Origin of the sequence: Micromonospora sp. L31 (genome assembly GCF_052068075.1) — a bacterium.
Lineage (GTDB): Bacteria > Actinomycetota > Actinomycetes > Mycobacteriales > Micromonosporaceae > Micromonospora > Micromonospora purpureochromogenes.
The window spans coordinates 1-55,712 of sequence record NZ_JBQHDC010000018.1 but is presented as its reverse complement, the minus strand read 5'-3'; the positions used below and the strand labels follow the sequence as shown (position 1 = coordinate 55,712).

General features: G+C 70.4%; 53 protein-coding genes, 1 tRNA gene and 3 pseudogenes (1 of these 57 running past the window's edge). 34 read left to right on the top strand and 23 right to left on the bottom strand.

What is annotated here, in order from left to right:
- Window positions 1-332: the 3' portion of a hypothetical protein gene (locus ACTMS9_RS29520; RefSeq protein ID WP_441149303.1), read on the top strand. The gene continues 91 nt to the left of window position 1, outside the view; only the last 332 of its 423 coding nucleotides appear in the window; its start codon lies off the left edge, out of view; its stop codon occupies window positions 330-332.
- A 107-nt stretch (window positions 333-439) separates the two neighbouring features.
- Here ACTMS9_RS29520 and ACTMS9_RS29515 read toward each other — a convergent pair whose 3' ends face one another.
- From ACTMS9_RS29515 to ACTMS9_RS29505, 3 genes are all read right to left on the bottom strand, one after another.
- Window positions 440-2,734: a HelD family protein gene (locus tag ACTMS9_RS29515; protein ID WP_441166538.1), complete on the bottom strand. Its 2,295-nt coding sequence runs from the start codon at window positions 2,732-2,734 to the stop codon at window positions 440-442.
- A gap of 434 nt (window positions 2,735-3,168) precedes the next feature.
- Complete coding sequence (locus tag ACTMS9_RS29510; protein WP_441166537.1) at window positions 3,169-4,710, bottom strand: tetratricopeptide repeat protein; 1,542 nt, start codon at window positions 4,708-4,710, stop codon at window positions 3,169-3,171.
- Between the two features lie 57 nt (window positions 4,711-4,767).
- A complete protein-coding gene (locus tag ACTMS9_RS29505; protein ID WP_441166546.1) occupies window positions 4,768-5,226 on the bottom strand; it encodes a MarR family winged helix-turn-helix transcriptional regulator in 459 nt (152 codons plus the stop codon).
- Window positions 5,227-5,276: 50 nt separating this feature from the next.
- On the opposite strand from ACTMS9_RS29505, the gene ACTMS9_RS29500 reads away from it, so the two are divergent.
- Complete coding sequence (locus ACTMS9_RS29500) at window positions 5,277-5,798, top strand: VOC family protein (protein WP_441149300.1); 522 nt, start codon at window positions 5,277-5,279, stop codon at window positions 5,796-5,798.
- A 20-nt stretch (window positions 5,799-5,818) separates the two neighbouring features.
- Window positions 5,819-6,721, top strand: a complete 903-nt coding sequence (locus ACTMS9_RS29495; protein ID WP_441166536.1) for a hypothetical protein — start codon at window positions 5,819-5,821, stop codon at window positions 6,719-6,721.
- Here the strand turns inward: ACTMS9_RS29495 and ACTMS9_RS29490 are convergent.
- Window positions 6,681-6,812 (bottom strand): hypothetical protein, encoded by a 132-nt coding sequence (locus tag ACTMS9_RS29490; protein ID WP_441166535.1) that lies wholly within the window; start codon window positions 6,810-6,812, stop codon window positions 6,681-6,683. The two genes, ACTMS9_RS29495 and ACTMS9_RS29490, sit on opposite strands and share 41 nt — an antisense overlap.
- A gap of 174 nt (window positions 6,813-6,986) precedes the next feature.
- Window positions 6,987-7,166: a DUF4236 domain-containing protein gene (locus ACTMS9_RS29485; protein WP_334574726.1), complete on the bottom strand. Its 180-nt coding sequence runs from the start codon at window positions 7,164-7,166 to the stop codon at window positions 6,987-6,989.
- Window positions 7,167-7,410: 244 nt separating this feature from the next.
- On the opposite strand from ACTMS9_RS29485, the gene ACTMS9_RS29480 reads away from it, so the two are divergent.
- The 7 genes from ACTMS9_RS29480 (at window position 7,411) to ACTMS9_RS29450 (ending at window position 12,998) form a co-directional block, all read left to right on the top strand.
- On the top strand, window positions 7,411-7,488 hold the full coding sequence (locus ACTMS9_RS29480; protein ID WP_349881247.1) for a putative leader peptide: 78 nt from the start codon (window positions 7,411-7,413) through the stop codon (window positions 7,486-7,488).
- Window positions 7,489-7,626: 138 nt separating this feature from the next.
- The gene (locus ACTMS9_RS29475; protein ID WP_441166534.1) at window positions 7,627-8,646 is read left to right on the top strand and encodes an ABC transporter substrate-binding protein; all 1,020 of its coding nucleotides are present in this window, start codon (window positions 7,627-7,629) and stop codon (window positions 8,644-8,646) included.
- A complete protein-coding gene (locus ACTMS9_RS29470; protein ID WP_441149297.1) occupies window positions 8,643-9,587 on the top strand; it encodes an ABC transporter ATP-binding protein in 945 nt (314 codons plus the stop codon). Before ACTMS9_RS29475 ends, ACTMS9_RS29470 begins: the two co-directional genes overlap by 4 nt.
- The gene (locus ACTMS9_RS29465) at window positions 9,580-10,443 is read left to right on the top strand and encodes an ABC transporter permease (protein ID WP_441149296.1); all 864 of its coding nucleotides are present in this window, start codon (window positions 9,580-9,582) and stop codon (window positions 10,441-10,443) included. The genes ACTMS9_RS29470 and ACTMS9_RS29465 overlap by 8 nt, the downstream gene beginning before the upstream one ends.
- An 11-nt stretch (window positions 10,444-10,454) precedes the next feature.
- Window positions 10,455-11,789 (top strand): LLM class flavin-dependent oxidoreductase, encoded by a 1,335-nt coding sequence (locus tag ACTMS9_RS29460; protein WP_441149295.1) that lies wholly within the window; start codon window positions 10,455-10,457, stop codon window positions 11,787-11,789.
- Window positions 11,790-11,844: 55 nt separating this feature from the next.
- The gene (locus ACTMS9_RS29455) at window positions 11,845-12,387 is read left to right on the top strand and encodes a flavin reductase family protein (RefSeq protein WP_441166533.1); all 543 of its coding nucleotides are present in this window, start codon (window positions 11,845-11,847) and stop codon (window positions 12,385-12,387) included.
- Complete coding sequence (locus tag ACTMS9_RS29450; protein WP_441166532.1) at window positions 12,384-12,998, top strand: malonic semialdehyde reductase; 615 nt, start codon at window positions 12,384-12,386, stop codon at window positions 12,996-12,998. Before ACTMS9_RS29455 ends, ACTMS9_RS29450 begins: the two co-directional genes overlap by 4 nt.
- A gap of 25 nt (window positions 12,999-13,023) precedes the next feature.
- On the opposite strand, the gene ACTMS9_RS29445 is transcribed toward ACTMS9_RS29450, so the two are convergent.
- Genes ACTMS9_RS29445 through ACTMS9_RS29435 form a run of 3 tightly spaced genes read right to left on the bottom strand, consistent with a single transcriptional unit; the run spans window position 13,024 to window position 14,910 of the window.
- Window positions 13,024-13,542 carry a GNAT family N-acetyltransferase gene (locus ACTMS9_RS29445; RefSeq protein ID WP_441166531.1) on the bottom strand — a complete coding sequence of 173 codons (519 nt, stop codon included), beginning with the start codon at window positions 13,540-13,542 and terminating at the stop codon, window positions 13,024-13,026.
- Window positions 13,542-13,997 carry an RrF2 family transcriptional regulator gene (locus tag ACTMS9_RS29440; protein ID WP_154943001.1) on the bottom strand — a complete coding sequence of 152 codons (456 nt, stop codon included), beginning with the start codon at window positions 13,995-13,997 and terminating at the stop codon, window positions 13,542-13,544. The genes ACTMS9_RS29445 and ACTMS9_RS29440 overlap by 1 nt, the downstream gene beginning before the upstream one ends.
- 22 nt (window positions 13,998-14,019) lie before the next feature.
- Window positions 14,020-14,910 carry a helix-turn-helix transcriptional regulator gene (locus ACTMS9_RS29435; RefSeq protein WP_441166530.1) on the bottom strand — a complete coding sequence of 297 codons (891 nt, stop codon included), beginning with the start codon at window positions 14,908-14,910 and terminating at the stop codon, window positions 14,020-14,022.
- A gap of 138 nt (window positions 14,911-15,048) precedes the next feature.
- Here ACTMS9_RS29435 and ACTMS9_RS29430 point away from each other — a divergent pair, with 138 nt between their 5' ends.
- Window positions 15,049-15,828, top strand: a complete 780-nt coding sequence (locus ACTMS9_RS29430) for an SDR family oxidoreductase (protein WP_441166529.1) — start codon at window positions 15,049-15,051, stop codon at window positions 15,826-15,828.
- Between the two features lie 70 nt (window positions 15,829-15,898).
- On the opposite strand, the gene ACTMS9_RS29425 is transcribed toward ACTMS9_RS29430, so the two are convergent.
- A complete protein-coding gene (locus ACTMS9_RS29425) occupies window positions 15,899-16,330 on the bottom strand; it encodes an SsgA family sporulation/cell division regulator (protein WP_007457244.1) in 432 nt (143 codons plus the stop codon).
- Between the two features lie 293 nt (window positions 16,331-16,623).
- Between ACTMS9_RS29425 and ACTMS9_RS29420 the strand changes: the two genes are divergently transcribed.
- Window positions 16,624-17,259 (top strand): TIGR02611 family protein, encoded by a 636-nt coding sequence (locus tag ACTMS9_RS29420; protein ID WP_441149289.1) that lies wholly within the window; start codon window positions 16,624-16,626, stop codon window positions 17,257-17,259.
- Window positions 17,260-17,364: 105 nt separating this feature from the next.
- Window positions 17,365-17,436 (top strand) — tRNA-Val (locus ACTMS9_RS29415).
- A 77-nt stretch (window positions 17,437-17,513) separates the two neighbouring features.
- Here the strand turns inward: ACTMS9_RS29415 and ACTMS9_RS29410 are convergent.
- The 3 genes from ACTMS9_RS29410 to ACTMS9_RS29400 are packed head-to-tail and all read right to left on the bottom strand — an operon-like array spanning window position 17,514 to window position 20,496.
- Window positions 17,514-18,734 (bottom strand): tyrosine-type recombinase/integrase, encoded by a 1,221-nt coding sequence (locus tag ACTMS9_RS29410; protein WP_441166528.1) that lies wholly within the window; start codon window positions 18,732-18,734, stop codon window positions 17,514-17,516.
- A complete protein-coding gene (locus ACTMS9_RS29405; protein ID WP_113973362.1) occupies window positions 18,734-18,931 on the bottom strand; it encodes an excisionase family DNA-binding protein in 198 nt (65 codons plus the stop codon). Before ACTMS9_RS29405 ends, ACTMS9_RS29410 begins: the two co-directional genes overlap by 1 nt.
- The gene (locus tag ACTMS9_RS29400) at window positions 18,928-20,496 is read right to left on the bottom strand and encodes a replication initiator (RefSeq protein ID WP_441166545.1); all 1,569 of its coding nucleotides are present in this window, start codon (window positions 20,494-20,496) and stop codon (window positions 18,928-18,930) included. Before ACTMS9_RS29400 ends, ACTMS9_RS29405 begins: the two co-directional genes overlap by 4 nt.
- Before the next feature lie 551 nt (window positions 20,497-21,047).
- Here ACTMS9_RS29400 and ACTMS9_RS29395 point away from each other — a divergent pair.
- Entirely contained in the window at window positions 21,048-21,461 is a 414-nt protein-coding gene (locus ACTMS9_RS29395; RefSeq protein WP_441166527.1) for a cyclic-phosphate processing receiver domain-containing protein, read from the top strand.
- Window positions 21,462-22,005: 544 nt separating this feature from the next.
- On the opposite strand, the gene ACTMS9_RS29390 is transcribed toward ACTMS9_RS29395, so the two are convergent.
- Complete coding sequence (locus ACTMS9_RS29390) at window positions 22,006-24,555, bottom strand: tetratricopeptide repeat protein (protein ID WP_441166526.1); 2,550 nt, start codon at window positions 24,553-24,555, stop codon at window positions 22,006-22,008.
- A gap of 1,095 nt (window positions 24,556-25,650) precedes the next feature.
- The gene (locus ACTMS9_RS29385; RefSeq protein ID WP_377605979.1) at window positions 25,651-26,412 is read right to left on the bottom strand and encodes a helix-turn-helix domain-containing protein; all 762 of its coding nucleotides are present in this window, start codon (window positions 26,410-26,412) and stop codon (window positions 25,651-25,653) included.
- 131 nt (window positions 26,413-26,543) lie between these two features.
- Between ACTMS9_RS29385 and ACTMS9_RS29380 the strand changes: the two genes are divergently transcribed.
- Together ACTMS9_RS29380 and ACTMS9_RS29375 are read left to right on the top strand one after the other, a co-directional pair.
- Window positions 26,544-26,720 (top strand): hypothetical protein, encoded by a 177-nt coding sequence (locus ACTMS9_RS29380; protein WP_441166548.1) that lies wholly within the window; start codon window positions 26,544-26,546, stop codon window positions 26,718-26,720.
- Window positions 26,707-27,909, top strand: coding sequence for a helix-turn-helix domain-containing protein (locus ACTMS9_RS29375; RefSeq protein WP_441166525.1), 1,203 nt, complete (start codon window positions 26,707-26,709; stop codon window positions 27,907-27,909). Before ACTMS9_RS29380 ends, ACTMS9_RS29375 begins: the two co-directional genes overlap by 14 nt.
- 350 nt (window positions 27,910-28,259) lie before the next feature.
- On the opposite strand, the gene ACTMS9_RS29370 is transcribed toward ACTMS9_RS29375, so the two are convergent.
- Together ACTMS9_RS29370 and ACTMS9_RS29365 are read right to left on the bottom strand one after the other, a co-directional pair.
- Window positions 28,260-29,171: an NADP-dependent oxidoreductase gene (locus ACTMS9_RS29370; RefSeq protein ID WP_441149328.1), complete on the bottom strand. Its 912-nt coding sequence runs from the start codon at window positions 29,169-29,171 to the stop codon at window positions 28,260-28,262.
- Between the two features lie 108 nt (window positions 29,172-29,279).
- Window positions 29,280-30,254, bottom strand: a pseudogene (locus ACTMS9_RS29365) (alkene reductase); the annotation flags it as partial.
- Between the two features lie 125 nt (window positions 30,255-30,379).
- On the opposite strand from ACTMS9_RS29365, the gene ACTMS9_RS29360 reads away from it, so the two are divergent.
- Window positions 30,380-30,886 carry a MarR family winged helix-turn-helix transcriptional regulator gene (locus ACTMS9_RS29360; RefSeq protein ID WP_441166524.1) on the top strand — a complete coding sequence of 169 codons (507 nt, stop codon included), beginning with the start codon at window positions 30,380-30,382 and terminating at the stop codon, window positions 30,884-30,886.
- Between the two features lie 191 nt (window positions 30,887-31,077).
- Here the strand turns inward: ACTMS9_RS29360 and ACTMS9_RS29355 are convergent.
- Window positions 31,078-31,363: pseudogene (locus ACTMS9_RS29355) on the bottom strand (transposase); the annotation flags it as partial.
- A 30-nt stretch (window positions 31,364-31,393) separates the two neighbouring features.
- Between ACTMS9_RS29355 and ACTMS9_RS29350 the strand changes: the two are divergent.
- The 3 genes from ACTMS9_RS29350 to ACTMS9_RS29340 all read left to right on the top strand — a co-directional run bounded on the left by ACTMS9_RS29350 (window position 31,394) and on the right by ACTMS9_RS29340 (window position 34,448).
- Window positions 31,394-32,158 carry a phosphotransferase family protein gene (locus ACTMS9_RS29350; RefSeq protein ID WP_441166523.1) on the top strand — a complete coding sequence of 255 codons (765 nt, stop codon included), beginning with the start codon at window positions 31,394-31,396 and terminating at the stop codon, window positions 32,156-32,158.
- A gap of 122 nt (window positions 32,159-32,280) precedes the next feature.
- On the top strand, window positions 32,281-33,792 hold the full coding sequence (locus tag ACTMS9_RS29345) for an SMI1/KNR4 family protein (protein ID WP_441166522.1): 1,512 nt from the start codon (window positions 32,281-32,283) through the stop codon (window positions 33,790-33,792).
- Window positions 33,793-34,034: 242 nt separating this feature from the next.
- Complete coding sequence (locus tag ACTMS9_RS29340; RefSeq protein WP_441166521.1) at window positions 34,035-34,448, top strand: SUKH-4 family immunity protein; 414 nt, start codon at window positions 34,035-34,037, stop codon at window positions 34,446-34,448.
- 223 nt (window positions 34,449-34,671) lie between these two features.
- Here ACTMS9_RS29340 and ACTMS9_RS29335 read toward each other — a convergent pair whose 3' ends face one another.
- Window positions 34,672-35,019, bottom strand: a complete 348-nt coding sequence (locus ACTMS9_RS29335) for a hypothetical protein (RefSeq protein WP_441166520.1) — start codon at window positions 35,017-35,019, stop codon at window positions 34,672-34,674.
- 123 nt (window positions 35,020-35,142) lie between these two features.
- A complete protein-coding gene (locus ACTMS9_RS29330; RefSeq protein ID WP_441166519.1) occupies window positions 35,143-35,769 on the bottom strand; it encodes a TetR/AcrR family transcriptional regulator in 627 nt (208 codons plus the stop codon).
- A 67-nt stretch (window positions 35,770-35,836) separates the two neighbouring features.
- On the opposite strand from ACTMS9_RS29330, the gene ACTMS9_RS29325 reads away from it, so the two are divergent.
- The 3 genes from ACTMS9_RS29325 (at window position 35,837) to ACTMS9_RS29315 (ending at window position 37,800) form a co-directional block, all read left to right on the top strand.
- Complete coding sequence (locus ACTMS9_RS29325; RefSeq protein ID WP_441166518.1) at window positions 35,837-36,244, top strand: RidA family protein; 408 nt, start codon at window positions 35,837-35,839, stop codon at window positions 36,242-36,244.
- A gap of 337 nt (window positions 36,245-36,581) precedes the next feature.
- Entirely contained in the window at window positions 36,582-37,259 is a 678-nt protein-coding gene (locus tag ACTMS9_RS29320; RefSeq protein ID WP_441166517.1) for a tyrosine-type recombinase/integrase, read from the top strand.
- Between the two features lie 109 nt (window positions 37,260-37,368).
- On the top strand, window positions 37,369-37,800 hold the full coding sequence (locus ACTMS9_RS29315) for a RidA family protein (RefSeq protein WP_357615585.1): 432 nt from the start codon (window positions 37,369-37,371) through the stop codon (window positions 37,798-37,800).
- 221 nt (window positions 37,801-38,021) lie between these two features.
- On the opposite strand, the gene ACTMS9_RS29310 is transcribed toward ACTMS9_RS29315, so the two are convergent.
- The 3 genes from ACTMS9_RS29310 to ACTMS9_RS29300 all read right to left on the bottom strand — a co-directional run bounded on the left by ACTMS9_RS29310 (window position 38,022) and on the right by ACTMS9_RS29300 (window position 40,168).
- Window positions 38,022-38,456: an NUDIX domain-containing protein gene (locus ACTMS9_RS29310; protein WP_441166516.1), complete on the bottom strand. Its 435-nt coding sequence runs from the start codon at window positions 38,454-38,456 to the stop codon at window positions 38,022-38,024.
- A 267-nt stretch (window positions 38,457-38,723) separates the two neighbouring features.
- Window positions 38,724-39,695, bottom strand: a complete 972-nt coding sequence (locus tag ACTMS9_RS29305; protein ID WP_441166515.1) for an SDR family oxidoreductase — start codon at window positions 39,693-39,695, stop codon at window positions 38,724-38,726.
- A gap of 161 nt (window positions 39,696-39,856) precedes the next feature.
- On the bottom strand, window positions 39,857-40,168 hold the full coding sequence (locus tag ACTMS9_RS29300; RefSeq protein ID WP_441166514.1) for a hypothetical protein: 312 nt from the start codon (window positions 40,166-40,168) through the stop codon (window positions 39,857-39,859).
- Window positions 40,169-40,611: 443 nt separating this feature from the next.
- Here ACTMS9_RS29300 and ACTMS9_RS29295 point away from each other — a divergent pair, with 443 nt between their 5' ends.
- From ACTMS9_RS29295 to ACTMS9_RS29285, 3 genes are read left to right on the top strand one after another with little or no spacing between them, the layout of a single operon-like run.
- On the top strand, window positions 40,612-41,454 hold the full coding sequence (locus ACTMS9_RS29295) for a HalD/BesD family halogenase (protein ID WP_441166513.1): 843 nt from the start codon (window positions 40,612-40,614) through the stop codon (window positions 41,452-41,454).
- A gap of 20 nt (window positions 41,455-41,474) precedes the next feature.
- Window positions 41,475-42,326 (top strand): hypothetical protein, encoded by an 852-nt coding sequence (locus tag ACTMS9_RS29290; protein ID WP_441149252.1) that lies wholly within the window; start codon window positions 41,475-41,477, stop codon window positions 42,324-42,326.
- 22 nt (window positions 42,327-42,348) lie between these two features.
- Window positions 42,349-44,154 (top strand): choline/carnitine O-acyltransferase, encoded by a 1,806-nt coding sequence (locus ACTMS9_RS29285; protein WP_441166512.1) that lies wholly within the window; start codon window positions 42,349-42,351, stop codon window positions 44,152-44,154.
- A 6-nt stretch (window positions 44,155-44,160) separates the two neighbouring features.
- Here ACTMS9_RS29285 and ACTMS9_RS29280 read toward each other — a convergent pair whose 3' ends face one another.
- On the bottom strand, window positions 44,161-44,571 hold the full coding sequence (locus ACTMS9_RS29280) for an aminoglycoside adenylyltransferase domain-containing protein (RefSeq protein WP_441166511.1): 411 nt from the start codon (window positions 44,569-44,571) through the stop codon (window positions 44,161-44,163).
- Here ACTMS9_RS29280 and ACTMS9_RS29275 point away from each other — a divergent pair.
- The 8 genes and pseudogenes from ACTMS9_RS29275 to ACTMS9_RS29240 form a co-directional block, all read left to right on the top strand.
- A pseudogene (locus tag ACTMS9_RS29275) lies at window positions 44,492-44,806 on the top strand (transposase); the annotation flags it as partial. The gene ACTMS9_RS29280 and the pseudogene ACTMS9_RS29275 overlap by 80 nt on opposite strands.
- 414 nt (window positions 44,807-45,220) lie before the next feature.
- Window positions 45,221-46,315: a ThiF family adenylyltransferase gene (locus ACTMS9_RS29270; protein ID WP_441149249.1), complete on the top strand. Its 1,095-nt coding sequence runs from the start codon at window positions 45,221-45,223 to the stop codon at window positions 46,313-46,315.
- A 29-nt stretch (window positions 46,316-46,344) separates the two neighbouring features.
- Window positions 46,345-47,646 carry a hypothetical protein gene (locus tag ACTMS9_RS29265; protein WP_441166510.1) on the top strand — a complete coding sequence of 434 codons (1,302 nt, stop codon included), beginning with the start codon at window positions 46,345-46,347 and terminating at the stop codon, window positions 47,644-47,646.
- Window positions 47,647-47,803: 157 nt separating this feature from the next.
- On the top strand, window positions 47,804-50,968 hold the full coding sequence (locus ACTMS9_RS29260; RefSeq protein WP_441166509.1) for an AfsR/SARP family transcriptional regulator: 3,165 nt from the start codon (window positions 47,804-47,806) through the stop codon (window positions 50,966-50,968).
- Between the two features lie 688 nt (window positions 50,969-51,656).
- Window positions 51,657-52,862 carry a cytochrome P450 gene (locus ACTMS9_RS29255; protein WP_441149246.1) on the top strand — a complete coding sequence of 402 codons (1,206 nt, stop codon included), beginning with the start codon at window positions 51,657-51,659 and terminating at the stop codon, window positions 52,860-52,862.
- Between the two features lie 2 nt (window positions 52,863-52,864).
- Window positions 52,865-53,815, top strand: coding sequence for an alpha/beta fold hydrolase (locus ACTMS9_RS29250; protein WP_441166508.1), 951 nt, complete (start codon window positions 52,865-52,867; stop codon window positions 53,813-53,815).
- Window positions 53,816-53,989: 174 nt separating this feature from the next.
- Complete coding sequence (locus ACTMS9_RS29245; RefSeq protein WP_441166507.1) at window positions 53,990-54,121, top strand: hypothetical protein; 132 nt, start codon at window positions 53,990-53,992, stop codon at window positions 54,119-54,121.
- Window positions 54,122-54,256: 135 nt separating this feature from the next.
- Window positions 54,257-55,309, top strand: coding sequence for an FAD-dependent oxidoreductase (locus tag ACTMS9_RS29240; protein ID WP_441166506.1), 1,053 nt, complete (start codon window positions 54,257-54,259; stop codon window positions 55,307-55,309).
- Window positions 55,310-55,712: the final 403 nt, after the last annotated feature.

Below are 55,712 nucleotides of genomic sequence, written 5' to 3'. Positions count from 1 at the left end.
TGACCGTGCCGCAGACGGATGTGCTGCGGGTGATCCAGGAGCAGGATCCGGACGATCCGGCCGACGCTCCGGTCGACCCGAACGTGCTGCGCGACGGCGGCCCGACCCGGGGGCAGGGCGCGATCACCACCACCGGCGGCACCGCCGGCCCGGCCAGTGTGCGCCGGTTGGCCCGCCAGCCGGAGCGACACCGCGGCAAGGTCGCCCCGACCACCACCGGCGACGCCACCACGGGCGGCCTGAGCACGCCCGCCGGTGGCTCGACGAGCGACAAGTCCTCGACCGGCTCCCAGGTGGGCAACTTCACCAACGATCGCGCGAACCCCGGCTGACCCGGTCCCGCGACGATCGCGTTGAACAGCGAAGCAGTGGCCTCACCCGCACGGGTGAGGCCACTGCTGTCCACATCGCTCCTCGCCGGCGCAGCCGGGAGCAGGCGTCAGGACGTGGGGCGGAGCACGCCGAGCCGCTGGGTGGCCCGGGTCAGCGCCACGTAGAGGTCGCTGCGCCCGCGCGGGGACTCGGCGACGATGGCGTCCGGGTCGACCACCAGGACGGAGTCGAACTCCAGGCCCTTGGCCTGACCCACGGTCAGCACCACCACCCGGCTCTCCAGCTCCGGCTGCTCGCCGACCGCCGCCTCCGGCAGCGCCTCCACCACCGCGGCCGCCAGCTCGTCGGCCCGGCCCGCCGGCACGATCACCCCGAGCCGCCCGTCGTCCAGCCCGGCGGCCTCCCGGGTGGTCGCCGCCACCAGCTCGCCGGCCAGGCCGGCCGCGTCCACCGCGCGGTCCCACGGCGGTACGCCGCCGGCGCGTACCGAGCGGGGTGGACGCAGCGCGGGGTCGATCTCGGCGAGCACCTCGGCGGCCACCGCCATGATCTCGGCGGGGGTGCGGTAGCTGACGGTCAGCTCCTCCAGCCGCCAGCGCCGGGCCACGTACGGCTCCAGCGCGTCGGCCCAGGACGGGGTGCCGGCCAGCGCGCCGGTCTGCGCCACGTCACCGACGATGGTCATCGACCGGCTCGGGCAGCGGCGCATCAGCAGCCGCCAGGCCATCGGCGACAGCTCCTGCGCCTCGTCGACGATCACGTGCCCGAAGGCCCAGCTCCGGTCGGCGGCGGCCCGCTGCGCGGTGGTCAGCCGGTCGGCCTCCTCCTGCCGCTCCAGCAGCCGGTCGGCGTCGATCAGGTCGGTGACGCCGAGGATCTCGCCACCGTCGGCCTCGTCCTCGACGTCGATCGAGCGGGAGCCCTTCCAGATCTCCAGCACGCCCTCGGCGTACTCGCGCTGGAACGAGCGGATCCGCTCGCGGCGGGCCGCGGCGGCCCGCTCGTCCTCCCCGAGCAGCTCGGCGGCCTCGTCCAGCAGCGGCACGTCGGCCGGCGTCCAGCCGCCCGGCTCCCGGTGCAGCAGCGCGCGCTCGGCGTCGGTGAGCATCGGCGCGGCCGCGGCGATCCGGTCGGTCGAGGCGTACAGGTCGGCGAGCAGGCGCTGCGGGGTGAGCACCGGCCACAGCTCGTCGAGCGCGGCCCGGATGCCGGGCTCCTCGCGCAGCTCCCGGCGGATCTCGGCGCGGTCGGCCTCCTCCAGCAGGTTCTCCCCGCCCAGCGGGTCGGCGCCGATCCGCTCGGCGATCTGCGCGGCGAGCGCGTGGACGACCTCGACGTCGAACACGGCGCGGGCCAGGTTGTGCGGGCGGCCGGAGCGGCGGGCCCGGTCGCGGGCCTGGCGGACCATCTCCGGGTCGAGCCGGACCGTGTCCCGCTCGATCTCGATCTCCAGCGGCTCGTCGGGCACCCACTGCCGGTCGTGGACCGCGGCGGCCAGCACCTCGGTCATCACCGTCCGCCCCTTGAGCGCCGCCGTCTCGGCCGGTTCGGCCCGCCGCGCGCTGACGCCGGGGAAGAGGTCCCCGGGGGTACGCAGCAGCACGCCCGTCTCGGCCAGCGTGGGCAGCACCTGCGAGATGTAGCGCAGGAAGGTCGCGTTCGGGCCGACCAGCAGCACGCCCCGGCTGGAAAGCTCCCGCCGGTGGGTGTAGAGCAGGTACGCCGCGCGGTGCAGCGCGACGGCGGTCTTGCCGGTGCCGGGGCCGCCCTGCACCACCAGCACGCCCGGCAGGTCGGCCCGGATCACCCGGTCCTGCTCGGCCTGGATGGTCTCCACGATGTCGCGCATCCGCCCGGTCCGGCCGGCGTTGAGCGCGGCGAGCAGGGACGCCTCGCCGGTCAGCTCCTCGTGGGCGGTGGGGGAGGCGGTGGCGAGGTCGAGCACCTCGTCGTTGAGTCCGGTCACCTTCCGCTGCCGGGTACGCAGGTGCCGGCGCCGCTTGACGCCCTGCGGGTTGGCGGCGGTGGCGAGGTAGAACGGCCGGGCGGCGGGGGCCCGCCAGTCCATCAGCAGCGGGTCGTAGTCGCCGGTGGTGTCGAAGATGCCGATCCGGCCGATGTAGTGCCGGGCCCCGTCGGTGTCGTCGAGCCGGCCGAAGCAGAGCCCGTTCTCCACGGCGGAGAACTGCTCGACCTGGTCGGCGTACATCTGGACCGCGCTGTCGCGCTGGGACCGGGCCTGCAACGTGCCCCCGGTGTTCCGCAGTTCCTCGGTGAGCCGCTGGGCGGCCTGCTCACGCATGTCGTCCAGCCGGCCGTAGAGCAGCGAGACGTACTCCTGCTCGCGGCCGATCTCGTCGTCGTGCCGGTGCGCGACGGAACCGTCGGATTGCGTTGACAAGCCGTCTCCTCGTCAATTAAGATGGGTCCAGGAATGGCCGTTGTTGCCATTCCTTTTTTGTGGCCGAACTGAGAAAGATACCGCGTCGCGACCCGCCGCACCAAGCATCCCGGCCGCAGACGCCCACGTCACACCTCCCGCCACCCTCTCGCCCGCCCGTCCCTCGACGGCGGCATCCGCGTGGCATCGCGCTGATCCCCGGCCAGCCGTCCGCTGGCGCACTTTCGGGCAAAGAGCACCTCAGCGCGCCGATCCCGCCGGGCCGCCCGCTGGCGCGCTTTCCGGAAAAGAGTGCCCTGACCGCGCTGGTCCCCCCGGACCGCCCGCTCGCGCGCTTTCCGAGAAAGAGTGCCCTCACGGTGCCGGATAACCACGCTTTCTCCGAAAGAGGCCCCGACCGGGCGGGCGGGGTGGTGGGGGAGGGATGGGTGGGGTCAGCGGCGGCGGGTGCAGGCCTCGGGGGCGCGGGCGACGGTGTCGGTGGACCAGACCACGGCGACGGTGAAGCAGTAGTCGTTGGTGCGGTCCAGGCCGTAGACGACGAAGCTGTTCGTGCCGGCGGGCAACTCCTGGAAGGCGCGCGGGTCCTGCCCGGCGCGGCCGCCGGAGATGACCACCGGCCCCTCCGCGCCCGCCGGGTACTCCCAGTCCAGCGCGATGTTGTCGCGCCGGTCGCGCAGGGTCACGCGGGCCGGTGGGGTGCCGGGCGGGGCGGCGACCCCGGCGCCGGTCGGCGCGGACGACGCGGTGGGGCTCGGCGGGCCGGTCGGCGCGGCGGCGGGCGGCGGGTCGTCGCCACCGCCGTCGACCTGGGACACCCCGGCGACCACCGCGACGGTGCCCAGCACCACCACGGTCAGCCCGGCGACCACGGCCGGGGTCGCCCGGTTACGGCGCGGCGGCGGCGCGTGGTGCCGGGGCACCACCACCGGCAGCAGCCGGGACTCCTCCGGGTGGCGCTGACCCACCCGGTGCACCCCGTCGGCCTCCTCGGCGTACCCGTTGGCCAGCCCGACCACGGACGGGGGGACCGGCTCGTGCGCGGCCGGCTCCGGCACGGCGACCGGCTCCGGCGGCCACCAGTCGGCGTACGGGTCGTCGGCCTCCGGGGTGTCGGCGTCCTCGGTGGGCAGCCGCTGGCCGGGCACCGTCGGCGGGTACGCCTGGTCGGTCGCCGCCGGCCCCACCGGCCAGGCGGGCGGCTCGGGCGGCCCCTCGTCGGCCGGGGCGGTGCGGGCGGCCGGCACCACCGGGGCGTCCCGCTCCGGGGGCGGCTCGTCGTCGCAGACGTGGTCCGGGTCGGCGGCCGCCCGGGCCAGGACCGCGACCTGCCGGGCCAGCGGGTCGTCGGCGGGCAGGTGCTGCCGGGCCAGTTCGCGGGCGAGCGCCAGGTTGTCGTGCGCCTCGGTGAACCGGCCGCAGTCGCGCTGCATCGCGCCGAGCCGGGCCAGCATCTTGATGCCGCTGGGGTTGCCGTCGCCGTAGACCTCGCGGTGCAGCTCCCAGGCGTCCTGCAGGCGTTCCCGGGCCTGCGCGCACTGACCTCGGGCGTACTCCACGGTGGCCAGGTCGGCGTGCGCGGCGAGCACCCGCAGCGACTCCGGCCCGTCGCGGGCGGTCAGTTCCAGGATCACCTCGGAGTAGAGCCGCGCGGCGCGGGCGTTGCTGCCGACCCGGTGCAGCACGGCGGCCAGCGTCGCTCCCGCCGAGATCGTCCGCTCGTCCGAGCGCCCGTAGAGCCGGGTGGCGGCCGCGTACGCGAAGGCCGCCCAGCCGCGCGCGGAGTGCGGCTCGCCGAGCGCGACCAGCACCCGCGCCTGGAGCCCGGCGGCGTCGGCCAGCTCGGGGGAGGCGTGGTCGGGCCGGGGGTCGACGTCGGTCAGCGCGTCGGCGAGCAGTCGCTGCGCGCCGGCCAGGTCGCCGGCGGACACCAGGTGGTGCGCCTGGAGGGTCAGTTCACCGAAGCCGGAGGGCACGCCCCATCGTGCTCGTCCGGCCACGGGTTGTACAAGCCCCGACGGTGATCGGAGTCGTCAACCGGTCAGGTGGGCGACCAGCGTCTCGCTGATCCGGCGCAACTGGTCGACCTGGGCCGGGCTGAGCGCGTCGAAGAGGTGCCGGCGTACCCCCTCGACGTGGCCGGGCGCGGCGGCGGCGAGCACCGCGAAGCCGTGGTCGGTGAGGACGGCGACCTGGCCGCGCCGGTCGGTCGGGCAGTCCTCGCGCCGGAGCCACCCGGCCGCCTCCAGCCGGGCTGCGGCGTGCGAGAGCCGGCTGCGCGAGGAGCCGGTCAGGTCGGCCAGCTCGCTCATCCGCAGTTGCCGCCGAGGGGCCTCGGAGAGCCGGACCAGGATCTCGTAGTAGGCGTGCGGCATCCCCGCGTCGCGTTGCAGCTCGCGGTCGAGGGTGTCCATCAGCGCCCGGGAGGCGGTCAGGAAGGCCCGCCAGGTGCGCTGCTCGTCGGGGTCCAGCCACCGGGTCATGGCGTCCATCATAGCGGCAATGGTTGAACGCTCAACCAAACCGCGTTAGCGTGGACTGCATGGGAATCCACCGCCTCAACCACGCCGTCCTGTACGTCAGCAACCTCGACCGCAGCGTCGCCTTCTACCGCGACGTGCTGGGCTTCCGGCCGGTGGCGATGACCCCGGACGGGTTCCGTGGCGCCGCGTTTCTCCAGGCGCCCGACTCCGCCAACGACCACGACCTCGGCCTGTTCGAGATCGGCGCGGCGGCCGGCCGCTCGCAGGCCGGGCGGGCCACCGTCGGCCTCTACCACCTGGCCTGGGAGCTGGACACCCTCGACGAGCTGGGCGCCACCGCCGAGCGGCTGGCCGCCGCGGGCGCGCTGGTCGGCACCTCCGACCACGGCACCACCAAGAGCCTCTACGGGCAGGACCCGGACGGCCTGGAGTTCGAGATCGTCTGGATCGTCCCGGCCGACCTGCTCGACGACGAGGCGCTGGCGGCGCGCAAGCGGATCGGCCGGCTGGACCTCGACCGGGAGCGGCGACGCTACGGCGGCCAGACCCGGGGCGGGGTGGGTATCTCCATCCCGGCCTGAGGCCGCCGTACGGTACAACGATGGCCACCGACACCGTCCTGCGTGAACTGCTCGTCCGGCAGCTCGACCACTGGCTGCCGGGGGCGCTGCACCGTTCCCGGCGGGCCACCCTCGCCCTGTCGTACCCCGATCCCGACGCCGCCGAGGCGGCGCTGCGGGTGGTGGCCGAGTTCGCCGACCGGCTGCGCGGGCGGCGGCTGACCGTCCTGGTGCTCGCCGGCGGTGGGCCCGACCTGCCGGCCCGGCTCGGTCCGGTCGAGGCGACGCTGCCGGCCGACGTGGCCGTGCACCTGGTCCCGGGGGACGCGTCCCGACTGCCGGTGGTGCTCAAGGCGGCCGGCGCGGCCGGCGCGCCGCTGCTGACCATGGTGGACGCCGCGGCCGCCGAGCCGGCGCTGCTGGCCGCCGCGGCGACCGGTCGCCCGGCCGAGCTGCTGCTCAGCGCCCCCGCGCCGGTGTCGCTGCGGCCGGCCCTGACCGGCGCCGGCTTTGCGCTGGTCACCGAGGTCGAGCTGGTGCCGGCCGACGGGTCGCCGGCCCGGCGGGTGGCGTTCGGCACCGGGCTGGAGAAGAGCCTGGAGGCGTTCAAGGACGCGCTGTGGGAGGTCGACGAGTTCGCCGGGGTGCGCTACCGCGACCCCGAGGACCCGGCGGGCGGGCTGCTCGACATCGCCCTGCACCCCGAGCCGGGGCCGCTGCGCCGCGAGCTGCTGGCCGAGCTGGCCCGTTCCGGTCCGCGTACGGTCACCGAGCTGCGCCGGCACACCCTCACCGCGACCGTCTACCGGGCCGCGGACACCGTCGGCGCGCTCACCAGCCTGCTGCACTCCGGCGCGGTGCGCCGCGACCCGGAGCACGGCCGGCTCGGCGGCGACGTGCTGATCACCGCCGGCCCGGCCGCAGCCGCCCGGTCAACTGCTTGACCAGCACCGACGCGCCGGTGGCCACCACCGGCGATGCTGAACACCAGCTGCCCGCAGACACCGCCCGGGCGACCTGCCCCTGGGCGCTCACGTCGCCGTAGCCGACGGTGGTCAGGATGGCCAGCGCGAAGTAGAGCGCGCCGCGGACGCCGCCGCCAGCGGCGGAACGGCGAAGCCGCCGCCGGGCCGGGGGCCGCGGGTACGGGCCGTCGAACGTCGAGCGGGGTGCCGGTGAATCACCGGCACCCCGCTCGACGTCGGGACGTCACGCCCGGTTCTTGTCCTGCTTCCAGGAGAGCGGCCCCGGCAGGTCGACGCGGTGCGCCTTGGCCTTGGAGTTCCAGGACCAGCGACCGATCTTGATGCTCCACGAGGAGAAGCCGTTCTCGGTGAAGTTCAGGATGATCGGCCCGTACTTCTTGCGCTTACGGAACATCAGACCCATCGTGGGCTCCCTCCGCCGTTCCCTGTCCTGCCCTGCTCTGACGCCACCGAACATGCCCGAACCGACGATTTGCGAAACCCCGCTGCGAATCCGCTGCGGACGGTCATCGCAATCTCTACTCAGCAGGTAGGTGTTGCGGGGCGGTAAACGCAGCTCGGCAAGGGATGCAACAAAGTCAGCGACGCGCATCTCATGTTCTGGAAGGGCGTTGACCGGGCTCGTGGCGGGCCGGCAGCATGGGCTCATGTCGCAGCGGGACGAGCTTCTTCTCACCGCTCGCGTGCACGTCGACCTGGTCCGGCACGCGAGCGCGCTCTGTTGAGCTGACGCCCACCGCCGTCCGCGCCATCCCTTCACCGCCACACCGCACGGCCCGGCCCACGACGGCCCGGCGCCGCGCGCCGGCGTACCCCCGCGCCACCGGGCGCGGTCCTCCTCGTGCTCAGATCAGGAGACGTCCATGTCCTCATTCCGTCGTACCCTCGCCGCCGTCGCGGCCCTGCTCGCCCTGACCAGCGCCACCGCCTGCGGCGGCCACGCCGAGGCGTCCGGCCAGACAATGGAGCTGCGCTACCAGGGCTCGGTCGGCCAGGTCACCCTCCCCGAACTCGCCGCCGACCTCGGCTACCTCGGTGACGTGAAGCTGAAGTGGATCGGCAACGTCACCGGCGGCCCGCAGGACATCCAGGCCACCGCCACCGGGCAGAGCGACTTCGGCGGCGCGTTCAACGGCGCCATCGTCAAGCTCGCCACCGCCAACGCCCCGATCACCGCCGTGGTCAGCTACTACGGCTCGGACGCGCAGACCTTCCAGGGCTACTACGTCCTCGACGACAGCCCGATCCGCACCGCCCGCGACCTGATCGGCAAGAAGGTCGGCATGAACACCCTCGGCGCGCACGCCGAGGCGGTGCTGAAGATCTGGCTGGCCCGCAACGGGCTCAGCCCCGCCGAGATCGCCCAGGTCGAGCTGGTCGCCATCCCGCCGGTGAACTCCGAGCAGTCGCTACGGCAGCGGCAGATCGACGTCGCGGTGCTCGGCGGCGTGATCCGCGACAAGGCGGTCGCCAACGGCGGCGTCCGCACCATCTTCACCGACTACGAACTGCTCGGGGCGTTCAGCGGCGGCTCCTACGTCTTCCGCGACGACTTCCTCAAGCGCAACCCGGACACGGTGAAGACGTTCGTCAGCGGGGTCGGCCGGGCCATCGAGTGGGCCCGCAGCCAGCCCCGGGAGACCGTGGTGGCCCGACTGGAGGCGATCATCGCCAAGCGCGGCCGCAACGAGGACCCGGCGCTGGTGCGCTACTGGAAGAGCAGCGGCGTCGCCGGCAAGGGCGGCGTCATCACCGACCGGGAGTTCACCACCTGGATCGACTGGCTCGCCGACACCGGCGAACTCAAGGGCGACAAGCCGAAGCCCGGCGACATCTACACCAACAAGTACAACTCGTTCGCCTCCGGCGGGGGTGCGGCGTGAGCGACGACAAGGTCCGCTTCGACCGGGTCACCAAGACCTTCGGCGTCCGCGCCGGGCGGCGCGCGTCCGCCGGCGCGGTCACCGCCCTGGACCAGCTCACCCTCGGGGTACGCCCCGGCGAGTTCCTGGTCGTCGTCGGCCCCAGCGGCTGCGGCAAGTCCACCCTGCTCGACCTGCTCGGCGGGCTGTCCAGACCCACCTCCGGGGAGGTGCTGGTCGACGGCCGCCCGGTCACCGGGCCCGGCCTCGACCGGGGCATCGTCTTCCAGCAGTACGCGCTGCTGCCCTGGCGTACCGCCGCCGGCAACGTCGCGTTCGGACTGGAGGCCAAGGGCGTGCCCCGCGCCGAGCGGGCCCAGCTGGTCGCCCACCACCTGGACCTGGTCGGGCTCGGCGGGTTCGCCGAGCGCTACCCGCACGAACTGTCCGGCGGGATGAAGCAGCGGGTGGCGATCGCCCGCAGCCTCGCGTACGACCCGGACATCCTGCTGATGGACGAGCCGTTCGCCGCGCTGGACGCGCAGACCCGCGACTCGTTGCAGGACGAGCTGGTGCGGATCTGGCAGCGCACCGGCAAGACGATCGTGTTCATCACCCACGGCATCGACGAGGCGGTCTACCTCGGCCAGCGGGTCGCCGTGATGACCTCCCGCCCCGGGCGGATCAAGCAGGTCATCGAGATCGGCCTCGGTGACCGGAGCGCCATCGAGGACGTCCGCTCCTCCGACGCCTTCCGGCACCACCGACACGAGATCTGGACGCTGCTGCGCGACGAGGTGCGAGCCGCGCAGTCCGCCGAACGCCCCGCCGTCCGCGCCCCGGGGGCCGGCCGCCCCGCCGGCACCGGAGCCGACGGTGGTCGTACCCCCGCTGTCGCCGATGCCGACGCGGACCGCGCGGCGCCGGCGGCGACCCGAACCGAGGAGGCCCGCGTTGGTTGACATCGCCGAACGACCCACCCGGCTGGCGGTCCCCGCCGCCACGCCCCCGGCGGCGCCGGCCGTCGCCGGGCCCGCGCTGCCCGGTCGGCTGCTCGGCCTCGGCGGGCGGGCGCTGCACCGCAGCGCCGCGCTGCTCGCCCTCGCCGCCCTGTGGGAGACCGCGCCCCGGGTCGGCCTGGTCGACCGGGTCTTCCTGCCGCCGCTGTCGGAGGTGCTGGTGGCCTGGTGGGCGCTGCTGACCAGCGGGCAGCTCGCCGACCACGTCGGGGCCAGCCTCACCCGCTCGCTGACCGGGCTGGGGCTGGCCGTGCTCACCGCCATCCCGCTCGGGCTGCTGATCGGCTGGTACCGGCCGCTCGCCGACCTGCTCAGCCCGCTGCTGGAGGTGTTCCGCAACACCGCCGCGCTGGCGCTGCTGCCGGTCTTCGTGCTGATCCTCGGCCTGGGGGAGACCTCCAAGATCGCCCTGGTGCTCTACGCCTGCTCCTGGCCGATCCTGCTGAACACCATCGCCGGGGTGAAGGGCGTCGACCCGCTGCTGGTGCGCTCCGCCCGCTCGATGGGGCTCAACCACCTGCGGCTGTTCCAGAAGGTGATCCTGCCGGCGGCGGTGCCGACGGTCTTCACCGGCGTCCGGCTGGCCGGGGCGTACTCGATCCTCGTGCTGGTCGCCGCCGAGATGGTCGGCGCGAAGGCCGGGCTCGGCTACCTCGTCAACTACGCCCAGTACAACTTCGCGATCCCGGACATGTACGCCGGGATCATCACCATCTCCGCCATCGGCCTCGTCGTCAACCAGCTCCTCGTCGCCGTCGAACGCCGCTTCTCCACCTGGCGCGTCGACGTCACCGCCTGAGAGGAAACGCCATGTCCCGCACCCTGCACCTGAACGCATTCCTGATGGGCGTCGGCCACCACGAGGCGGCCTGGCGGCACCCGCGCACCGACCCGAGCCGGGTCGGCGACGTCCGGCACTTCCAGGAGCTGGCCCGGATCGCCGAACGCGGCACCCTCGACTCGGTCTTCCTCGCCGACGGGCTGGCCGTCGGGCCGGCCGTACGACACAACATCCAGGCCGTCTTCGAACCGCTCACCCTGCTCGCCGCGCTGGCCACCGCGACCGACCACATCGGGCTGATCGCCACCGTCTCCACCACCTACAACGAGCCGTTCAACATCGCCCGCAAGTTCGCTTCGCTGGACCACCTCAGCGGCGGCCGGGCCGGCTGGAACATCGTCACCTCCGCGCAGTCCCGCGAGGCGTGGAACTTCAACCTCGACGAGCACCCCGCGCACGCCGACCGGTACCGGCGGGCCGCCGAGTTCGTCGACGTGGCGATCAAGCTCTGGGACAGCTGGGAGGACGACGCCCTCGTCCTGGACGCCGCGGCCGGGGTCTTCGCCGACACCGACCGGGTGCACGAGGTGGGCCACGCCGGCGAGGTGTTCAAGGTCCGCGGCCCGCTGAACACGCCCCGGCCGCCGCAGGGCCGGCCGTTGCTGGTGCAGGCCGGCTCATCTCCCGACGGCATCGCCTTCGCCGCCCGGTACGCCGAGGCGGTCTTCACCGCCCAGCAGACCCTCGCCGACGGCCAGGCCTTCTACGCCGCCCTCAAGCGGGCCACCACCGCCGCCGGCCGGGACCCGGACCTGGTCAAGGTGCTGCCCGGCATCGCCCCGGTGATCGGCGGTACGGAGGCGGAGGCGCAGGCCCTCGCCGCCGAGCTGGAGGCGCTGATCGTCCCCGAGCACGCCCTCGCCCAGCTCTCCGGCATGACCGGGATCGATCTCAGCGGGTACCCGCTGGACGGGCCGCTGCCCGACCTGCCCGACGTGACCAGCGTCCAGGCCCACCAGAGCCGCTACCAGCTCGTCGTCGAGCTGGCCCGGCGGGAGCAGCTCACCCTGCGGCAGCTGATCGGCCGGCTCGGCGGCGGGCGCGGGCACCGGGTGGTGGCCGGCACCCCGGAACAGATCGCCGACCAGATCGAGCTGTGGTTCACCGAGGGCGCCGCCGACGGCTTCAACGTGATGCCGCCGCTGCTGCCCAGCGGGCTGGCCGACTTCGTCGACCACGTGGTGCCGCTGCTGCGGGCCCGGGGGCTGTTCCGGCACGAGTACACCGGTCGGACGCTGCGCGAGCACTACGGGCTGCCCCGCCCGGCCAGCTCGTACGCCACCCGCGAGCTGGTGACGGCGTGAGCGCGAGGAGTGAGCCGGGGTTGCGAGCCCCGCAGTCGCGAGCTGAGGTGGCGGAGTGAGCGCCGACCTGCTGCCGGTGGACCGGGACCTGTTCCGGGGGCTGCTGCGCCGGCAGGCGTCCACCGTCACCGTGGTCACCGCCGTCGCCCGGGGCACCGACCCGGCCTGCCTGGGCGGGATCGGGGCGCCGTTGCGGGCCGGCTTCACCGCCACCTCGTTCACCTCCGTCTCGCTGAACCCGCCGCTGGTCTCGTTCTGCCTCGGCGTCGCCTCGTCGAGCTGGCCGGTGCTGGCCCGCGCCGAACACGTCGCGGTGCACCTGCTCGCCGCCGACCAGCGGGAGGCCGCCCGCATCTTCGCCACCAGCGGGATCGACCGGTTCGCCGCGTACCGGGGGTGGACGCCGGGGCCGTTCGGGCTGCCGCTGCTCGACGGGGTGCTGGGCCGGCTGCTCTGCCGGGTCGTGCACCGGGTGCCGGCCGGCGACCACACCGTCGTCATCGCCGAGCCGCTGACGCTGGCCGCCGGCGCCGACGCCGAGCCGCTGGTCTACCACCGGGGCGGCTACACCAGCACCGCCACGGCGGTGGCCGCGTGACGCGGGCGTCGGTGACGGCGGATCTGCTGGCGCTGGACCGGGACGCCCAGGACCTGCTCTTCCGGGCGGCCCGCACGGCGAACACGTTCACCGACGAGCCGGTCACCGACGCCCAGGTCGCCGCCATCCACGACCTGGTCCGGTACGGCCCGACCGCGCTCAACGGCCAGCCGCTGCGGGTGCTGCTGGTGCGCTCCGCCCCGGCGCGTGCCCGGCTGCTGCCATACGTGTCGGCCGGCAACCGGGCCAAGACGGCCATCGCCCCGCTGGTCGCGGTGCTCGCCGCGGACGTGGACTTCCACCACCGGCTGCCGGAGCTGTTCCCGCACCGGCCGGAAGCGAGGGACTGGCTGGCCGACCGGGCGAAGCGGGTCGCCCAGGCCCGGTTCAACGCCACCCTCCAGGCCGGCTACTTCCTGCTCGGGGTGCGCGCCGCCGGCCTGGCCGCCGGGCCGATGGCCGGCTTCGACGCCGCCGGCGTGCAACGCGAGTTCTTCCCCGACGGCCGGCACGAGGTGCTGCTGCTGGTCAACATCGGCCGCCCGGGGCCGGACGCCTGGCACGACCGGCTGCCCCGGCTGGCCGCCGAGGAGGTGATCCGGACGCTGTGACTCCGGGGCGCGTGCCGGCGCCGGCTCAGGCGGGCACCGGCGCGCGGTCGACGGCGAGGACCCGGGTGACGCTGCCGTCGTCCTCGGTGACGTCCCGCAGGTGGACGAAGCCGAGCTTGGCCAGCAGCGCCAGCGAGGCCGTGTTGGCCTCGGCGACGGTGGCGTGCACCCGGGTCAGGTCGAGGGTGTCGAAGCCGTACCGGACCAGGGCCCGGGCCAGCTCGGTGCCGAGGCCGGCGCCCCAGGCCGGTTTCGCCAGGGCGTACACCAGCTCGTGGCCGTCGACCTCGTCGGTGCGCTTGATCTCGGCGTGCCCGACGTACCGGCCGTCGCGGCGCACCGCCCACACGTCGAACAGGTCCTCGGCGTAGACCGTGGTGAACACCCGGCCGAACAGGGCGGCGGCGTCGGCGGGGGTCATCGGGCCGTCGCCCATGTACCGGGCCACCTCCGGGTCGCTGAGCAGGGCGACGAAGTCGTCGGCGTCGGCCGGGCGGTAGGGCTCCAGCAGCAGCCGGTCGGTGCGCAGGGTGGGGGTGGGCATCAGCGGGGCTCCCAGGCGTCGGGCAGAGCGGTCAGCTTTCGGACGTGTGCGGGCAGTCGGCCGCTGACCACCTCGGCGAGGCTGACCTCGTCGAGCACCTGCCGGACGGCGGCCCGCACGGCCACCCAGAGCCGGGGGAGATTCTCCGCCGAACCCTCGTAGCGGGTCTCCTCGGGGCGCAGGCCGCGCACCCCGGCCAGCGGGCCCTCCACGGCGCGCAGGATCGCCCCGACGGTGACCTCGCGGGGCGGCCGGGCCAGCGTGTAGCCGCCCTCCGCGCCGCGCTGGGCCCGCACGATGCCGGCCCGGCGCAGGTCGGCCAGGACGGCCTCCAGGAACTTGCGCGGCATGTCCTGCTCGGTGGCGATCGCCTGGGTGGACAGCAGCGAGGGGTACGCGGTGGCGAGGCTCAGCGCCGCCCGTACCGCGTAGTCGCCGCGCGCGGAGATCTGCACCCCGCCATCATGCCCGCCCGTCTCACTCCGCCGGGTCGGCGGGCCGACGCTGCCGGACGATCCGGCGCAGCGGCTGCTCCCGCGCGGCGCGGAACGCCCCCGGGCTCACCCCGACCTCCCGGGTGAAGAAGCGGCCGAAGTTGGTCGGCTCGGGGAAGCCCAGCCGGCGACCGATCCGGGCCACCGGCTCGTCGGTGGCGGCCAGCAGCCGGCTGGCCTGGAGCGCGACCCGCTCGTCCACCACCTGCTTGGCGCTGCGCCCGGTCACCGCCAGGCAGGCCCGGGTCAGGGTACGCACCGAGCAGCCCAACTGGGCGGCGTAGTCCTCGACCCGGCGGGTGTGCTGGTAGCCGCGCTCGATCTCCCGGCACAGCCGGTGGAAGGTGACCAGCTCCGACCGGTGCGGCCCGCCGTCGGCCCCGCCGGGGTGGTCGGTGGGGAGCAGCGCCAGGCGCAGCAGCAGTACGGCCAACTCGTGGCGCAGCAGCGACCGGGCGGCCGGGTTGGCGCGGTGCCGGCGACTGTCCACCGCCAACTGGCTGACCTCGTTGATCACCGCGTCCTCGTCCTCGCCGGCGAGCTGGTGGTGGGTCGGCACGGCGTCCGGGTCGACGTCCAGGCCGCGCAGCGTCTCGCCGCGCCAGCGCACCACCGTCGCGTCGAGCTGCGGGCTGCAGCGCAGCACCTGGCCGGGGCTGGCCCGCAGCAGCGTGCCCGGCCGGCACGGCAGCGGGCGGAAGTCCAGCTCGGCCGTGCCGTGGCCGCCGGTGACCAGGATCAGCAGATCCGCGTCGAGCAGCGTCGGGCGGCGCCACCCGGGCTCGGAGGCGAGGTCACCGAGGTCGAGCAGGTCGATCTCGGCGGTGGGCAGGTCGGGGTGCGTTGCCGGGGAGAGCTGACCGGAAGGGACCATCACCTGCGACGGTAACCGGAGGTGGGGGTGGTCGCATCCCGGCGACGGGACCGCGGTGTCGCGTACGCGGGGTTGTCCCCGGTCGGAGGCGCGGTTACGTTACCGAGCGGTAGGTCCACCGACTCGCGAGGGATGGGCATGACGGAGCTGTTCTCGGTCGCCGACAAGACGGTCCTGGTCACCGGCGGCACGCGGGGGATCGGGCTGATGATCGCCCGGGGCTTCGTGCAGGCCGGCGCCCGAGTGATCGTCTCCTCCCGCAAGGCCGACGTCTGCGCGGCGGTGGCCAAGAAGCTCTCCGCCGAAGGGCGGTGCGAGGGCGTGCCGGCCGACCTGGGCCACGACGCGGGGGCCGAGGGGCTGGCCGCGGCCGTGCGGGAGCGCACCGGCGACCGGCTCGACGTGCTGGTCAACAACGCGGGCGCGACCTGGGGCGCGCCGCTGGAGGCGTACCCGGAGAGCGCGTTCGACAAGCTCTGGGCGGTGAACGTCAAGGCGGTCTTCCGGCTCACCACCGCGCTGCTGCCGGCGCTGCGCGCCGCAGCCAGCGCCGACGACCCGGCCCGGGTGATCAACATCGGCTCGGTCGACGGCATCCGGGTGCCGTTCATGGAGGTGTACGCCTACTCGGCCACCAAGGCGGCGGTGCACATGCTGACCCGCAGTCTGGCCCACCAACTGGCCGGTGAGCAGATCACGGTCAACGCGATCGCCCCGGGCCCGTTCGAGAGCAAGATGATGGCGTTCGCCCTGCAGGACCCGGCGTCCCGTTCGGCGATCGAACAGCAGGTGCCGCTGGGCCGGATCGGCCGCCCGGAGGACATGGCGGGCACGGCGATCTACCTGTCGTCGCGCGCCGGGGCGTACCTGACCGGCGCGGTGATCCCCGTCGACGGCGGCCTCACCACGCACGGCTGAGGCGTACCCGGTCGCGGGTGAGCCGGAGCCGCGCGGACTCGGCAGATCCACGCGGCTCCGATCGGATGGGTCAGCGGCCGGCGAGCAGCCGGTTCACCGCCGTGTCGACGTCGAGGTGCTCGGCCTCACGGCCGCGCGGGACGACGACGTAGGTTCGCCGCAGGAAGCGCACCAGCACGCTGCGCGGCACCTCGAAGAGCGCGTTGCCGTCGGGTGACGACAGCGCCAGCGCGACGAAGTCGCCGCGCGGGGTGGCCCAGGGCCAGACCCGGACGTCGCCGATGCCGGCCGGTTCGTCGAGACCGGTCACCAGCAGTTCGCGGGCGAAGGACCAACTGACGGCCTCGCCACCGGCGGATTCGGCGTGGAACAGGACATGGACCGCATACGGGTCAGCAGGGTCGTAACGCAGACTGGCACGCACCGGCAAGGCGGTGGCGTCAGGTGCGACGAGCCTTAGCGACGTCTCGACCTCTACGGTCGTCGGTCGGATGACACTCATGGACGTTCTCCCCCCGGCACCGCTGCGGAACGCGCGTGTCCCGCTTTTCCCATACTCAGGTGCTACTCCTGGCTACGCTCCGCCATACGCTGACTTCACCCAGTGGTGGGAAGTGCCTCGGAAGCGCCGCCAGAATGTGAAACTTCTTGTACGATTTCCGGTCTGCCCAGTGCGTGATCCCGCCCGGCGTCGGGTGGCTCAGTCGTCGACTTACTCCGGTAACGTCCAGTGGTCTGCGCAAGTGACGGGCCGAGGCGACACTGGGGGGTGAAATGGTCACGAACCGATCCTCAATGGATGCGGCGACCGCGACCGACTCACCGAAAGTAGGGGTCCGAGCAGCCGAAAGGCGGGGGAACGCGGTGCCGAAGGATCAGCACGACGGGACCGGCCGGCCTGCCGCCGGCGGCCGCTCCGGTCGAGGTCGCGCGCCTGCCCGCGGCGCCGCCTCGCGCCCCGTCCGGGCCGGTGGCGCCGGCCGTCCCACCCGTGGTTCCGGTGGCGCCGGCACCGCCCTTGCTGATCGCCCGCCGACCGGCTTCCGGCAGCGGGTCCGGACCAGTCTCGACCTGATCCGCGCCAACCCCACCGGCCGGGTCGCACTCAAGATCTTCATCGCGATCGCCGGGGCGCTGGTGGTCACCGTCGGCCTCGCCCTGATCCCGCTGCCCGGCCCCGGCTGGCTGATCGTGATCGGCGGCCTCGCCATCTGGGCCGTCGAGTTCCACTGGGCCCGCCGGCTGCTCGCCTTCACCCGACGGCACGTCCATGCCTGGACCCGCTGGGCCACCTCCCGGTCCCTGCCGGTACGCGTCGCCCTCGGATCCGTCGGCCTGATCTTCGTCGCCACGGTGGTGTGGCTCTCGCTCAAGTACAGCCTCGGCATCGACCTGGTGGCCCGGCTGCTGCACTACCTCGCCACGCACTGACCCGGGTTGCGGCGCCGGGTGCGGCGCGCGGGCGGGTGGGGGTGCGGCGCGCGGGACCCGGATTTCCGGTCCGCTCACACGATCAGGTAGAGTCATCGGCGCTGAGGGCGATTAGCTCAGCGGGAGAGCGCTTCGTTCACACCGAAGAGGTCACTGGTTCGATCCCAGTATCGCCCACGCAGGTCAAAGGCCACTTCCCGGAAACGGGAGGTGGCCTTTCTGCTGTCGTACAGCAGCTAAGTACAGCAGTTCCGTCAGCGGCCGAGTGAATCACCGAGGCGTTTGAGTGCGTCTCTGGTCGCCTTGGTCGATACCTGGGTGTAGATCTCCATGGTCACGGAGAAGCGGGCGTGCCGGAGGACCTGCATGGCGACTCTCGGGTGGACGTCGAGGTCGGCCAGGAGTGTGGCGCAGGTACGCCGGGCGTCGTGGACGGTGATCGGCTTGACTCCCGCCTTGTCGCACCTCGTCTGCCACGAACGCTGGAAGTTGCGCGGCTCGATGGGCGTGCCATAGCGGGTGGTGAATACCAGGTCGGTTTCGTGCCAAGCCTTGCCGGCGGCTGCTCGTGCCTCGTCGCGCTGTTCGCTCCGCAGCTTGAGCGCCGTCAGGCAGATGTCGGGCAGGGGGAGTGTGGCGTCGGACGCCTGGGTTTTGGTGTCCCGGTGCAGGAGTTGCCCGCGCACGCGTTGCAGTTGGCGGCCGATGGTCAGTTCTCCGGCGTCGAGGTCGACGTCTGCCCAGGTGAGCCCGAGGGCTTCGCCTTTGCGGAGGCCGGTGACGAGGACCAGGGCGTAGGCGGCGTAGAGCGGATCCTCGTCGGCGCGGGCCGATTCGAGGAACTTGCGGGCCTCGTCGCTCGACCACGACTTGCCCCTGCGGCGGCGAACGGTGGCGAGGGTGACCGGCACGGCCGGGTTCTTGGTGATGAGGTCTTCGGCCTGGGCGTGGGTGAGGGCGGCCCGCAGCGCGGCCCGGATGTCGCTGACCGTCCGTGGGGACGGGACGGCCTGGCAGCAGCGGCCGACCGCGCAGCAGCGCCGCTTGTCCTTCGGGCGTGCGGCGTCCTTGCCCTGGGCGCAGCACTGGCAGGTGCGGGCGACCTGGTTGATCCAGGTCTGCACGTCGCGGGACTGGAGCCGGTCGAGCCGCTTGGCACCGAGGCCGGGTGCGATGTAGCGGCGGACGAACGTCTCGTATGTGGCGTAGGTCAACGGTGCCCTGTTCGGCTGAATAATCTCGGTCAGCCAGTAGGTGAGGAAGCTGCCGACCGTCGGGACGCTGGTCGCCACCGGCCCTTGTTTCGCCTGCTGGTGCAACTTGATCCACTTGTCGTGGACGGCCTCGCGGGTCTTGCCGTAGACGTACTTGCGGGTGCGTTTGCCATCGGGCTTGGTGACCCAGACGTAGGCGGCGAAGCCGTTGCGGTAAGGGAAGATGGAGCCTTCGCCGTTGGCTCGTGCGCGTCCGGGCATCAGGCGGCCTCCTGGCGCTCGACCTGGTCGCGGATGTAGTCGTCGACCCATTCGGGGAGGATGCGGCGGTACTTGCCGTCCTTGATGGAGCGCAGCTCGCCGGTGGCGATCTTCATCTTGACCTTGGAGATGCCGAAGCCGAGCAGGACGGCGACCTCGGCGGGCGAGTACCAGCGGGGAGTGAGGTCTCGGCTCATGCGGCGGCCCCGATGAGCCAGGCCTCGTGGGCGAGTTCTTCCCGGCCGATGCGTCTGGCCTGCCGGCGCTGGGCGGCGGCGGTGTTGGCTAGGAGCGCATCGCCTTCGGTGAGCCATCCGGAGCCGGCGTAGGTGAGAACGCCAACCGTCACGGTGTCGGTGGGGTCGTCGTCCTCGGCGCGGCGGTAGGTGGCGCGGGTGTCGCGGAGCAGGCCGAAGGTGACGGAGTAGCGGCGGGCTTTGGTGAGGAAGTGACCGCCGAAGCCGAGCATGTGCGCCCAGCGGCGCAGCCCGGCGTAGGCGTTCAATTCGGTGTCAAGGCTGCCTTGACGGGTGTCGGCCGTTGCGGCGCCGCTGGCTGTGTCGGTGCCGGTGGGGCGTCCGAGGTGCCAGCAGGCGTCGATGAGGCGGGCGAGGTGGTCGCCTTCCGGGTTGGCGTAGTCATCGATGGTGGCCGGGGTGAGGCGGGCGAAAGAGCGGCCCGTGGCTTCGGTGGCCTTGGTGGCGTACTTGGCGAGGTAGGCGGCAACCTTGCCGTCGGTCAGTTCGTCCCCAGCGCTGTTGATGCGCCGGACGTCGACCTGCTCGCCCCAGGCCACCACCCAGCCGCGTTCCTGGTCGGGATGCGGGGGTGTGGTGACGGTGATCTGGCGGGCAGCGGCGTGGACGGCTGCCTCCAAGTGGTCGACGGTGATGCCGGCCGGCGGCGGCAAGGGTGCGTCCGGGTCGTCGGGGTCGACGCCGTCGAGGCGCAGCAGGACATGGAAATGAACGGCTGCCCGGCGCTGCATCTCGGCGACCTTGCCGTGGGACACCCGCACGGGCGGCACCGAGCGGGCCTTGCCGGAGGCGGTGACAACCCGGACGAGGGGGATGCCGCGTCGGCGGCAGAGGGCGGCGAGGTGGCGTTCGATGGCCTGCTTGGTGCGCCGCCACAGCTCCCCGGAGAAGTAGTTCCACACGACCTGGTGGTCGTGGTTGTAGCAGTCCAGGCACAACGGCTGCCCGAGCCGCGGGTCGTTGGCGTCGTGGCGGGCGAAGCACGCCGCGGGCTGCCCGTGCTGGCAGGTGCCGGCGATGCTGCGGGCGCGGCAGGGAGCGGGGCGGCAGTCGCAGCGCTGGCGGGCGGCGCAGGTGTGGCGGGGGATGTGCCGGTGGTGGACCGCGCCGAAGGACGGGGCGGTGAAGGTGGCGAAAACGACCGGGTGCCGGCCGACCGATGCGGGGACGCCTTTGCCGCCGGTCAAGCCACAGCGGACCACCTGGTAGGCGTCGCCCTGGTAGACCCAGGCGCAGTCCGGGCACTGCGACTCGCGGCGGTTGCCGCACGCCTTGTAGAGCGCCTGGTCAGGCAGCTCGTCGGTGTGCAACTGGCGGGTGATCCGGCCGGTGGCCTTCTCGACGGCAGCGATGGTGCCAGTGAGACGGATTGGGCGGGCACAGCCGCCGGCGGGAGCGGTGTGCTCCAGCCAGCCGGAGAACGCGGGCATCGCGGCGCGGTGCAGGGCTTGGGTGTCACGGCCGGCGGCGAGCGCGGGCCGGTACAGGTCGAGCGGCGTGGACAGGACTTCCTCCTCAAGGGGGGCGGCAGGGACGGGAGACGAAGCACCACCAGCCGTCGACGCATGTCCGCTGGTGGTGTTCGTCGTGTCTCCTGGCACCGCCGAGGGCGGCTGACGCCGGAGGGCGGGTTCGTGGGTGGTGCCACTTCCCGCCGATAGGTCATGTCCCTTCTCGTCGTGAAACCGGCACGGGTGGGGAGCCTGGAAGTCGGCATCGGGCGAGTTGCCGCAGGCTGCCCCAACCGTGGAGATAAGCGAATCCGGGCCATCGTGGACGGCAGGAAAGGCCGTACTGGGCCGCTCAACGGACTCAGGGAGCCGGCACAGCGGCCGGTGTGATCGAGAGCCGGCGGGACGTGGCCAGCATCAGCGGCAGGAAGGCCGTTCGGCATCTCCGACATCGAGTCCAGCGATCCGGCAGGAAGGCCGCGCTGGGACGCTCGACGAGCGTCAGAGTAGCACCGGGTACCGACACGTCAACCCGCCGTTATCGACGACCGATGCTGGCCTCCATTGCGGTGGCGCTGCCGGGATAGTGGGCGAAGGATGGCGCCGTGGTTACCGAGAAGCCGCCGCGAATCCTGCTGGTTGACGACCTCCGTTCGTTTGTCGACGGCCGGGTCGCGCAGGTGGCGCGCACCAGCGCGGCGGGCATCGAGGCGCTGGAGCGACACCGCGGACAGTGGTTGGACGAGCTATGGCTGGATCACGACCTCGGCGGGGACGACACGATCTGGCCTGTTGTCGAGGTGTTGGAGCAGGCCGCGTTCGAGGAGCACCCGTTCGATATCGGCGTGGTGTACGTCCACTCGGCGAACCCTGCTGGTGCCGCCAAGATTGCGCAGGTCTTGCGCCGGTGGGGATACCACGTCCGCTCGGTGACCGGGGCACCGCAGGTCGGCTACCTGCCCCATCGAAGTAGCGGCGGGCAATCCATGCCCGCTCCCTCGGCGATCCGCAGCAGCTGACAGCCGGCTGCCGCCCGGTGTGGGAGAACTTTCTGTACGTCTATTCAAGGCGGCCCTGAACGGGCCGCACGCGCCGCCGCCAGGGCGCGCGGCCTGCACTCCGCTGCCGCTCCGCTCCGGCCACGCAACACGCTCGGCGGCTGGCGCGGAGAGCGGGAAGCCCCGGAGGGCCGCCGCAAAACGACAGACCGTTGACCGGGTGTGGTGAGCCGGCAGCCGGCCGGGCCGCGCGGCCAAAGCCCGCGCGGCGTAGGGGAGCGCACGCCGGCCGCGTCGGCGAGCTGGCGGCGGTCGCGGGGTTGCGGTTACTGCGCCTCCGGCGGGGGCGCTCCGGCTCCAGGATGGCCGAAGATCGTCGGCAGCCGTCGGGTCCGTGGGTGGTTGCGGGTGGCCATCCCGCCTGCCATCGACCCGGGCAAGCCGAGCAGACCACCGCCCGGTCCGCCAGCGTCCGTACGAGCCGTCAAGGTCCGCTTGACGTGGCGGGCCGGGCGGCGGCCCGCTCCCCAGGAGGCGGGTCGATGGCAGACGGGATGGGTGACCGTCACTTCTTGCGGCCCTTTTTGCGGCCCGAAGACTTGCCACCGCCATGTAAGGGAAAAGAGCCGCTGCGCGCTGACGCCCGACGCTTCTCGGCTTCCAGGCAGTACTTTGTCGCCCGGGTATGGGCGTGAGCAGGGCCTAAGGCTCTGCGTTGCAGGGCATACAGCCGAGAAAAGGCTTGCTGTGCGGCAAATGAGTCACCTGCATTGGAAATGGCGTGAGCTAGCTCGTGGCGTGCACTCAAGGTCTGTACATGCTCATGGCCGAGCGTCTCTTCGAGCATCTTGATAACGGTAATTAGCTCGCGCTCCGCCGCCTCCGGTTGTTCTAGCTTGGTGAGAAGCGACGCCCTGCAGCTTCGCACCTCAAGAGTGTCGGGGTGAGTTTCGCCATAGATCCTACGCCGAACTTCGAAAGCAATCGTTACTTGGTCGATAGCTTCGACTAGGTCACCTCTATTGGCAAGCAAGTGCGCTAGGCAATGTCTGCCGTGAAGAACTGACGGAGACTCAATCCCGTCCTTTGAAATGTAATCGTCAAGCAGTTGTCTGTGTAGCTCCTCGGCCTCGATCAATTGGCCCATGTTTGCCAATGTGTGCGCATAATGGTGGCGCGTGTGCATCGTATCATCGTGATCTGGCCCGAGGAGGGCTGTTCTCGCGTCTAAAACTTCCCGATAGCATTTGAGCGATGCTTGAAGGTCGCCTTTGTCTCGGAGAATCCTTCCCAGACAGTCCTTCGTCAACAAAGTAGACGGGTCGTTCTCGCCGCGAAGATCGCTCTCGGCTGCGAGAACCACGCGCAGAATGCGTTCGGCTTTAGCGTACTCGCCCCGTTCACGAAGGAAATCGGCGTACCTATGTCGCGTATCTAGGAACCTAGCGGAGTTTGACCCGAATGCCTGCTCGTAGTCCGGTAGAAGTGCTGAAAATACGGCGTCCGCTTCCTGGTACTTGGAGCGCTGTGCCAATATGAGAGCCAGATGAAAGCGACGGTGTAGGACCACCCCATGCTGACTACCCAGTTGTTGCTCAGTCGCTCTGATGGATATCCGCGCCAATTCTTCCGCATCGGCCTGCATTCCACGATCGATCAGGTAGTCCGAGAAGGTGCACCAGGCTGGGTCCAGTTCTCGAATAGCCGCTACTGTCGAATCGGCAGACGATGCGGCGCGGCTCAATAACATGACATGTGGCGTTAGGTCCCCCCACACCTTCCAACTCTCAATATCTTGAGCTGTCTCTAGATTGGCGTCTTTAACCGCTCGTCGTACAAGACGAGCCGCCGTCTCGAGATATGTTGCCGTATCTGCAAGGGGTGGATCCCCGATCCGCGTGACATCCCGCACCACTGGATGAATTCGAAGATGTTCGGGCGCTTCCTGCTCCGCGTCGAATCGCACCAGATCAACCATGCCGAGGTCTGCTAAGGCGTTAATTGTTTTCCAGAGGCCGGCGCTGCTGATTCCTTGGAATGGTGTCTGTTCGCCAAGGGTTGGTGGATGAAGCAGTGCGCGGAACGGGAATAGTGATTCGGCAAATAGAGACAAGAGGTAAAGTGTCTGTCGCGCGAATCGAACGCCCCGATCGTCTAGCAATTGCAGCGATAGGTGCCATGCGTGAGCGAAGACATCCCGGCTTTCGGCATCCGGGATGAGACCCTCGTCCATTGCCCTCTGGTACTTCGCGATCGTTGCGATAGAACCAGGTTCTGGCCATGGAATCCCGCTCGTTTCAGCGAGGTAGAGGCCGGCGAGCCGAATCGCTAGAGGGAGACCGCCGAGTCGGACGGAAAGGGACCGGGCGTCGTCGATGCTTCCAGCCGACGACGGCACGTAGTCAAACAACATCTTTGCGCCATCGTCTACGTTCAACATCGTTGTTTGATGGATGGAGCACCAAGATCCCCAAACCGAGGGGGCGGCCATCCTGCTGGTTATCAGGACCCCGCCATTCCGTCCTACAATCGGGCGCACCCATCCCGTTCCGTCGACGAAACTGTTGCCTCCGCCATCGAGGGCTGACGGATTGTCGACGTTATCAACGATAAGCAACCAGGGCTGATTGAGTTGGCTGAGTCGGCGCCATAGAGCATCGGCTGGATCGCTGTGGGTTAACTCAATATCAGTGACGCCGATCCTGCTGGCCAGCGATCGCATTCCCATTGCAAGGCTGCTAGCATTGTTTCCTGAGATCCACCATGTCTGAATGCCGGCCTCGATGCTCTTTGCTGCAATCTCTAATGCAACACTCGTTTTTCCGCTGCCGGCGAGCCCGCATATGACGTGCACTCCTTCGACCCGACCTTCCCCGGACCCGCCTTGAATGCCGGTAAATAAGTCGTGGCGGCCTCGTAGCGGCCGTTCTTTCGAAAGTCGACCGAGCGGAGGGGAGATGGTTATATGCGATGCGGGCAGGGGGGAAGAAGAATGAATACCATAATAGATATTCTGAATGCCATGCCCAAGAGCGGCAGATTGACCGTGGCCAAGGGTCAAAACCGTCTGCTCGATATCCTTCAATGGATCGAGCGCGTTATGACTAGTGTTCATGTTGACCAAAGGTAACGTGCTGTGTGCCGGATCCCACAATTGCCTGTTTCGAGTTTCCGAAGCTCGTGGCGTTCTGGGTGACGTGGAAGTTAGTGGCCGACACTGAAGCCGAGTGGGTAGCATGTAGAAGCGCAGACACATCAGAAAGCAATCTTGGATCCTCGGCTAATGCCTTCCGAATTTGCAACCGCAGCGCTGCGGTTGCATCGTCGTCCTCGGGCTTTGCTTGCAGATCGAGGACGGCCTCCTCGATGGCCGGCCGCGTTTCTCCGTCGCCTATAAGCCGCGCAAGCAACCTGCGCCCCCAGTCGACTGACGCGTCGGACGCCCCATCTATGGCCCTGTCCCGGATCTTTTCTAGTGTTTGCGTGCCATAGGTATGCACAGCGGCCACTACGAACGGAACAACCGCCGACGCGACCTGGGTAGCCTCTAGGTCCATTCCCCATCAGTACACCAGCGGTGCAACAGTCGGAAGCGCCAGCGAGCCGCCGAGCTCAGAGGCTCTCTGGTGTGGGGCAGCATCTTTGCAGGGCGCACCCGCCTTGACCTGCGCGGAGAGGCCTAGAGGTTCGGGGGGCATCGGACCGAAGCTCTACTGTGTCGCATAGCCGACAGGGTGGGTCGTTGCCTGCGGCGTTCCTGGGCTACAGCCCACGGCCGCTGGCTCACTCGCAAAGAGGCAGGCGAAAGGCGGGATTCGCCATCGACGGCAACGGTGGCCGCAACAGTGCCGGATGGCATGAACGAGTGCGAGCTTGATGTCCGGCTACTCCCGGCCACCAACGCCAACGGACCTGGCAGGACGAACGAACAGGCGAGACAGCAAGATCCGGAACATGCGCGGAATGATCAAGCGCAGCGCTGGCAAGAGGTCAGACGTTTGCCCTGGTAGCAGGAGGGTCTGCAGGGCAAGCGTTACAGGCTTCCTAAACCGTGTGCGGCAGCAGCGCTGACAGCAACTAGCCACGACGCGGGCAGCCGCTGGCTGCCGAGCACGTTCAACCGTCCGAGGTTACAGACGTGGACGGACCCTGCCGGACGGAGCGCCCAGACTTACAAGCGAGGGGTCGCAGGTTCCTGGGCAGTAGCGCGCTATGTCGCGGACGTGTTGTAGCGGTCAAGCGTCGCTTTGGATGTCGAGGCGTCCTGGAAGACAAGCTCCCACGGGCCGGTGTTCACGTCCATGTCCTTGCCGAAGCCGATCCACTTCCCGGCCATCCGCCGGCCAGTGGGCTCGGCGATGAGTTGGATTGCACCGTGGTATCTGGCGCCCCGGTAGTAGCCGGTGGGGTCGGTCTGCTCGACCCAGGTGCCGGTGACGACGGCACCGTCCACGGTCAGGTCGAGTGAGAGAGACGACGACGCCGATCCGGGCAGGCTGCGCGCGGTCAGTCGGTCCCCGTGCTGGAGCATCACGACGAAGTGTTGTCCGGCGAAGGAGTCTCCTCGGCCGCTGGAGTAGTACTGGTAGCGGCTGAGCCACACGCCTTCGTACGACTGGTGGGCCGTGGTGAGTTTGGTCGCCGGCGTGGGCGTGGCCAGGCTGGACAGGGGAGATGTCAGGTCGTGGCCCCCGTGTTCGTCGTCGGCGACGTGGCCGCCGGGCACTGCGACGAAGCCGAGCAGTGAGATGGGTAGCCCGGTGACGACTTCCAGCGCGCGTGCGTAGACGGGGCGCGGTGCAGCGATCGCGCCGGACTCCCAACGCTGGACGAGTCTCTTGTTGGCGTCGTTGGGCTCGCCGACGCGGTGGCCGGCGGCCTGGAGCGCGCGAGCGAAGTCGTCTTGGCTCATGCGCATTCCGGTGCGGACGGCGCGTAGGGCGGTGTTGGGGGCGGCCATGACCGTCACCATAGCGTCGTGTCGCCTTAATGTCGTCGGCTGAGTGGCCGAGTTGTCGGTTCTTGTGTCGTCGCGGCAGGTGACATCCCGGCGTCAGTGTGGTCCTGCGACGGTCGGCACGCCGCCGCGTTTCACTGGCGGAGGTGGGCATGCCGGGTAAGGGCGACGAGCCGGCGGTGAGCCGGGGCGAGCAGATCCAGGCGGCCGAGCGGGAGGCGGCCAAGCGGCGGCTTCTCGCCGAGGCGGAGGCCGATCGGATCCCGGTGGAGGAGACCACCCGGGCTACACCGGATGGGCGGTGGCGTCGTGGGCAGCGTTGAGCTGTTGCCGGTCGGGCGGCGGGTGGCGTATTGGCGTGGGCGACGGAAGCTGTCGCAGCAGGTGTTCGCCGACCGACTGGGCAAGTCGAAAAGCTGGGTCGACAAAGTCGAACGGGGCGTTCGGTCGCTGGACAAGCTGTCCACGCTTCAGGAGATCGCCCGCGTGCTCCGCATCGACGCCGCCGCTCTGGTCGGCCGTGACGCCGAGGCGGCCGAGGCAACGAAACGCGCCGACGGCGTCGACCGGATTAGGGCGTCGCTATCGCGGTACGAGATCCCATTGGGCAAGCCAGTGGATCGCCCGGTGCTACCGGTGGACCGGATGCTGCGGGACGTGGGATATGCGTGGACGACGTTCCAGTACGCCCGCTACCCGCAGGTGATCGACCTGGTACCGAATCTGCTCACCAATATGCAGCGCACCCATGCGCAGGCCCCTGTGTCGGGCCGGGTGCCGCTCGTGGAGGCGTACCGGGTTACCGCCGCTCTGCTGGTCAAACTCGGAGACGCGGAGCTGGCGTGGTTGGCTGTTGACCGGGCGATGCTCGCCGCCACCGGGGACCGGGACCTGGTGGCCGCCGCAGCCGTACAACTCGGCCAGGTGTTGCGCGCGCTCGGGCGGGTGCGGGAGGCGAAGTCGGTGATGCTCACCGCCGCGTACCGGATCGCGCCGCCCGTCATCGAGCACGGCACGCCGGCGGAGCTGTCCCTGTGCGGGGCACTGCTCATCCAAGCCGGTCTGGCCGCGGCACAGGACGGGAACGAGGCCGCCGCCAGCGAGCTGATCGACGAGGCCGCTGGCATGGCGGAGCAGGTCGGCGACGGGTACGACCATCACCGCACCGGTTTCGGGCCCACCGCCGTCGACCTGGCCCACGCCGCGGCAGCCGTCGAAACTGGCGACGCGTGTGATGCGATCGCCTGGCACGAGAAGGCCACCAAGCTGCGGCCCGGCTGGCGGTGGCTACCCGCCGAACACCGCGCCGCGCACCTGCTCAACGTCGCACGGGCCTACCTGCACCTCGACGATGCGGGCAACGCCGCCCGCGTGCTGACCGAGGCCGAGCGCATCGCACCGGCCGAGATCGTGCACCGGCCCGCCGCCTGGGACATCCTTGCCGAGGTTGCCCGTGATCCCCTCGCCCCGACCAGGATCGCTCAGCTCGCCGCCACGCTTGGGGTGGGCTGAGCGGTGAGAGCGTCATTTGCACGAGGCAGGGGAGTACAGCAGAGAAGTACAGCAACCGTGCCAGCCGAACCAAGCCGAGCAGCACGCAACCAGGCCCTCTGACCTCGCACCAAGCCCGGTCCGACCGGCATGCCGAGAGTTCACACCGAAGAGGTCACTGGTGCGATCCCAGTATCGCCACCATAGATATACGTAGGTAGGAAGCCCGTCACCGGTTCGGCCGGTAACGGGCTTCCGCGCTGTTGCCCCCTAAATTGGGAGCGGATTGGGAATGTGGGCCTCGGATGCGCGGAACTCGCCCGGTTAGGCGGCATCCTCCCGTATGGACGAACAGCGGCGTCCGTAACGGATCAGGGAACCAGGACCACCTTGCCGCCGGCGTGGCCGCCGTCGCTGAGCTGGTGTGCCTCGGCGGCCTGAGAGAACGTGTAGACCGCCGCGACGTTCGTGCTCACCTCGCCTCGAACCAGCTGGTCGGCGAAGGCGGCGAGATCGCTGGCGGAGCGCTGGTCCGGGCCGGTGGCGAAGGCGACACCGAGGCGGTGCGCGTCGGGGTCGGCGAGGGTGATGATGCGGTCGGTGCCGCCGCGTAGCTCGATCGAGTCGGGCAGGGCGTCCTTGCCGGCGGTGTCGAGCACCGCGTCGACGCCGTTGGGGGCGAGGGCGCGTACCCGGTCGACCAGGCCCGGGCCGTAGACGGTCGGGACGGCGCCGAGGGCGCGTACGCGATCCTGGTTCTTCTCGCTGGCGGTGCCGATCACCGTGGCTCCGCGGGAGATGGCGATCTGCACGGCGACCTGGCCCACGGCACCGCTCGCGCCGTGCACGAGCAGGGTCTCCCCGGGCGTGACCTTGAGCTGGTGGAGCACGCGATTGGTGGTCTCGACCGCTACCGGCAGGGTCACCGCCGCGGGGAAGTCCAGGCCGTGGGGGAGCCGGGCGTACGTGGCGGCGAGGGCGTACTCGGCGTACGAGCCGGTCGGCGCGTCGGCCCAGCCGAAAACGCGGTCGCCAACGGCGACATCGGTCACGCCGTCGCCGAGCGCGTCCACCACCCCGGCCAGTTCGATGCCGAGTACGGCAGGCAGCGGGGTCGGGAAGAGCGCCTCCATCGCGCCGCTGCGGATCTTGCCGTCGAGGGGGTTGACCCCGGCGGCGCGGACCTGGACCCGAATCTGGCCCGGCCCTGGCGCCGGCAGCGGCACCTCGGCGATGTGCAGCACGTCGGGGCCGCCGAACGTGTCGAGTGTGATGGCCTTCATCGCTGTCTCCTTGTCGTCGGTGAGAGTGGGGTAGTCGGTGTAGCCGCGGTGGTCGCCGCCGTAGGCCCTGCCGTAGTCGGGGACGTTGAAGGGACCGCCGGTGCTGAGCCGGTCGGGCAGGTCCGGGTTGGCCAGGGAGAGTGCGCCGAAGGAGACCAGGTCGGCGGCGCCGGTCTCGACGAGCTTGAGCGCCTCCGGCCCGGTGTACGCGCCGGGTGTGTACGGGTTGAGGATCAGCGGACCATTCCACCGCCGGCGCAGGTGGCCGGTGAACTCCGTGTCCGGTCCCTCGGCGACGTGCAGGTAGGCGAGGTCGAGCCGGTCGAGCGCGCCGAGCAGCGCCACGTACGTCTCCCGGTGCCCCTCCTCGACGATGTCGTTGTAGGGGTTGGCGGGGGAGATGCGCAGCCCGACTCGGTCGGCGCCGATCGCGTCGGCGACGGCCTGCGCAACCTCGACAGTGAGCCGGATGCGTCCGGCGACGCTGCCGCCCCACTCGTCGTCGCGCTGGTTGGCGTTGGTGGAGAGGAACTGGTGCAACAAGTACCCGTTGGCGCCGTGCAACTCCACCCCGTCAATGCCGGCGGCGACGGCGTTGCGGGCCGCTGCGGCGAAGGCGTCGATGGTCTGCGCGATGCCGGCGCGGTCCAGCGGCCGCGGGGTGACGAACTCCTTCAAGCCGTCTCGGGTGAACACCGTGCCGGCCGCCTTCACCGGCGACGGGCCGATCGGCGTCAGCTCCTGCTCGTAGACGCTGGGGTGGCCGATCCGGCCGGTGTGCATGAGCTGCGCGAAGATCAGCCCGCCGCGATCGTGCACCGCCGTGGTCACCGGCCGCCAGGCCGCGACCTGCTCGGCGGTGTGCAGCCCCGGGGTGTCCGGGTAGCCCTGCCCGACCGCCGACGGCTGGATGCCCTCGGTGATGATCAGCCCCGCGCCAGCGCGCTGGGCGTAGTAGGTCGCCATCAGCTCCGTCGGGCTGGTTCCGGGCCCGTACGCCCGACTGCGGGTCATCGGGGCCATCACCACCCGGCTGCCGGCCGTGTGGCGGCCGATGGCGACTGGTTCGAATGCTCTTGACATGTGGCAACTCCCGTCGACGTCAGATTAGCTGTCCTAGACAGGTAAATGCGCGGTGCAGCCGAAATATTTCTTGTAACAGCAGGTGACTGCTGCCACATCTGACCCGAACAGCTAATCTGGTAGGCATGAGCGCAGAGGACGTGCCGGTCGAGCGGCAGCCGCCCGGCGTCGCGGCGGGCGGGCCGATCAGCCACGCGATCTTCCGGCTGGCCCGCACCCACCGAATGCTCGCCGGCCAACTGCTCCGCGATGTCGGGCTCCACCCCGGCCAGGAACTGCTGATGAAGCGACTGTGGGAGTCGGGGCCGCAGCGCCAGACCGACCTCGCCGACGAGTTCGACACCGACTCGGCCAGCATGACCCGCACCGTGCAGCGCCTCGAACGGGCCGGCTACGTACGCCGCGTCCCCGACCCCGACGACCGCCGCGCCACCCGCGTCGAACCCACCCCGGCCAGCCTCGTCCTCCGCAAGCAGGTGGAACGCATCTGGGAAGACCTCGAACGCCGTACGGTCGGGGACATGACCCCGGCTGAACAGCGCGAAGCGCTCCGGGTCATGCACCAACTGGAGGACAACCTCACGGCGCACGAGCCGAACCAGGAGCGCAGCGCCGGCCGTCAGCGAGGTTGAGTCGTCAGGGCCAGCGACGTGCCACGGCGCGGACAGCAACATCATGTCCGTTGCCAGGTCGGACTGCTGGTATTGGTCTGCAGGGCAGCGGGTCCCGGCGCCCGGCTGCCTGACGCGGGGACCGGTGGCCGGGACTGCTCCACCTGCACGTGGCCGTGGCCAGCAGCCGGGCGGCGGTCTCGCCGACCACCTCAGCTTCCCCGCCAAGACGTTGGCGCGCCACGGCCGCTCATGCGGCTGGCACCGACTTCCGCACCAACCAGCACTTCACGCTTAAGAGATCGTTTCAGTTTGAGTTCGGCGCGGCGCTCGTAGCGTGTGCGGAGTCGTTTGAAGGCGTGCAGCCAGGCGAAGCTGCGTTCAACGACCCAGCGCCGTTGGCCGAGTCCGGAGCCGTGGTCGGTGCCGCGGCGGGCGATGACCGGGGTGATCCCACGGGCGCGGGAGGCGCCGGTACTTGTCGTGGTCGTAGCCGCGGTAGTCGCACGCAATAGACCGGTGACATCGGTGGTCATCTCCGCGACACTGGCCGACGTGGAAGAGGTCGAGGTCGTCGTCGCCCATCACGAGCGCGCGACCCTGCGCGTCGGTGACGTGTTCCTGAAGATCGACGCTGATCAGAGTCGCGCCGATGCCGAGGTCGAGGCGATGGCTATGGCGCCGATCCCTACTCCGGAGATCCTGTGGCGGAAGCCGCCCGTGCTCGCGCTCGCCGCCCTTTCCGGGAGGGCGCTCGGCCGCCTCGGCGAGCCGTCGACCGCGTCTTCGGCGGCGTGGGCTGCGGCCGGTGCCGCCGCACGGATGCTGCACGACGCGCCGTTGCCGCCCTGGCCCGGTCGCCGCCTCGACGAGTTGGCGTCGCGCCTCGACGGTGAGTGCCACTGGCTCGTCACGAACGACGTCCTTCCCGCTGACCTGGTCACGTGCAACCGCCGGGTTGCCGAGGCTGCGCTTCGGCCGTGGACTCCGGTGTTCATGCACGGCGACCTGCAGATCGCCCATGTGTTCGTCGACGACGACGAGATCACCGGCGTGCTCGACTGGTCGGAGGCGGGCCAGGGCGATGCCCTGTACGACCTCGCCATCTTGACGCTCGGGCATGAGGAGCACCTCGGCGACGTCCTCGCCGGCTACGGCACCGACGTCGACCTCGACGTCATCCGCGCGTGGTGGTCGTTGCGAAGCCTGCTGGCGATCCGCTGGCTGGTAGAACACGGCTTCGACCCGGCCGCGCCAGGCTGCGAGGTCGACGTGCTGAAATCCCGGCTGTGAGGCTGCACGAGCCCGCCTGCCACGAGTGCCGTTCGCGATCTGCGCATGTTGTGGTGCCGTCCGATCATGCCGAGAACAGTGCGTCGCTATCTTGTTCGTGGATCATGGGGAGGGAATCGGCGATGGTGGATCTGCAGGGGCTGGTGGGAGAGATGGCGTCGGCGTTGGCCGGCACCGGCGTGGCGGTCCTGCAAGGGTGTCACCGCCCCGGGGCCGGCAGCTCGCTGCACACGTTCGATGCCGCAGGGCGGTCGACGTTCGCAAACACCGGGTTCACCATGCACGACCTGCTCCGCCGGGTGGACGAGGTGCTGCGCCCGGACGGGGAGGACCGCCCAATCGTCGTCGAACTTGCTCGCGACGGGGCCGGACGCGCGGAGCTGCGGTACACCTTCGACCTGCCCACAGTGGCGCCGTTGCGGCTGGTGCTCGACCCCGACTACCGACACCCCAACCACCCGGTCTCGCCGATGCCGGCGCCGCCCGGTGTCGCGGTCACCGACCGGCCCACCGACCCGGAGGTCCTCGCCACCATCCGCGCCCTCGTCGCGGACTTCGTGACCGAGTACATGCGGAAGACGGGGCGCACGCCCGACCTCGGCGCCGGGCATTCGGAAGAGGACATCCGCGCCGCCGAGGCGGCCATGGGCCTGCGGCTGCCCGAGGACCTTCGGGCCCTGTACCGCACCGTGTCCAACGATGAGGAGTGCGGGCTGCTCGGCGCGGGAGCACTGCTGCCGTTGAAGGCCGTGGTGGCGGAGCACTTGGACGGCGGGTCCGGAGCCGCCCTGGGTTCCGATGATCTGTTCGCGGTGTTCCCGGTCGTCTACGAGGCGCACCCGCCAGGCCGAGTGCGGCGGGTGTCCCGCAACGACTGGTGGGTGAAGGTCGGCACCGACTGGGGCGGCAACTACTGCATGGTTGACCTCGATCCCGGGCCGGAAGGAACCTCTGGGCAGATCATCCAGTACGGCAGGGACTTCTACGGGCCGGCGGGGTATGTCGCCGAGTCCGTGACGGCGGCGCTGCACGACGTGCTCGGGGCGCTGCGGGACGACGCTACTCCGCGGCGCGCCTCGGCCCATCCGCAGTACAGCCACTCAGAGCGGGTGGGCGAGCGGCGGACCGCCGACGTCGTCGCCGGACTCGACGTGCAGGAGCTCTACCTCAACGAAGGGGCAGCCCTCCATCTGGCGGAACTCGCGCCGCTCCGCCGCCTGCGCAGCGTCTCGATCAACCGTGCGACAGCGGTCACGGCGGCCGTGTCGCCCGGCGTGCCGGTCGAGTGGCTGTCGATCGACGCCGCCGAGATCGACCTACCGCCGCTCGGCGGGCATCCGACCCTGTGGGGACTGAAGCTCGCCACCCGCGTCCCGGTCACGATCGGGGCGCTGGCCAGCCTGCCGGCCCTCGCCCACCTCGACCTGTCCGGGGCCAACGTGAGCGACCTGCACCGGATCGCGGACCTGCCCGGCCTCCGGGTGCTGGAACTCAACCTGGCCCAGTGGCGGGAACTGCGCGAGCACGGTCCGCTGCCGGCTGGGCTGGCGGCCGCGGCACTGAACGGGTTCGCCCGGCTGGAGGAAGCCGACCAGTGGGCCGACTGGCTGCGAGGAGCCGCCGGGCAGCGGTGAGCGGGCGGGGCCGGCAGCGAGTGCTGGACGGCAAGCGTCCGTCCGACCACCACGGATGGGCCACGAACCAGGGTCGCGACGCGGTGTACCGACTCGCGGCCCTGCGAAGGTCGTCGTCGTCGCCGCTGGTCGGGCGTTGGCAGCCCAGCGGGTGAGGCACAGCCGAGCATGCCGATGGTCGGATGCCTAGCCACTACAGAACACTGCGTGCTTGAAACCTTGCCCGGACTACCCTCATTGGCGTGCCCGTTGATGATCTTCCGTTGCCTCCCGCGTTCGAAGCGGTCACGGCTTGGGCCGGTGCTGGGCGGGTGGTGCGTGCCGCCGAGCTGGACGTGGCAACGTGGCGGCTTCCCGAGCCGCAGAAGGCCGCGCTGGTCTCCTGTGGTGTACCGCTGATCGATGACCTCGTGGGTGCGGTGTCATTCCACGCCGAGCCGACGATGTACCGGTTGGCGCACTTCGACGACCTGGACTGGGTGTACGGCGCCGCGCCGGGGACCGGCGAGGTGCAGGTATGGTCGTCGGACGGCAGCGCCAGGTTCGTCAACTCGACGATCAACCACTGGCTGTGCTCGCTGGACCTGGTCGGTGGCTGGCTAACTAGCTCGACCGTCATCGGCCGCTGGGACGAAGACGTACAGGCCGAAGAGTAAGCACTCGCGGAGCTCGCCGACCTGTTGGAGCGGATCACGGCCCTTGACCCGCCCGCGTTCGGGAACGGCGACCATGCCCACTTCTGGCCCGCAGTGCTCGACCGGTGGCTTTACTGATCGATGCAGACATCCTCTTCTAATGGGTTCTGTCAGCCTGCCGCGGCAGGATGGCTCCGGTAGCGGCGGCTGGCGGCGCTCGAAGCCGCCGCATCGGCGTGTTCGCTCAGGCCGGCGTTCCCGGCGACTGGGCGACGACTGCGGCGGGAATCGTGTCGTGGACGAGCAGACCTACGAACTCATCGAGCAGTTCTTCGAGATCGCTGTGACTGGCAAGCTCATAGTGCTTGTTGGCGATCCTGTCGTCGGCCAGGCGGACCGTTGCTAGCTCCCCCTCGCCGGTGCCCCAGACCATGACCTCGGTGAGCCACGCCGAAGACTCGAACTCGACGCTCACGACTGGCTTGCCGTAGTCCGGTTGGATCGGACGCGTGTGCCAGCGCATCTCAAGGTGCGCCCAAGTCTCGGCGCGGGCCGCGACGGCAATGGACAGCACCTCCAGCGGAAAGGTCACGCCCGCGACTATCGCACGCCGCTCACTGGCAGCCCAGCGACGTCCGCATCTGCCGCAGCCCGCGCCACAGAGCGTGACCGTTTGCCACGGAGCGCGGCGTCCGGACGTGCCGATGAGCGGATGTCAAGGGTCGCTGGGGTGAGGGTAGGGGTGCCAGCCGAGTTCGACCGAGCGACGGCAGGTGTCTGATTCATCGCCGTAGCTGGTGAACAACGCGGTGAGCATGGGTGCGCCGTGGTCGAGCGCTTGGCGCTGCAGTGGACCGGTGGTCACCAGGGACACCAAGCCGTGTCCGATGGCCCAGCTCTGCGTGGCCAAAGCCGTCGCGTCCGCGTCGGGGCGGAACCGTCCGAGGTCCTTGGCTCGCTCGATTGTGGTCACGAGATGGTGCAGCGTTTCGTCCGCGGCCGCGGGGTCTTCCAGCTCGAACCCGGCGTCGAACATGACGCGGTAAAGATCGGGGTTGACCAGGGCGTTGGACAGGTATGCCGCCCCGAGGGCGGCGAGGTCTCGTACCGGGTCCGCGGACAGCGGGACCGCTCGAAGCCTGGCGGCCAATCGAGTGAATCCTTCCTGACGCATCGCTCGCCACAAGCCGTCCATCCCGCCGAAGTAGGTGTAGATGGCCATGGTCGATACGCCGGTACCCGCGACGATCGAGCGCAGCGTGACCGGCTCGCGGGCTCGCAACATCTGCGCGGCCCGCTCGATCAGCAGCGTACGGACCGCAGGATCCTTGGTCCTGGCCATGGTGCCATATTACATAGCGATGCTATGTTTAAGCCATCGATCTTGTGTTCCGACGGAAGGAGCGGTCATGGCCGTGGAACTGGTCAACCCCGACGGACTGCCGAAGCCCGAGGTGTACCGGCAGTTGTCGATCGCCACCGGATCCCGGCTGGTGTTCCTGGCGGGACAGGTTGCCCGCGACGCCGATGGAAACCCCGTCGGTGAGGGAGATCTGGCCGCTCAGGTCGAGCAGGCATACCTCAATGTCGGTACTGCTCTGGCTGGGATTGGTGCCTCATTCGACGACGTGGCGAAGCTAACCATCTACGTCGTGGACTGGTCGCCAGACAAGATGCCGTCACTGGGCGAGGGCGTGTCCAGAGCGGCCCGGAAGCTGGGGGTCGACCCGGTCAAGCCGATCACGCTGCTCGGCGTTGCCGCGCTCGGTGAGCCGGACCTGCTGGTCGAAGTGGAGGCCACCGCCGTCATCGACTGACACCCCCCGGCTCTCGCCTCTCATGCCGCTCCGGGCGGGCTGGCGTTCATCGCCGGTGCTGACGCACGGTGATGTATGACTACCTCTACTGCTTCCGCTTCCAGCTTCGTACCGGCCGGTCAGCTCGTTCGGCGCGCCGCGGTGTCCGCCTTCTTGGGCCGCTACCGTGGCCAGACTCGCATCCATACCGAGTCTGATCTGCGGGTCTTCCTGCGCTGGTGCACGGATCAGGAACTCGACCCGCTGGCTGCGGCGCGGGTGGACATTGAGCGGTACGTGCGCTGGCTGCAAGACGTGCGTCGGTACCAGCCCCTCGACGGTCTCGCGGCGACTGTCGGTGGTGGTCGGGTTCTATCGGGTCTGCGTCATCGACGCCATCTTGGAGCACTCGCCTGCCGACTACGTCCGCCGGCCCACGGTGCCGGCCGAATCGCCGACCCTCGGGCTAGGTCACCTGCAGTTCGAAGCTCTGATCACCACCGCCCGGCTGTCGACCAACCCGAACGACTTCGCCCTGGTCGCGCTTCTGGGCCTGCTCGGTTTGCGGATCTTCGAGGCCTGCGGGTCGAATATCGCCGACCTAGGCGAGGAGCACGGCCACCGGGTACTACGCGTGCGTGGCAAAGGTGGCAAGGTCGTGCTCGCCCCGCTTCCACCCGCGGTGGCCCGAGCCCTCGACCGGGCCGTTGACGACCGCGCCAGCGGGCCGATCCTGCGCCACACCCTCGGCGTGCGGATGGACCGGCACGCCGCCACCCGCCGGCTCAAGCACCGGACCCAGGCCGCAGGGATCCGGATGCCGAGGATGCATCCCCACATGCTGCGCCACACGTTCGTGACGACCATGCTCGGCGCCGGTGTCAGCCTGCGCGACGTGCAGATCGCCGCCCGCCACGCCGCCCCGCCATGCGCTACGACCGAGCCCGCAAGAACCTCGACCGGCACCCCAACTACATCCTGGCCGCGTACATGGCCTCCGGGACATAGCCAGCCGCTCGCGGCTTTGCCGAGTTGAGTGCGTTACGCGGATGAACCAGTCGGGGTGGCAGCGTCAGTGGAGCCGACGGGCGGTCAAGGCACCGCGGGCGCCCAGCGCGGTCGCTGCTCTGCGATGCTCTTGTACCGTGACTTCTTTTCGCCGCTTGGTGACTTCAGGTTCACCGCTGGAACCGGAGATCGGCTTCTCACGCGCCGTGCGGATAGGGCCGTACGTATCCGTGGCCGGCACCGCGCCGATCGCGGATGACGGTGCCACAGCCGGTCCGGGAGATGTGTACGCGCAATCCGTGCGTTGCCTGGACATCGCCGAGCAAGCGCTGCGCGAGGCCGGTGCAACGCTGGCAGATGTCATCAGAACCAGGGTCATGCTTGTTGACATCGCCCGTTGGCGAGATGCGGCGCGCGCACATGGCGAACGGTTCTCTCAGGTACGACCGGCCTGCACCTTCGTAGAAGTATCGCGTTTCATCGATCCAGAGTGGTTGGTGGAGTTCGAGGTCGACGCCGTCGTGGCAACAACCGACCCGAGAGACTCCGTTACTCACGAAGGACCGTGAGGCGGTCGTGCGGATCCGTGTCTCGAATCGTGCCGCGCCAGTATCCTGATCTGCCGCGATCAGCGCGCGGAGGTGTCGCAGATCAGCTGGCGGACGAGTGTTGCGCATCGGTCGACGGAGGACACCGGACGCAGCGCGCGTGTCTAGTCCTACCACCTGCTTGACGAATCCGTCCCAGCACATGCACGACAGTCGGCCTTGGTTCCTCGGTCGTCCTGGTGTCAGTCGGTGACGTCTGAGTGCCTGCGGGCGCACTCAGGCTCAGGCAGAGAACGAAGCAATGCCGCCAAGTCGCCGAACAACAGGGGAAGGCCGCCCAGCTCGCTGATCCCGACCCATGCGATGTCGTCATGCTCGTCAGGTGCACGGTTGGTGGGAGAGCCCACCCAGTCTCCAATTTGCCAGACGCCCACGTGAACGGCGTTCTCACCACTGCCGGCATGCCAGTCGCCCAACCGTGAAGAGGACTCCGCCACAATGTGAACACCGAGCTCCTCGCGCATCTCACGCGCGAGGGCTTGTAGTTCCGACTCACCCGCTTCGACATGCCCCCCGGGCAGATCCCAGAGATCTGGGTATGCCCGGCGGGTCGGGCTGCGGTGTACTAGCAGGACCGCGCCGTTTTCAACGAGTGCGCCTGTGACGACGACATGCATGACGGGATTAGAGCACAGGGATAGGACAAGCTCGCTCCAGCCAAAGGGGACACCCAGACGTCCGGATCTGCCGCTGTCCTGGAGCCCCGCCCGAGCAGCTACAGCCGCCAGAAACTCGCCTGGCGTTGTGCCGGTGATCGTCGACGAGGTGGCGCGGCCGGAGGCGGTGGTGTGCGCCCCGCGGGTCGATGTTCTCGATCAGCTATGTTGCCGGCGTGGATATCCAGGTGCTGGAGGGTGCGCTCAGCTCGGGAGCGTTCCAGCCGCTCATCGCCGCCATCGGCGGGCACCCGCCACAGCGGCCGTCGTAAGGAGGGCGGCCGCGACCAGGCGTCGCGTCGCCGTACGCCGGCGACCACCCCAGCCGCCGTCGACTGAACCGGCGCCCGGCGCGGGTGAGAAAACATTGCCGGAGGTCGCCGGGGCAGGCTCGTCGCGCGACAGATGCGCCTTGTCGACCTGCCGGGCCAGCATGCGTTCGATCAGCCCGGGCGTCAGCTTCGATTGCATCACCATCATCCGCCCTGCCGGCCCGACGATGACCTCTCGCCGTGGGCTGCGGACCAGGTTGACGATGGTACGGGCGACGCGCTCCGGCGGGTACACCGGCGGCATCGCGACCGCCTTGCGACCGGTGTAGTTGGCCCCGTGCTGGAACAGCGGGGTGTCGATGGTCGCCGGTAGGACGGCGCAGACGTGTACCCCGCGCGGCCCGGTCAGCCGCAGCTCCTGCCGAAGGCTGGCGCTCAGCGCCCGGATCGCGAACTTGGCCATGACGTACGCGTGGGTGTAGGGCTGTGACACCACCCCGACGATCGACGAGACGTTCACCAGCACGCCCTGCCCCTGCTCACGCAGGTACGGCAGCGCGGTGCGTGCCCCGTGCACGTATCCCATGACGTTCACGTCCAGCACCCGCCGGATGTCCTGCAGCGGCGTCTCCTCGAAAGGGCCGAAGACGGTAACCGCGGCGTTGTTGACCCACACGTCGATGCGGCCGAACCGCTCCGCCGCCCGCCGGCCCAGCGCTTCCACCGCGACCGGATCCGTGACGTCGGTCGGTACGACCAACGCCTGAGCGCCCCGCTGCGCGCACTCAGCCGCGACCTCCGCCAGGGCCTCCTCGCGCCGCGCGGCGAGCACCACCGCCGCGCCCTTGTCGGCGAAGGCCAGGGCGGTGGCCCGTCCGATCCCGCTTGAAGCTCCAGTGATCACGACGACCGCATCCCGGACCCGCATGACAACCCCCTCATGTCCCAGCCCTCACCGTAGGACATATGCCCGTGATACTGGGCAAAACGGTGGCGGGTATGACTCGAAGAGTCCAGGCGTCGGGGGACGAGACGTGCTCCGACCGTCTGACGTGAAGCAGTGGCGCGAAGGGATCCTGCTCCAGAAGCTCATGCTGCCCGGAGCCAGCGGGCGTGGATGTCCTGGTAGCGGAGCGCGTCGACGGCGGCGGGATCATCGAGAAGTTCGACCAGTAGGGCGCCGTTCGGGAGCCGGCGCGACTGGGCCGCGACCTCGGGCAGCGGTGCCGGCGGCAGGTGACGATTCGCGCCCAGATAGGTCCACCAGCCCAGCTCAGCGGGCCAACCACCGGCCGGGTGAATGTTGTCATGGATGCCGAGATTCCACACCTGCTCGCACGACCACTCGTCGAGGACTCGGCCGACGTCAGCGTTCAGCCGCTCGGCGACGTCAAGCCACAAGCCAGTCAGGCGACCCAGCGGATGGGGCACCACTCGCGTAGCCGAGCACGCACCCGGCGTGATCATCCACAGTGGTCTCGGTCCCCAATGAGAGCCTCCGGCCAGTGCCCTGACCTCCTGTCGACGACCCGTCGCGATCGCGGCACCCCTGTTCCTGCCCGGTGAGCCGGCCTGGGCCGGAGAGACGGTGCTCAGCACGACGTTCCGGGTCCTGTTCGGACGCCGCCCGTAGCGCCTCGGCCGCATGCCGGGACGCGCCATGACCGCCGGCCGGCCCCGGGGCGGCACCCGGGCGGACTACCGGGTAGCTGGGCTGGTCCAGCGGGCCGCGCCCCGGCCGCGGCGCTGTGAACAATGTAACCAACATGGGGTAGACGCCGGTGAATCTTGTTAAGATTCCGCATTTCTTCATGTCGCCACCATTGAAGAAGGGATCCGTCGAAATGCATATCGTGGACACCGCGCGCTATCCACTGGCCGAGCCGGGAAGCGACGCATGGGAACGCGTCGTTTCCCGAACGCGCACCGAACTGCGCGAACTCGGGTGCAGCGTCCTGCCGGAGTTCATTGTGCCGAGCAGCTGGGAGGCGCTGCGGCGGGAAGGCGCCGGGGTCGCCCCGCTGGCGTACTACGACGTTGAGGAGACCAACGTCTACAACATCGCGTTCGACGACGACCTGCCGGCCGAGCACCCGGGCCGCATCGTCATGCAGCGCGGCAACGCGTTCGTCCCGCGCGACCGTATTCCCACCGACAGTGTCATCCACCGGCTCTACATGGACCCGTCGTTCGTGCGCTTCGTCGCCGCCTGCTTCGAACTCCCGGAGCTGCACGAGCTCGCCGACCCGCTGTCCGGCCTGGTGCTCAACGTCGTGCAGCCCGGCATGGAGCACCCGTGGCACTTCGACACCAACGAGTTCACCGTCAGCATGCTGACCCAGGAGCCGGAGGAGGGCGGCGTCTTCGAGTACTGCCCGAACATCCGTTCGGCGGGCGCGGAGAACTTCGGCGCGGTCCGTTCGGTGCTCACCGGCGCCGACCGCTCGCCGGTGCGGGCCCTGACCCTGCGCCCCGGTGACCTCCAGCTGTTCAAGGGCCGGTACGCGCTGCACCGGGTGAGCCCGGTGCGCGGCGCCACCGCCCGGCACTCAGCGATCTTCGCCTACTCCGAACGCCCCGGCGTGATGGGCAGCGTCGCCCGTACGCGGCAGCTGTTCGGCCGGGTCCTGCCCGCGCACCGCGACGCCGAGCGCAATGCCGTGCGAGTCGACCAGTTGCTGGACTAGTAATCGCGAGGAGCCGCCCCGTGCGTTTCGACCGGACCGGAAAAGTTTCCCTCGACGGCATCTACACGCAACCCGATCCCCGCGCCTATTTCACCACCCTGCGTGAGCTTGACTATTACATTCCCCAACTCGCCAAGCCCTATTTTCAGCAATTCATCGGGCAGTACCGCCAATCGCGGCAGGTGGCCGTCCCGACCGTCGTCGACGTCGGCTGCTCCTACGGCGTCAACGCGGCGTTGCTGCGCTGCGACGCCACCATGGACGACCTGTACGACCGCTACGCCGGCGCCGAGTGCACCCGGCAAGCGCTGCTGGAGCGCGATCGTGAGCTGGTCCGGGCGCACCGGTCCCCGGCCCGGTTCGTGGGGCTGGACGTGTCCCGGCCGGCGCTGGGGTACGCATCGGCGGCCGGGTTCCTCGACGACGCCGTGCAGGCCGACCTGGAGGCGCGTGAACCCACGGCGCGGCAGCGCGCCCTGTTCGCCGGTGCCGACATCGTGATCTCCACCGGATGCCTCGGCTACGTCACCGGCCGGACGCTCGTGCGCGTGGTCGGCTCCCGCCGGGACCGGCTGCCGTGGATGGCGCATTTCGCGCTGCGGATGTTCCCGTTCGAACCGATCGCCGACAGCCTCGCGACCCTCGGTTACGACACGGTGCGGGTGGACCGGACGTTCCGGCAGCGCCGTTTCGCGTCCGACCGGGAACAGCGCCAGGTGCTGGAGACGATGTCCGCCGCCGGCGTTGATCCGGAGGGTCTGGAGAGCGACGGCTGGTTGTACGCTCAGCTCTACGTTTCCCGGCCCATCGGCACTCGCGACCCCTTGACCTTTGACGTTGACCAGTCACTGACCCAGAAGGCCGCCCGATGAGTAGCGAATCCCAGGAGACCGAGTGAGCACGTTCGAGAACGAGGACACGCTGCCGCGGGTGCCGTTGCCCGCGCTGGAGGACACCTGCGCCCGGTTCCTCGAGTGGTCTGCGCCGCTGCTGACGGAGGAAGAGTTCGCCGACACCGAGGCCGCGGTGCAGGAGTTCGGGCGGGCGGACGGTCCGGGGCCGAAGCTGCACGCCGATCTGGTGCGGTACAACGCGGATCCGGCCACGCACAGCTGGTTGGACACGTTCTGGCCGGCGCGCTATCTCGGTCGCCGGGACCGGATCGCGTTGAACGCCAACTTCTTCTTCCTGTTCCGCGACACGCCGTTGCGCGGCCTCGCCGAGCCGCAGGTGGAGCGCGCGGCGAGGCTCATCGCCGCCGCCGTGAACTACAAGACCCAGCTCGACGACGAGCGCCTCCCGCCGATCGTGACGCGCGGGCAGCCGTTGTCGATGGAGCAGAACAAGTTCCTGTTCTCGACCACCCGCATCCCGGGGCCGGTGCAGGACACCGTCCGAGCGCCGTACAGTGACGAGATGCCGGGCCCGTCGACGGCGCGGCACATCGTGGTGTTCCAGCGCGGCAACGCGTTCCGGATGGACGTGGTCGGTCCGGACGGGCGCCCGTACTCCCTCGACGACCTGGCGGCCGGCCTGCGTGAGGTGCAGAAGGCCGGTGCCGCGCGGGCCGCGACGGCCACCGCGGCCGGTCATCTCACCACGATGGCCCGGGCCGAGTGGGCGGCGGCCAGGGACCGGCTGGCGGCGCTGGATCCCGGTAACGCCGCAGCGCTGGACACCATCGAGACGGCGCTGTTCTGCGTGTGCCTGGAGGACCTGACGCCGGCCGACGACCTGGCGGCCTGCGACCAGTTGCTGCACGGCGACAGCGGCAACCGGTGGTTCGACAAGGCGGTGTCGGTCATCGTGTTCGCCGACGGCACGGCCGGCATCAACGTCGAGCACTGTGGGCTCGACGGCACCACCATCCTCAGCTTCGTCGACACGATGCTCGCCGGGTCGCCCGAGGAGCACGCCGCGCAGTCGGGTGCGGCGGCGCAGGGGGTGCCGGCGATCGATCCGGTCACGTTCGTGCTCGACGACGCGCTGCGGGCCGACATCGCCGCCGCGGCACGGTCGTTCGCCCAGTACGGCGCGGACACCGCCACCGTGACCCTGTCCTTCGACGAGTTCGGGGTGGACGAGGTCAAGCGGCTGCGGATGTCGCCGGACGCGTTCGTGCAGATGGCATACCAGCTCGCGCACAAGCGGGCCAAGGGCTTCATCGGTGCCACGTACGAGTCCATCGCCACCCGCCAGTACCTGCGGGGGCGGACCGAGGCGATGCGCGTCGTCACGCCCGAGGTGCTGCGGTTCGTGTCCACGATGGACGACCCCGCCGCGTCCCCCGGAGAGCGGCGGGCGGCGTTCCGGGCCGCGGCCGACAAGCATGTCGAACGGGCGAAGCAGTGCCAGGCCGGTGCGGCACCGGAGCAGCACCTGTGGGAGCTGCAGCTGATCCAGAAGCGGCGTGGGGCGGCGCTCGGCGTGCCCGAGCCGTCCCGGCTGTACGAGACGCCGGGGTGGCTCAAGATGCGCGACGACTACCTGAGCACCAGCTCGGCGCCGTCGACCAGCATCCGCTACTTCGGGTTCGGGGCCACCAGCAGTCGCTGCATCGGGATCGCGTACGTGCTGCTGCCGGACCGGTTCAACCTGTACCTCAGCACACCGCGCCCGGTCGCCGGCATGATGTACGCGTTTGCCGACCGGCTCCGCGAAGCGTTGCGGGAGCTGCGCGACCTGCTCGACGAGCGGTAGCCCGGGTCACGGGTCCGCCGCCGGCCGCTCGATCTCCGCGACATGGTGGTCGGCGTAGCGGCGGACCCGGTCCCGCAGTGCGTCCCAGGTCTCGGCGGCGAGCCCGCGATAGATCGCCCGGGCGTCGTCGGCCAGCACCCAGCGGTGCGCGGCTGGCAGGCGGTCGAGGACGAAGCCGGTCGCGGCGTCCTTGGACCGGATCCCGCCCGTCGCCAGGGTGGTCCGGATCCGGGCCAACGTCAGGATCACGCTGCGGGTGTCCAGCAACGCACGGTCAGGGACTGGGACGAAGGGTGTAACTCCTATCAAGGAGCAGCATCTGATGTCTGGCGGATCGATGGCGGCCGTGGATACTGCCGCGGTGGCGAAGAGCGGGCCGGGACAGCCGGCGGAGGGTGTGGACGCGAACTTGGTCACCCGGCTGGTGGAGCAGGCCCGGGTGGCGGGTCTGCAGTGGACCGGCGATGGCGGTCTGTTGCAGCAGCTGACGAAGCGGGTCCTGGAGTCGGCGCTTGAGGGTGAGATCACTGATCACCTCAGCTATGACAAGGGCGATCCGGCGGGTAAGAACGGCGGGAACTCCCGCAACGGTGTGCGGTCCAAGACCGTGCTGACCGATGTCGGCCCGGTCGAGGTCGACCTGCCGCGGGAGCACCGATCTCGAGAGCGGTTCACAACCCCGACTGATCGACGATTGATGATCGACTTGTGATCGAACGGTGACGTCGGCCGACAGGGTGAGCTCACCGTCCGGGATGACCGGAAGGCGATGCGACCCGAGGAGGCAGACCATGGAGAAGGCGAAGGTCGAGCAGACCGGCAAGAAGAAGCTCACCCTGAAGGTTCGCAAGCTGGAGAAGCTGGAGACCACGGCCGTCCGCGACGCGGTCGGCGGCTGACCCTGCCGGGAAACTTCGGTCGCCACCACCGCGGGGGGTGGCGACCGAAGTACTTCCGGTCATCGGGTGCGCCCGATAGGCCGAGCCTTCTGGTCAGGCCGCCACAGTGGCGGCGGCCCTACTTAAGCCACCGTCCTGCGGCGAGCATTGTGAGGTAGCGGATGCGCATGCTCCGGCCACGCGTCAAGGAAGTCCACGAGCCGTACACCCTGCCGGGAAACCGGCTTCTCGTCGGGCTGATGCAATATGGCGTCGCCGCCGAAATCCAGGACGACGAGGAGGGCAGCGTCGCCCGACTGTTGACGCTGCTCGACGGCACCAGGACGCTGGCTGAGGTTGTTGCCGACCTCGCCGTCACCCACCCGGAACTCTCCGAGGAGAGCGTCCGTGAGGTGATGGACCAGCTGATCGAGCAGGGGTTCATCGAGGACGCGGCCGCGCCGCTGCCGGAGGGGTTCACGCCGGACGACGCCGCCCGATACGACCGGGCACGACACTTCTACTCCTGGATCGACACAACGCCGCGGGAGTCGCCCTACGAGGTCCAGGCGCGAATCGGGCGGGCCCGGGTCGGGCTGCTCGGCCTCGGCGGCACCGGTACCGCGGTGGCCGCCGGACTCGTCGCCAGTGGCGTCGGCAGCCTCCACTGCGTCGACTTCGACGTCGTTGACGAGCCGAACCTGACCCGCCAGCTGCTCTACACCGAGAGCGACATCGGCCAGCCGAAGGTGAAGGTTGCGGTCGACCGGCTGCGGGCGATGAACTCCCGCGTGGAGGTGACCGGCGCGGAGTGCCAGGTGCGCTCCGCCGAGGACGTCGTCCCGCTGATGGCCGGCTGCGACGCCTTCGTGCTCTGCGCCGACAAGCCCGTACGGCACATCCAAAGCTGGACCAACGAGGCCGCGCTACGGACCCGTACTCCCTGGTTCATGGCGCTCTACACCGGCCCGATGGCCGTCATCGGCTCGTTCCTACCGTACCGGACCGGTTGCTACACCTGCCTCTGCCGCCGGCAGAACGAGCACGAGTTCTACACCGACGGAAGGTCGCTGATCGGTCAGCCCCGGCCCAACGCCGTCATCGCGGCGAGCGCCAACGTCACCGGGCACCTGTGCGCGCTAGAGGTCCTTTACCACCTCGGCGGGCTCCCGCAGCAGGTCGCCGGACGTGTCTTCCACCACAACGTCGCTCGCTGGGACCACCAGTACTTCGTGGACGTGCAGCGCGACCCTGGCTGTCCCTCCTGCGCGGGCGCGACCTGAGGCCCGGAGCCGAGGACGAGGAGACGACCGTGGGGGAGATCGCTCCGGCGGCGGTGGAGACTGTGGCGACGCCGGAGAGCGTCGTCCGGTTCCATCCGCTGCGGATCCGGCCGTCCGACGACGACCCCGACACCGTCGTCGTCGGACGGCCGGAGGTCGGTGCGTTCGTGGAGCTGCCAGCGATCGGCGCCCGGGCCATCGAGGTGCTCGGCGCGCAGCTGTCCATCGGCACGGTCGAGCGCCGGCTCGCCGCCGAGCACGACATCGACGTCGACCTCGTCGACCTCGTGGCTGTGCTCGCCGAGGCGGGCCTCGTCGCCGAGGTCGACAGCCGGCCGGTCGCCGATCCGCACGGACGGCTCCGGCCGCACCTGCCCCGGCTGCGGGCCCAGCACGTGCGCTGGCTGTTCGGTCCCGCCGCAACACTGGGCTACCTGGCGCTGATCGCGGCGACTCTGGTCACCATCGTTCGGCGGCCCGATCTGCTGCCGTCATACCGCGACTTCTTCTGGACCGACTACGTCGGCCTGGCCGTGCTCGGAAACACCGTGCTGTTCTCGATCTCCGTGACGTGTCACGAGCTGAGCCACCTGGTCGCCGCCCGCTCGCTGGGGGCGCCGGCCCGGATCCGGTTCGCGACCCGGCTGCACCACTTGGCACTGGAGACGGACGTGACCGCGATTTGGTCCGTGCCGCGCCGGTACCGGTACCGCGTCTACCTCAGCGGTCTGCTCTGGGACCTCGCCGTCGTCTGCGGCGCGCTGCTGCTGATCGCGTACGCCGCGCCACACCCACGGGTCAGGGGGCTCCTGGCCGCCCTCGTGGTCGTGGTCGCCATGTCGATGGCTCTGCAACTGCACGTCTACATGCGTACCGACCTCTACTTCGTCCTCCTCGACCTGCTGCACTGCCGCAACCTGTTCCACGACGGCCTCGCGTACGCCCGGTATCTGCTGCGCCGGTGCGGTCACGCTCTGCTGCCCGGCCGGATCGCGGCCCTGGCCACCGACCCGAGCGCGGATCTGCCCCCGCACGAGCGCCGCGCAGTCCGGATCTACTCGGTGGCGGTCGTGCTCGGCAGCACAGTCGCGCTGGCGAGCTTCGTTGGATTCGGCCTCCCGATCCTCCTGCACGGTGCGTTCCAGGCCGGCTCGGCGGTGGTCGCCGGTACGACGGGCGGGAGTCTGCTCGCCGCCGTGGACGGCGTCCTCGTCCTCGCCGTCGAAGGCACATTGCAGGCGATCTTCCTGGTCACGCTCTACCGCCGGCATGCCCAGCGACGCGGTACCTCCCCCGATGTCACGCCCAACGAGCCGGTGCCGACCGGCTGACGCGTCCGGCGGGCTGACCGGGCGGCCGACCGCCGCCGCACCCCCAACCGCGTTGCCGATTTCGCCCCCTCGCCTACTGTCGATCGGAGAAGCGGCGACCGCCATCCACGGATCGCGGCGCCCGGATCGGCGCTCGGGGGGCGAGGACGTGCCAGCGGTGAGGTTCCGTCTGCTCGGTCCGGTCGAGGTCCGGGTCGCCGGCCGGGCGGTGCGGACGGGAGGCCCACGCAGTCAGGCCATGCTGGCCGCGCTGTTGCTGAAAGCCAACCGGCTCGTACCGGTCTCCCGCCTGGTGGACGCCGCCTGGGGCGACCACCCCCCGGCGAGCGCCGAGGTCCAGGTCCGCAACCGGGTCGCCACCGCGCGGCGGGCGATGCGGGAGGCGGGACTGACCGACGACGTCATCGACACCCAGGGCTCCGGATATCTGCTACGCGTCGCCGACGATCAGCTCGATCTGGACGTCTTCGAGGCGCTGGTCCGGCAAGCCGACCAGGACGCGCCGGAGGCGGCGGTGACCAGCCTGCGACAGGCGCTGGCGTTGTGGCAGGGTCCGGCACTGGACGGCCTGCATACGCCGGCGTTGGCGGCGGCAGCCCAACGCCTCGACGAGCGCCGGATGACGGTGGTCGAGCGATGCCTGGACCTCGAGCTCGGCCTCGGCCGCTACGACGAGGTGATCGGCAGTCTGCTGGAGCTGGTCGAGGCGTACCCGTGGCGCGAGCCGCTGGTGGGCCGGCTCATGCGCGCGCTGTACCTGGCGAACCGGCAGGGCGAGGCCCTGGACCGCTTCGACCAGCTGCGCCGCCGGCTGGTCGAGGAACTCGGGGTCGACCCGACGCCGGAACTCGTCCGCCTGCGCGACCTCATCCTGCGCAACGATCCCAGTATCCAGCCCGGCCCCGACGTCGACCCCAAAACCCCGGCCGACGCCGGGCCGGGCCCGGACGACGGGCCGCACGGCCGGGACGCGAGACCCGACGCCGTACAGCAGCCAGCGCTCACCACGGCGGACGCTGGTGCCGACGGCGCCGGGACGGCGACCCGTGAGCCGGCCGCGGACGAACCGCCGCGCACGCCACTCCGGATGCTGCCCGCCGAGCTCACCGACTTCGTTGGCCGGCAGTCGGAGGTGGCGGCCGTCCTCGGTCGGTTGCCGGGGCGGCCTAAGGTCGCCGTGGTGGCCATCAGCGGCCTGCCCGGCGTGGGCAAGACGTCGCTGGCCGTCCGGATCGCACACCAGCTCGGCACGACTTTCCCGGGCGCGCAGCTGTACGTCGACCTGAGCGGGCACGACCAGCCCCTGTCCCCGGACGTGGTGCTCGGACGGCTCCTCCGGGCGCTCGGGGTGCCGGGCAACGACGTGCCGGCGGAACTGGACGAACGGGCCGCGCTCTTCCGGGCGGCGGTGGCCGACCGCCCCAGCCTGGTACTGCTGGACAACGCGGCGAGCGCCGCGCAGGTACGCCCGCTGCTGCCCGGGATCGACGCGGTCGTCCTGGTCACCAGCCGGCGCGCGCTCGTCGACCTCGACGGCGCCTACCAGCTGCGGCTGAACCCGCTGCCGGAAGCCGAGGCGCTGCGGCTGCTCGCCGGCATTGTCGGCCCGGAGCGGATCGCCGCCGAACCCGATTCCGCGTCGGCCATCGTGCGCCACTGCGGGCTGCTGCCGCTGGCCGTACGGATCGTCGGCGCGCGGCTCGCTGTGCGGGACCTGCTGACCCTGCGGCAGGCGGCGATCCAGCTCGACGAGCTCTCGCACCGGCTCGACCACCTCACCCGCGCCGACCGCAGCGTCCGGGCGGCGTTCCAGTCGGCGTACGCCGCCCTGGACGAGCCGGCCCGCCGGATGCTGCGCCGGCTCGCCGTGCTGGACCTCGACGACGCCCCGCCGTGGCTGCTCGCCGTGCTCCTCGACGACGAGGCAGCCGCCCCGGCCGCGGCGACCGCTCTGATCGAGGCCAACCTGTTCGAAGTGAACGGCCCCGACGAGCTGGGCGAGCCGCGGTACCGGATCCACGACCTGGTGCGCGCCTTCGCCAGGGAATGCGCCGCGAAGGAGGAATCGCCGGACGAGGGGGTGGGCCTGCTGCGGCGTGTCTTCGCCGCCTGGCTGACCCTGACCGAACAGGCCCGCGTGGAGCTCAGCCAGGAGACGCAGGCCCGGATCGTTGCGGACCTATCGCGCTCGCCGGCGGTCACGGACGTTCACCTGCGGGACCCGGGAGCCTGGTTCGGCGCCGAACGGGTCGCGTTGCTCGCCACCATCGACCAGGCCGTCGCCACGCCCGGGCTGGAGGACTACGCCTGGGCGCTGGCCTGGCACTGCGACTACTACCTCCACCTGGACGCTCGCCTCGACGAACTGACCCGAGTGACCGAGACGGGACTGGCAGCGGCCGAGCGCCGGGGGCATCTGGAAGGCATAGCCCGGCTGCGACTGTGTGTCGCCTTCGCCACCCTGCTCCGAGACGATCTGCACGGTGCTCTCCGGCACGTCCAAGCCGCCGACGAGGCCAGCAGAGCATTGGCGGAGCCCTGGTTGCGCGCGGAGATCGCCGGGGTGGAGCACCAGGTACACGACGCCATGGGAAACAGTGGCCAGGCCCGCGCCGCCCTCCTCCGATCCATCGAGCTCTACCTGGCGGTCGGCGACCGGACCGCAACCGGGATGAAACTCGCCAGGCTCGGCGCGCTTCAGCTGCAGGAGGGCGAACCGGCCGCCGGCGCGACACTGGCCCGCGGCGTCGCGATGCTCCGCGCCGCCGCCGCGACCCGGCCCCTTGCGCTCGGCCTACGCGGCCTGGCTAACTGGTACGCCCACCGGGGCGAGGTGGACCAGGCGCGGGCGACCTACCTGGAGGGTCTGGAACTGGTCCGGCAGCATCGCGACCGGTTGGGCGAAACGACCCTGCTCAGCGACCTGGCCGCGATGCTGGCCGGCCAGGGACGGCTCACCGAGGCGGCCGGCTATGCCGCTGCCGCGCTGGAGCGGGCCCAGGAGACGAAGGTGGCCTCGTACCTCGCCTACGCCCGGTACGTGCAGGGCCGATTGAGCCTGATGGCCGACGAGCCGGAGCAGGCGCGGATCCGGATCGAGCCGGTCGTCGACCACCTGAAGGCCAATCCGCCGTTGCAGGTCGCCGCCCTGATGGACCTGGCCCGGGCCGATGAGCGGCTCGGTCAGATCGAGGCTGCCCGGGGCGTCTGGCAGCGCGCACTCGCGGTCGCAGGCCGGATCGGCGCTTCGGTCCTGGTCCGTGAGATCACCGACCGGCTCGCCGAGCTGGAGTCCGGCCCGCCGAACAGGCAGCCGAGTTGACGGCGCCGAGGCGCGGTGCACCTGATGAGGCTGCCCCGCCCGCGAGGGTGTCACGACCGGGGGCTGTTGGTGTGGAGGGCCGCTGGGAGTCAGGCCGGCACTGCTCGGCGCTTGGCCCGTCCCCCTGGCACCCGGGTTGATCAGCGGTCAGGATCGGCACGGGTAGTAGGCCCGGCCTTGCAGGTGGGTGCGGATTAGGTGCAGGTTGTCGAAGTGGTCACCGCGCCCCGAGTGCTCGCCAGGACTCGACCAGGGCCAGCGTTTTGACCTGCGGGTGATGCGAATGAGCGGGTCGGCGTGACCTCCCGGAGAAGACCGAAGTGGTCAGGTTCGCAGCTCCCCGTCTGGCTGGTGCCGACCGTCGTCTCCAGCCCTAGGAGGGCGGCCAAGGGGATCTTGGTTTCTTCGACGCGTAACCCTGGATTTTGTTGCAGTGGCGTCGGCGCGCGTCCCCTATTTCAAGACTCGGATCCCACATGCAGCGCCGTGACCAGGGCCTTTAGCGTGGTGACCTCTTCGGCGGATCTGAAGGCGTCAGCGTCCTTAAGTCGCGCTGGTCGGCATGCGACATGACGACGGTGACACATCGTGGGACGTTGATTACAAGGGGTGTCGCGCAGGGGGGCTGTGCGGCTACCGTGACCACGGCATCGATTCATGTACCTAGATCATTCGGTCAGGAGTGACGATGACGACGATCCCCGCCGTGGACCTTCCGTTCCTCGACATCACCGCGCCGGACTTTCGGTTCGACTCTCCCGCGGTCGCTGCGGCACGCGAGGCGAACTGGTGTGCCATGACGCCGATGGGACTCATCGTGCTGCGCCACGCCGAGATGCACCAACTGCTCCGCGACCCGCGGCTGGCACAGAGCGGCGAGCGCTACCTGGAGCTGATGGGCATTTCCGACGGACCGCTGTACGACTGGTTCGTGCCGATGATCCTGCACCAGCGCGGCGCCGACCATCTGCGCCTGCGGCGACTGGTCAGCAAGGCGTTCTCGCCACGGATGATCGAGGGCCTGCGGCCGTTCATGCGTGACACCGCGACGAGTCTGACCGCGGCGATCGCCGAGCGGGGCGAGTGCGAGTTCATGGCAGACTTCGCCGACCCGATGCCGGTGCGGGTGATGTGCGCGCTGCTCGGCGTCCCACCGACCGATTACGAGTTGTTCCGCCGCTGGTCGACCGATGTCGGACTGGTCTACAGCTTCACCCTGCCGCAGCTGCGTACGCGGGTGGAGGAGGCCGTCGTGGGGCTGCGTGCGTACGTCGACTCACTGATCGAGCAGCGCCGCGCCGAGCCGCGGGACGACCTCCTGTCGGCGCTCATCGCCGCCGAGGAAGGCGGGGACCGGCTCAGCACTGAAGAACTGCGCAACCTCGCCCTGACCCTCGTGTTCGCCGCGCACGACACCACCCGTAACCAGCTCGGTCAGGCGCTGGCGACCTTCAGTGAGCACCCCGACCAGTGGCGGCTGCTTGCGAACCGCCCGGAGCTCGCGCCACAGGCCGTGGAGGAGGTCATGCGATGGGCGCCGGCGGTACCGACGATCTTCCGGTTCCCCGTCGAGGACCTCGACGTGCACGGTGTCCACGTCCCAGCGGGCACCTTCCTGCTGCTCGGCACGCACGCCGCCAGCCGGGACCCGCTCGCCGTCGACGACGGTGACCGTTTCGACATCACCATCCACCGGCAAGTGCCGCACCTGACCTTCGGCGGTGGACCGCACTACTGCATCGGCGCACCGACCGCCCGCGTCGAGATGGCCGAGTCGCTGATCGCGCTCAGCAGTCAACTGGCGCCGCCGTCGATAGCCGGCCCCGTCACCTGGCGCCCGCCCACCGCCATCCATGGACCCGAGAGCCTGCCGCTCCGGTTCGGGGGGCGTTGAGCATGCACCGCGCCTGGATCGTCGGCGGCACGGCCGTCGCGCTGCTCGGTGCCGCGACCATCGGGGCGGCACGGGCGGCGGTCGCCAGGATCGAACGCAACCCGGACCCCTTGCCGTATGACCGGCTTGCTCGCGAGCCGCAGGGCGAGGAGGTGCGCGTCCCGCGTCCGGACGGAACGGTGCTGCGCGCGATCGTGGCCGGGGACGGCCCGCCGGTGGTGCTCGCCCACGGATATGGGGCCTCGCTGCTGGAGTGGAACGTGGTATGGGACAACCTGGTCGCCCGCGGTCACCGCGTCATCGCCTTCGACCAGCGCGGCCACGAGCGCTCGACGCTCGGTTCCGCCGGTACCGGCTCGAAACTCATGGCGGCGGACTACGCCGCCATTCTGGAGCACTTCGACGTGCGTGACGGCGTGCTGGTCGGCCACTCCATGGGCGGGTTCATCGCGATCCGTGCAGTGCTCGACCACCCCGAGCTGGCCCGACGCCTGTGCGGCCTGGTGCTGTTCGCTACCTGGGCGGGCCGCATCCTCGACCAGGCACCGCAGAATCGGCTGCAGATTCCGCTGCTGGAAACCGGTCTTCTGCAGCGGCTCGCCCGCACTCGTGCCGGTGGTGTGCTGTTCGGAGCCGCGCAGTGCGGCACCCGGCCGTCGCCGGCCATGATCTCCGTGTTCCGGGACGTCTTCGTCCGTCAGAGCCACCAGCCGCTCATTCCGATCGTGCGGGCCTTCAGCCGAGAGGACCGTTACCCCCGGCTGAGCGAGATCACCGTACCGACCGTTGTCGTGGTGGGCTCGGCGGACCGCTCGACGCCCCCGAGCCACTCACACCGGCTCGCCGCCGGCGTGCCCGGAGCGCGGCTGGTGACCGTGCCCGATGCCGGACACCTGCTCAACTGGGAGGCGCCCGATGTCCTCGTCGAGGTCATCTCATCACTCCAGCAGTAAGCACCCCCGCGGCCGACCGGACCCGTGATCCTAATGGTGAAGGACTACCGGCGCGCGTCCTGTCGTACCTGGTCAGCCCGCAGCTCCGGCGAGGTGCGGACCTTACGATTGCTTTGGCGGCCGCACGTGCGGAGCCAGGCGTTCTCCAGCAGTGAGGTTGTCGCGCCAGTAGCGGTGGACCAGGCCGGGTACCACCTCAACCGCCCCTGCTGCGACGAGACAGGTAAGAAGATCACCGCCGGCCGGTGCGTCGACGTCGAAGGCAACGATCACTGGTGGTTCTTCACCGACGTGCCGACGCACTAGAAAGGTGGGCCGACGCGTAGAGCCCGACAACCAGCGGTGACAGCAATAGGGGCCGGGTTGGGCGGTCACCTTCGGGCGGTGTGAGATCGATCGCCCGTGGGAAGGCCCGGGCGAGCCCGAGATGTTGTCCGACACATGCCGGATACGGATGTGGTGGTTGTCGGGGCCGGGCAGGCGGGGCTGGCCAGTGCGTACCACCTGCGCTCCTCCGGTCTTGACTTCGCTGTCCTGGACGCCGACGCGGCGCCCGGCGGGGCCTGGCAGCACCGGTGGCCGACGCTGCGCATGGCGACCGTGCACGGCATCTTCGACCTGCCCGGGATGCACTTCACGCCTCCGCTGCCGGACGAACCGGCCGCCGAGGCGGTGCCGGCCTATTTCGCGACCTACGAGAGTGAATTTGGCATCGACGTGCAGCGGCCGGTCGCCGTCACGGCCGTCCGGAACGCCGGCGACGGAGGACTCCTCGTCGAAACCGACAAGGGCACCTGGACCACCCGGGCATTGATCAACGCGACGGGAACGTGGACGAGGCCCTTCGTGCCGTACTACCCCGGACAGGAAACGTTCCACGGGCGGCAGCTGCACACGGCCCACTACCGGGGACCGGCGGAATTCGCCGGGAAGCGGGTGGTTGTCGTCGGGGGCGGAACCTCGGCCGTGCAGCTCCTGGTCGAGATCGCCGACGTCGCGGCGACGACCACCTGGGTCACCCGCCGCCCGCCGGTGTTTCGGGACGGGCCGTTCACGCCGGCCTACGGACGCGAGGTGGTCGCCAAGGTGGAGGCACGCGTACGAGCCGGCCTGCCCCCGGGAAGCATCGCCAGCGCGACCGAGCTGGCGTGGACACCGCAGTTGCTCGAAGCTCGGGAACGCGGCCTCCTCCGACGCCGGCCGATGTTCGACCGGATCGTCCCCGACGGCGTCCAGTGGCGCGACGGCACGGCACAGCACGTCGACGTCATCCTCTGGTGCACCGGCTTCCGGCCGGCGCTCGACCACCTGGCCCCGCTGCGGCTGCGCGGGCCCCGCGGCGGCATCGTCGTGGACGGCACCCGGGTGGTCGCCGATCCCCGGATCCACCTGGTCGGCTACGGGCCGTCTGCGAGCACGGTCGGCGCGAACCGGGCCGGGCGGGCAGCGGTCCGCGAGCTGCGCGCGCTTCTGGCGGCGCCCGCCCCCGCCTGACCGGGCGGCGACGGTGGATCTGTCTGTGGTGAGGGTCGACGTCCGCCGAGGCGCCGCAGGGTCGCCTCGGCGGTGACTTGCTCGGCTTGGACCTATCTACCGACTGACCATGCCGGGGTCGGTGCCGTACCTCCGCCTTGCGCTGCTTGTTAAGGTGCCGACTTCGGGTGCACTCGACTCGACGGTCTCCGACGCACGCTCGGCCGATGAGCGGATGCTCACCCCGCCGACTGTGTCGACGGACCCAGACGGCTATCCGAACCGGTCAGCGAGCTTCGTCAGCTTGGTGACGTACGCCGGCCAGTCATAGTCGTGGGGGACGTTGCTGTTCTCCCGCCGCAAGCCGATCGCACTGTCGTGCTGCTCGCGCATGATGTCGGCGTGACCTGCGTGACGGGCGAGG

Bases quoted from the DNA above. Each gene is read 5' to 3' on its own strand.
- ACTMS9_RS29385 (WP_377605979.1), bottom strand. From the start codon at position 26,412: ATGGTGACGGTCATGGCCGCCCCCAACACCGCCCTACGCGCCGTCCGC.
- ACTMS9_RS29425 (WP_007457244.1), bottom strand. From the start codon at position 16,330: ATGAGTGTCATCCGACCGACGACCGTAGAGGTCGAGACGTCGCTAAGG.
- ACTMS9_RS29480 (WP_349881247.1), top strand. From the start codon at position 7,411: ATGTCGCAGCGGGACGAGCTTCTTCTCACCGCTCGCGTGCACGTCGAC.
- ACTMS9_RS29345 (WP_441166522.1), top strand. From the start codon at position 32,281: ATGGTGGATCTGCAGGGGCTGGTGGGAGAGATGGCGTCGGCGTTGGCC.
- ACTMS9_RS29310 (WP_441166516.1), bottom strand. From the start codon at position 38,456: ATGCATGTCGTCGTCACAGGCGCACTCGTTGAAAACGGCGCGGTCCTG.
- ACTMS9_RS29495 (WP_441166536.1), top strand. From the start codon at position 5,819: ATGGCCACCGACACCGTCCTGCGTGAACTGCTCGTCCGGCAGCTCGAC.
- ACTMS9_RS29330 (WP_441166519.1), bottom strand. From the start codon at position 35,769: ATGGCCAGGACCAAGGATCCTGCGGTCCGTACGCTGCTGATCGAGCGG.
- ACTMS9_RS29305 (WP_441166515.1), bottom strand. From the start codon at position 39,695: ATGCGGGTCCGGGATGCGGTCGTCGTGATCACTGGAGCTTCAAGCGGG.
- ACTMS9_RS29325 (WP_441166518.1), top strand. From the start codon at position 35,837: ATGGCCGTGGAACTGGTCAACCCCGACGGACTGCCGAAGCCCGAGGTG.
- ACTMS9_RS29405 (WP_113973362.1), bottom strand. From the start codon at position 18,931: ATGAGCCGAGACCTCACTCCCCGCTGGTACTCGCCCGCCGAGGTCGCC.
- ACTMS9_RS29360 (WP_441166524.1), top strand. From the start codon at position 30,380: ATGAGCGCAGAGGACGTGCCGGTCGAGCGGCAGCCGCCCGGCGTCGCG.
- ACTMS9_RS29250 (WP_441166508.1), top strand. From the start codon at position 52,865: ATGCACCGCGCCTGGATCGTCGGCGGCACGGCCGTCGCGCTGCTCGGT.
- ACTMS9_RS29420 (WP_441149289.1), top strand. From the start codon at position 16,624: ATGGATGCGGCGACCGCGACCGACTCACCGAAAGTAGGGGTCCGAGCA.
- ACTMS9_RS29295 (WP_441166513.1), top strand. From the start codon at position 40,612: ATGCATATCGTGGACACCGCGCGCTATCCACTGGCCGAGCCGGGAAGC.
- ACTMS9_RS29505 (WP_441166546.1), bottom strand. From the start codon at position 5,226: ATGGACGCCATGACCCGGTGGCTGGACCCCGACGAGCAGCGCACCTGG.
- ACTMS9_RS29255 (WP_441149246.1), top strand. From the start codon at position 51,657: ATGACGACGATCCCCGCCGTGGACCTTCCGTTCCTCGACATCACCGCG.
- ACTMS9_RS29500 (WP_441149300.1), top strand. From the start codon at position 5,277: ATGGGAATCCACCGCCTCAACCACGCCGTCCTGTACGTCAGCAACCTC.
- ACTMS9_RS29430 (WP_441166529.1), top strand. From the start codon at position 15,049: ATGACGGAGCTGTTCTCGGTCGCCGACAAGACGGTCCTGGTCACCGGC.
- ACTMS9_RS29475 (WP_441166534.1), top strand. From the start codon at position 7,627: ATGTCCTCATTCCGTCGTACCCTCGCCGCCGTCGCGGCCCTGCTCGCC.
- ACTMS9_RS29485 (WP_334574726.1), bottom strand. From the start codon at position 7,166: ATGGGTCTGATGTTCCGTAAGCGCAAGAAGTACGGGCCGATCATCCTG.
- ACTMS9_RS29270 (WP_441149249.1), top strand. From the start codon at position 45,221: ATGCTCCGGCCACGCGTCAAGGAAGTCCACGAGCCGTACACCCTGCCG.
- ACTMS9_RS29435 (WP_441166530.1), bottom strand. From the start codon at position 14,910: ATGGTCCCTTCCGGTCAGCTCTCCCCGGCAACGCACCCCGACCTGCCC.
- ACTMS9_RS29390 (WP_441166526.1), bottom strand. From the start codon at position 24,555: ATGAACACTAGTCATAACGCGCTCGATCCATTGAAGGATATCGAGCAG.
- ACTMS9_RS29410 (WP_441166528.1), bottom strand. From the start codon at position 18,734: ATGCCCGGACGCGCACGAGCCAACGGCGAAGGCTCCATCTTCCCTTAC.
- ACTMS9_RS29460 (WP_441149295.1), top strand. From the start codon at position 10,455: ATGTCCCGCACCCTGCACCTGAACGCATTCCTGATGGGCGTCGGCCAC.
- ACTMS9_RS29370 (WP_441149328.1), bottom strand. From the start codon at position 29,171: ATGAAGGCCATCACACTCGACACGTTCGGCGGCCCCGACGTGCTGCAC.
- ACTMS9_RS29240 (WP_441166506.1), top strand. From the start codon at position 54,257: ATGCCGGATACGGATGTGGTGGTTGTCGGGGCCGGGCAGGCGGGGCTG.
- ACTMS9_RS29445 (WP_441166531.1), bottom strand. From the start codon at position 13,542: ATGCCCACCCCCACCCTGCGCACCGACCGGCTGCTGCTGGAGCCCTAC.